Origin of the sequence: Streptomyces tibetensis (assembly GCF_007655005.1) — a bacterium.
Classification (GTDB): Bacteria; Actinomycetota; Actinomycetes; order Streptomycetales; family Streptomycetaceae; genus Streptomyces; species Streptomyces tibetensis.
The window spans coordinates 171605-229275 of the sequence record NZ_SZVW01000011.1 but is presented as its reverse complement, the minus strand read 5'-3'; the positions used below and the strand labels follow the sequence as shown (position 1 = coordinate 229275).

The following is a 57671-nucleotide window of genomic DNA, read 5'->3' as shown; positions in this document are numbered from 1 at the left end:
AGGCGCACCCTTGGAGAAGTCGTATGCCATCGGATCAGTGTGCCGCTTCCACTTGGCCTCGACCACAGTCCCCCACAACCCTTCCCATCGCCCTGCGTCATGATGCCGTCAGGCGGGCGGCAGCGCCTTCAACTCCGGCTCCTTCGCCTCCACGCGCTTGCGGGCCTCTCGGCAAGTCCCGTCAGAGCAGGGGAGCCCGGCGCTCTTCAGGGCGTCACGGATCTGTCCGGTCCCCGGCCGCTTCCCGCCGAGGGAGTCGTAGAGCGCTCTGACGATCCGATCTGCCGTGGGCTTCTGCGGACTCTGGGCAGATGTCTCCGGCTCCTCCGACACCCGGGCCGTCACGACCTCCGGGCGGGGCGTCAGAGCGGTGCTGACGGCCTTGACGGGGGACGGCTGGAGAGCTGGAGCCCACTTGGACACAGCGGGCTTCCACGGGGGAGTACCGGCTCTGGTCAGGTTCACCGTCGGCTCAGCTTTGATGGTGGGCTTCGGCATCTGAGGTCTGCGTGCGGTGGCCGTCAGGTGCAGTACGTGGGCCGCCACCGCCGGGGGAGTGGCCGAGACGATGACCACGATCCAGGCGCTCTTCTGGAGGTAACCGCCACTGATTAGGTGCTCGCAGATCTGGGCGGCCATGGCCAGAGCGAGGGCGATGATCGCACCGACGTTCGCCTGACGCCTCTCAGGGCTCCGCCTGGGGAGGCTCCCGGCTATGGCGGCGGCCACGGCGGCGTACATGCTCAGGCTCGCAGGCATGATCAGGGCGAACTGCCAGTCCCACCCGGCCAACACGGCCAGGCGGTACTCGCCCGGAGCGCTGAGCGCCAGAGCTGCGGCCAGGACGGCGGGTCGGCCGGCTGAGGTGGCGAGCCGGACCAGAGGCGGCTGGGCGGTCTCTGGACAAGGGGAAGGCCCCGCGCCGTTGGGGGACGCGGGGCTCTTGCGGAAACTCACGAGTGTCAGGCCTCCTGTGGCGTGCTGACGGCCTGGGCCTGTGCGGCTACGAGCTGGCTGTACTCACGGGCGGAGAGCTTCGCGGCCGGGCAGTAGCGGCACTCCGCCGCCCACCCGGATCCCTCCTCGCGCACCATCGTCCGCAGGTCGCACGTCGGGCAGATGACGGGCAGTGGGATCCTGACGGGCTCGATGCCGGAGACCCGTCGGAGGGTCTTCATCAGCCCCTCCACCTCCCCCGCGAAGTCGCGGATCCACTCCTGGCGACAGGCCCACTCGACGTGGTCCAGCAGGTGCTGTGTCAGGCCGCTGACGGTGCCGCTGACGGGCCTCTGACGGGTCTGCTCGGTCACTAGGTCCGCCCATGCGCTCAGGACGCCTACGACCGGCACCGGGCCCTCCTGGTCCTCGCCCGTCAGGACCGCGTCAGCACTCGGGCCGAGCAGGTTCAGCACGTCGAGTCGCAGGGGGAGCGGCGCCTCCTTCGAGGCCGACACCCGCTCGCCCTCTCCGCCCCTCTGCACGCGGTGCCGGGCCATCCAGCACTGGACGACCAGCTCGGGGAGACCAAGGAGCGCTCCGCGGATCCGGTTCCGACACTGGCGGCAGGACCGGGGAAGGTCCGTCTCCTTGCCGCAGATGCAGCACTCGGTCATCGGGCCCTCCGCAGCCGGCGGATGACCGAGACGATCAGGCCCGTGACGATGCCCAAGGCGAGAAGGTGGAAGCCGTAGTTGACGTAGTCGATCGTGGTGGGTCTCACCGGTCCTCCTGCGCCTTCTGGAACTCGTGGCGGACATCGGAGAAGTGGATCAAGGAGCCGGGAAAGAATCCGCCCAAGCCCTCGTCGAGCAGTTCGACTTCCACGATGGGGAGTTGCGGGTCGGGCACCGGCTCGTCGACCGAGTACATGCCCAGGAGGCTGTTGGCCTGGTCGGAGGTCAACATCGGCTCACCGCAGATGCCGGTCCCGTGATCGTTCTGGCAGTACCAGAACTCCCGGACGGAGGCTGTACCGAGATCGAGCACGCGGCCTCCGCCGTCGGAGACGGGCATGACACGGTGGGTCTGCCAGGCGTCCTGGGCGATCTCCGTCAGCCGGGTCGCGATCAGGTCGTTGATGTTGATCGAGATAGTCACCGGTCGTTCTCCCCGCTGTCGTTCTTGATCTCGTCGTTGTCGACCGCCGCCCAGAAGGCCTCCAAAGCGGCGTCTGCCGCCTCGTCGTGCAGCTCCACCAGGGAGCCGTCGGGGCGCTTCTCCCAGACCCGGACGGGGCGGCAGGTGACCGTCTCGATCACGGAGGACCCGTCGGGCCGCTCGTGGACCTGTATGTCCTGGAGTTCTTCCGGGCCGTGGGCCACGAAGTAGTCGTCGAAGACGCTCATCGGCCCTCCTCCTTCTCGGCCGGGCTCTGCGCGATCCAGACGCCGTTCAGGCGGCGGATCAGCCGACGCTCGCGGAGGACGCCCACGCACTTGGAGACGGTGCTTCCGGCGAACCCCAGCTCTGCGGCCAGGGAGTTGCTGTTCTGCGGCTGGTCGGCCGCAGCCAGGAACACCCAGACGATGCGGGCATGGACGGTCAGCTCTTGATCCGTCAGCACCTCACGGATCTCCTCGGCTTCCACCGACTCCGGGGTCAGGCGGGTCATCAGGCACCCCTCCGGATCATCTGGAAGATCTCGGCCTCGGTGGGGGCGGGGGCGATGGTGCGGGAGGAGACCGAGATGGCCGGCCCGGCCTTCTGCCGGTCGAGCTTCCGGAGGATGGCCTCACGGCCCTTGGGGGTGATCCGCATGGTCGCGTGCCAGCAGTTCGGCCGGGTGTCGTGGGGGTGCTTCTCCTCGCCCAAGACCAGGTAGTCGGTCTTGTCGGCGTAGGGGGTGTACTGAGTACTGCCGCACTGACGGGCCTTGGTGAAGGCCCACTTCCACTCGTGGACGATCAGGCGACGCAGCTCGCTCTCCATGATCTTCCGCTCGGGCCTGGACAGCTCTTTGGCCACCTCTCCGATGGTCCGGTTGGCGCCGTACTGGATCAGGTTGTCGTGGGCCTCGATCTTCGGGGCCGCCTCGGCCAGAGCGGCCTGGGCCTGCTCCAGCTCTCGGGCCTGCGCGGCGGCCAGCTCCAAGGCCTCGGCAAAGCTGCTGGGGATCTGGAACTGAGGAGAACGCTGCGCCTCCTCGGCGTCCAAGAGGTAGGTCCGGATCGCCTTGGACACCTCGGACTTGGTGAGGAGCTGGCCGATGTTGAGGACGGCCTTGCGGGTGAAGAGGGCGAGGGACCGGGCGTTGTAGTGGAGGCCCAGATTCGCGGCCCCACCGAATGGGGCCGCGAACTCCTTCAGTTCCTCACCGCGCAGAACCCGATAGCCGCGCTCCTCCAGCTCCGCTCGGTTGTTCTCGACGACGCTCTCGATCGTCTTGACCGGGACCTCGAAGTAGGTGGCCACCATCGGGGTGGTGACGTGGAAGCCGTTCGGCAGGGTGACGAGGGTCTTGACCTTGTCGAGCACGTCCGTGCGCTCGATGGTCTGGTCTCGCATCGAGCGGGACTCGACGAGTATCAGCTCGTTCGTGGAAGCGATGGGGGCCATCGGCATTCCTTCCGACTCAACGCTCGGAGGACATCCCCGAGCGGGGCCTCCAGCGGAGTCGTATCGCCTCTGGGCGATGAGATGAATATAGCGGATGCCGAGTCGAATATCCACCTCGCGGAAGATTCATTGGCCTCCTCCATTTCTCCAAGAATCCTGTGTGCGAAGAAATCCTGGAGCGATTCCGAGTGTTGGCCAATGCGCTACACGCGCGCTTATGCTGGCCCGTAGACACGACGAAGCCCCGGCGGGAACCGGGGCTCGTCAGCGGCTTATTTAAAAAGCCGGGTTGGTCCAAGAGGCCATCACCCCTCCGAGACCAGTACTCCGTCCGCCTCTACACATTCGGAGCACCAATGAAAGCTATCGCCGATTCTACCGGCCAGATGCCCTCGGGTCGAATCGCTCCCCAGGAATCTTCGGAGTCCGTGAACTCCGCCCACCTCGTCGAGGTCGCCCAGCGCATGGCCTGTGAGTCGCAGGCCCTCACCGAGGCTGTCATCTCCTGGCAGCTCATCACCCGCCCGTACCTGGACGGCTCCAGGGGCATCGCCCGCTGGTCCGGCCTCTCCGACAAGACGGTCCGGGAGATAGCGGGCCCCGTCGGTGGCCTCTCCGAATTTAAATTCCTCTGGACCAGGACCCGGGGACACGCCTCCGCCACCGTGGAGGAGCGCGAGGAGATGCAGCTCCGCTTCCACTCGAATACGCGCATCGACTACCGCAGTACTTCACCTAAGAACCTCCAGGCCTCTGGCCCCCTGGGGGGTGCCCTGGCCCTGAGGGAGGGAGAGGAGAAGATCATGGAGGGTAATGCGGTAGTCGGTGCGCGTATTGGCGACAGGGCCCGAGAGGTCCTGGTCAACGGCATGAAGACCTTGGCCACCCTGACCGAGATGAACACCCTCACGGGTCCCGGACAGATCCTGACGATGTTGGACCCGGGCCTGGACATCTGGGCCGAGGTTGAAGAGGGCAACGAGGTGAAGACCGCGGTGCCCCCGCTGGGCCGTCGTGCGTGGAGCTTGGCGGTCCTGTGCGGCCTGGAGGACGTCGTGCTGTCGGTCTCGGACATCGAGGCCCTCACCGGCCTGAGCAAGAGGGGCGTTCAGGCCCTCCTGGCGCGCATGGCCAAGGCGGACCCGGTCCTGGTCCGGAAGGTCCGCAAGGGCCGGACGTTCGAGTACGGGATCTACTGGGCCTCGCCCTTCCGCCGGGACGGCGACTGGTGGGACAACTGCTTCGACCGGGACCTGATTCGCAAGGCCCGTGCCGCCAAGGACCGGAAGGTCCAGGAGGCCTCGGCCCGACGGGGCACCCCGGCCGGGTGCATCGCCTACCGCCTCTCTATGGCCAACCCGAAGCGGGCCGAGTACTTGGCGGCCAACCCGCTCCCGGCGGACGCTGACGAGGTCTGGAGGGTCTTCGCGGAGGCCGGTGACGAGATGGCCTTGTACGAGCACCTGCGGGCCCAGGAGGCCGAGGCTGGGCTGATCCCCAACTCCCCGAAGAACTTGGTCGAGTCGAAGGAGGCGTACTCCGCAAGCACCCCTCAGCCCCGGCCGGCTCAGGATTCCTTGGAGGCCGCGGTGGTCTCACAGGAGAAGCTGGCGGAGATGCGGAAGCGCATCATCGCGGGTTCCCTCCGATGATCGGCGTGGAGCGCGATTCTCCACCGTCGGTCCGGGTTGCCGTGGATGATGGCCCCCAGCGCATGCCGACGAGGGGGATGACGATGCGAGACAATTTCGAGGTCAAGGTGGAGTTCCTGGTGGCCCGCCTTCGCGAGGACGAGACGGCCGCCAGTGCACTGAAGCCCGGCAAGAACGTGGACGTGGCACGGTTGCAGGCACGGGTCCTCGCCGACGTCGAGATGAAGCGAAAGCTCCTGGGCTGGATGTACGAGCCCCAGGAGAAGGTGGGGGACTGGGGGAACTCCTTCTGGAGTGGCATCGCCGCCCGCACGGTCACCGAGCAGTGGATGAAGTTGCGTCAGCCGGTGATTGAGGAACTCGTCCTGGCGTACGCCGACCACCCCGACTTCCCGCCCGAGTGGCTGCCGATCGAGGACGAGGTCCCCGTCCGCACCCAGAGCCGCGTCGGCCGTGAGTCCTGATGCCCGCCAAGAGGCCCTCAGGCGGCACGGACTGGTCGAGACCGAGGACGGCTTCGCCCTGACCGCACAGGGCTTCCAGAGGGCCTCCAGGCGGGCTCTGGACCTCCGGAAGCAGGGGGACCTGGAGGCGGCCCGGATACTGGCCTTGCCCTCCGACGATCCGCTCCGCTGGCAGTTCGCCCGGTGCATCCAGATCGAGGCGTTCACCGCCGAGGTGCGTCAGTCAAGAATTTAAATTCCTATCCACTCCGGAATTCCTGGAGCGAATACGCGTCCGGGTAACGGAGCGGTCGCGTCCTGTCACTTCAAACGGCTAACATAATCGAGGCCGCACGCTGAAGGCCCACCTCTGGGGAGAGGTGGGCCTTCGGATTTTAAATATCTCTGGGGAGAGACCGATCAGGTGCTGTAACACCTGAGATGCGAGGTTTGGGGAAACAAACCATGGGCGATCTTAGTCGCATTCGCACAGTAGAGCTAGACGATGAGCTGCACTATTCGCTGTGGGACGCCATCCGAGTCCTGGGGTACGGCACGATCGGTGCGTACGGCAAGGGGTATCGGAAGGTTCCTGCGGAAATGAAGCGGCGCGTCCCGTGGGAGGTTTTCGGCGAGACCGGGCCCCGGGCGCGAACCCTGACCACCGCCGTGACCTTGGACGGCCTGAAGCGCCTGGTGGCGAACTCCCGCCGGGCCGCCGCCATGAACATGGCGATCGAGCTGGGCATGGAGACGGTGCATGTCCCGACGCCTGAGGCGGAAGTCCTCCGGATCGTCATCGCCGCCTTGAAGCCGGTCACAGTCCATGAGGAGTTCCGGGTCGGCGATCACGTCGTGGACGCCTACATTCCCGCACTCCGTCTGGTGGTCGAGCGTGACCGCCTGACCGATCCCAGCCGCGATCGGAATGCCGAATGGTGGCGGCGAACCTTGATCGAGGATCGACTCGGCTGCTCGTACATCGCGTTCGACCCGACGAAGCGGGACTTCAATGTCGGAGTACTCGTGAACGAAATCTTGCACACGGATCTGCCCGAGCAGGCTGAACAGCCCGCCTAATCTCCCCAGGAAATCCTGGAGAGAATCCGAGAAGTCAAACGAAAGTTGTGCTGTCACCCGTTCGGGTGGCAGCATTCCTGTTGTTCGTCAGACGCATTGCCGTGTGCGGCCAGTGGCACTCCACGCGATGACGGGCCTCGTGCAGTTCCATCCAGCGTCGGCAGCCGGCCTATGGCCAAGGAGCGCGACGCGGGCAGGTGAGGAGCACCCATGCAGGACGGCAGCGCGATACGGGCCGAGGAGGCCGGCGAGTGGCTCCGGAGGGTGATGAAGGATGCGCCGGAGCGGCGCAGTGAGCTGATCATCCGCAGTGACGAGGCCATGGATGTCCGTTCGCGCGAACGGCTGAGGGAGATCCTGTTTGGGTCGCTCCCTCAGTAGCGGCCGCCATGCTGGCACCGCTTGAGTGGCCCCGGGATGGCCCGTAAAACACTCCCAGGGGCATGGGGACCAGTCGTGAAGGGGCTGAAATGACCCGTGTTCTCATGGAGGCTGTGGCGAGCGCAGGTCTGCCCGTGAGTACCGATGACCGCGTAAGGCGAGAAGCCCTCTTCCGCGCCCTCGACACTGTGGCTCAGGTGGCTGAGCCCGGACAGCTCCGGGCCGTCGCATACCTCCGGGTGTCCACCGAGGACCAGAGGAAGGGCTTCGGCGTCACGTATACCGGCAAGCGGGTGGTCAAGCACATCGCTCGGAAGGGCTGGGCCTTGGTCGACGTCTTCGCGGACGAAGGCTTCAGCGGCAGCTTGGACCACACCCAGCGCCCTGACGTGAAAGAGCTGATGCGTCAGGCGCGCATGACACCCAGGCCGTTCGATGTCGTGGCGGTGTACGAAGACCGGGCCATCGGCCGCAAGGGCAGGGCTTTCTGGCCCTGGGTGTGGGAGTTGCAGGATCTCGGAGTCTTCACGGCCGTCGTGGTTGGCGACTACGACAACACCACCGAAGAGGGCGAGTCCCGGATGCGCAAGGCCGCAGACCGGGCCGAGGACGAGTTGGTCACCATCCGGAACCGCACCCAGGGCGGCCTTCAGGAGAAGGCCGAATTCATGGGCGACGAAGGCGCCTACCTCGGTGGCAACGTCCCCTTCGGGTACCGGATCAAGAACAAGGGCGTGACGGGCGAAAGCCGCCTTGTCCCAGATGACTGCGAGTGCACCGGCGAATGCACCACCAAGCATGAGACGGACTGCATGCATCTGGCGGTGGCGCGATTCGTCGCCACGCTCTCCTACGACAAGACCGGGGAAGACCTGAACGGGGCCGGATTCCGGCGCAAGAACGGCGACCTCTGGGACTACGGCTCGGTCTGGAACCTGCTGAACTCACAGGTCACTCTGGAAGCGGTGATGGTTCACCGTGGGTCCAAGGACGTCGTCCTGGACAAGGAGGGCAAGCCCCGCTACGGCAAGCCGGTAGAGATCAAGCTGAAGCCGATCCTCACGCCCCGGGAACTGGCGGACCTCGCCGAGGCGAAAGCCAAGCGTCCCCGGCGCCGGACTCCGAAGACATTCGCCTACACCCTGCTCGGCCGCGTCGCGAGCCCATGCGGACGCGTCTACGTCGGAAACGGAAGATCTCGCCAGGGCGACAAGCACGGGCGCAGTCCCTTCAAGGCGATGCGATGCAGCGGCGCATCCGGCTCCATCCCCAAGACCGAGCGCTGTGATTGCCCCGTCATCCGGGCGGAGCCCGTGGAGCGCGAGAGCTGGCGTCTGGTGAAGGAGTTCCTTCAGAACCCGGAGGAGCTTCACCGCCTGGCGGCCGAAGCCCTTCAGGCCAGGCGTGAGGGCGGTGCCGACTTCGACAGTCGGCTGAAGGATCTGAACAAGCACATTGCCGAGCTGGAAGAGTCCATCGACCTGATGTTGATGGCCGCCACCCAGCAGGCGGCGGCGCGGCGCATGAGCCGGGCGGAGGCGGAGAAGTACATCGCCAGAATGACCGCTCAGCCGAACGCGGAGCTGGCGGACCTCCAGAAGCAGCGCATGGATGTCGAACGCTGGAAGGAGGACGCCGAGGACGTGGAGGACAACGCCAAACAGTTGGCGGCACTGGCACGGAAGGCGCGGGTGCGACTCGGCGAGAAGACGCTTGAGGAGCAGGCGGAACTCTTCGACCTGCTGCAAGCCGAAGTCGAGATCGTGGGCGATGTGCCGTCGCGGCCGTTGGGTCGCCCGTGTCAGGCGGGGGCCTTCTTCGTGCAGCGCGGCCTGATGGTGCCGCACCTGACCGATGAGGCGTGGTCGAGGGTTGCGGACATCGTTCCCGTGTTCTCGCCCCGTTTCCCTTCCCGGGACATCCTGGCGGCCTTCCTGGAGAAGGCCCGCACAGGGGTCTCGTGGAAGAAGCTGGACGCCGGAGTGCCGCACACCACGCTGATGAACCACTGGATCCGCTGGGGCGCCGCAGGCGGCCTGGCGGTCGTCATGGAGCGTCTGGCGGGCATGCCGGGGACACCGCCCCCTGACCACGACGCCGTCACGGTCAAGGTCCGCTGCACGATCCTGCCGGAGGTGCTTCTTGCAGGTCAGGGGGCAGACGTTAATGGTGCCCTTACCTCCAGCGACGGTTCGACCGCTGGCGAGACCCCGAGCCGTACGAGATCACCGGATAGAGTGGCAGGGCGATGACCGCTGATTCCTCCCCCGACGCGCGCTTGGACCGCGCCCTGGCCTGCCTGCGCGGACTGTCCGTCGGGGACGCCCTGGGCTCCCAGTACTTCGTGCCGGTGAACTACCCGCTGCTGAAGCGCCGCGAGGTGCCGTCCGGGACATGGCAGTGGACGGACGACACGGAGATGGCCGCCTCGGTCGTCGCCGTCCTGGCTGCCCACCACCGCATCGACCAGGACGCCCTGGCCCTCTCCTTCGCCGAGCACCACGACTTCGACCGAGGGTACGGCCCCGCCGTCAACCGCCTCTTGCGCCTCGTCCGGGAGGGCGGCGACTGGAGGGAACTCGCCGCCGCGCTCTTCAAGGGACAGGGGTCGTGGGGCAACGGCGCCGCGATGCGGATCGCCCCGCTGGGAGCCTGGTACGCCGGCGATCCTGAGCAGGCGACACATCAGGCGGAGATCTCGGCCTACACCACCCATCAGCACCGCGAGGCGGTCGTCGGTGCCATGGCCGTCGCCGCGGCGGCCGCGTTCGCCGCCGCCCCCGACGGACCGCCCGGGGCCGAAGCACTCCTCGACGGGGTCATCGATCTGGTGCCGAAGAGCGCTGTGGGTGCGGGACTCCGCCGGGCCCGGGACATGCTCGACTACGACGACCCGGGCACGGTCGCGGCGGTGCTGGGGTGCGGGCGGCGTACGACCGCCCACGACACCGTGCCCTTCGCTCTCTGGTCGGCCGCGAGAAGCCTCGGCGACTACGAGCGGGCGTTCTGGACGACTGCCCAGGTGGGCGGGGACGTCGACACCACGTGCGCCATCGTCGGCGGCGTGGTCGCCTCGGTGAAGGCGGGGACTCCGCCCGCCGACTGGATCGAGCGGACAGAGCCGCTTCCGGACTGGGTGCCCCTGTCGGTCTGAGGCCAGGACTCTCACCCACCGGAACTCTCCGTGCGTGTCGGGAACTCTCCGTAATCGCTCGCCCGTTGTTCCGATATCCGCTGCGTGGGCCGTCGAGGCGCACATCGGCCGGACCTCAGGGTGAGCGCGAAGGAGGGGGCGTCATGAAGTTGCTGTTCGCGGTTTTGATCCGTTGGTGGTGCGCCATCGCGCCTCGTGCGGGAGGCATGCGGTTGGCTGAGCTGCCGACCTCGCCCTCCGTTGACCGCATGCGAGTCGGGTATCCGCAGTGGATCGTGAACCGGCTCGACGGCCCTCGGCGAGCGCGTTTCGCGCCTGCCGACGGGCCGCCGGGACAGGTTCGCGACGCCCTGGAATCAGCCGAGGCCCGGTCCGGCAGAGCCGGAGAGTGCCTCCAGGTCGCTCTTGCGGACCCGGATCACGAGCCAGGCCGTGACCAGAGCGAGGACGGCCATCGCGGCGGCTGGGATGAAGGCCGTCGAGATGCCCTGCGCCAGTACCTCGTGCCCCCACGGTGCGGGCAGTTGCTGCGTCTTGGCGAACTCCGCCTTCTGTTCCGCGGATCCGTCGGCCATGAACTTCGGAAGCTGCTTCTCCGCCTCGTCCTTGGTCGCCGTGCCGAAGACCGTCGTCAAGATGGAGAGGCCCAGCGATCCGCCCACCTGCTGCGTCGTGTTGAGCAGCCCGGACGCCGCACCCGCCTCGTGCGGGGCGACGCCGGAGACTGCGGTGAGCGTCAGCGTCACGAAGTTCAGCCCCATGCCGAAGCCGAACACCAGCATCGGGCCCAGGACCCCGCCGGCGTACGAGCTGTCGGAGCTGATGAGCGCCTGCCAGGCCAGTCCGGTCATCGCGAGTGCCGAGCCCGCCAGCATGAAGGGCTTGGGGCCCAGCACCGGCAGGAACCGCTGCGACAGGCCCGCGCCGAGTGCGATCACGACCGTCACGGGCAGGAAGGCGAGCCCTGCCTCGATCGGGCTGTACCCGAGCACGTTCTGCACGAACAGAACGATGTAGAAGAACATGCCGAACATCGCCGCTGCCAGGCTCAGCATGATCACGTACGTGCCGGAGCGGTTGCGGTCGGCGAACATCCGCAGCGGGGTGATCGGCTCCTTGGCCCGGGACTCGATGGCCGCGAAGGCCAGCAGCAGCACCACGGCTGCAGCGAAGGACCCGATGGTGAGGCTGTCACGCCACCCCTCGTCCGCCGCGCGGATGAAGCCGTAGACGAGCAACGCCATGCCCGCGGTCGAGGTCACCGCGCCCGCGATGTCGAAGCGGCCGGTGTGTCGCTCGGACTCGCTGATGTACAGGGGAGTGAGCACGGCTATCAGCACGCCGATCGGCACGTTCACGAAGAGCACCCAGCGCCAGTCGAGCCACTCGGTGAGCATGCCGCCCGCGAGCAGGCCGATGGCACCACCGCCGGCGGAGACCGCGGCGAAGACACCGAAGGCCCGGTTGCGCTCCGGGCCCTCGGGGAACGTGGTGGTGATGAGGGCCAGCGAGGTGGGCGAGGCGATCGCGCCGCCCACGCCCTGCAGGACCCGGGCGGCCAGCAACTGCCAGGGCTCCTGGGCCAGCCCGCCGAGCAGCGAGGCGAAGGTGAACAGCAGGATGCCGGTCATGAAGACCCGGCGCCGTCCGAGGATGTCACCGGCGCGGCCGCCGAGAAGCAGCAGGCCGCCGAAAGTGAGTGTGTAGGAGCTGACGACCCAGGTGAGGTCGGTGGTGCTGAACTCGAGCGCTTCTTGAATGTGCGGGAGCGCGATGTTCACAATCGTCGCATCGAGTACCACCATGAGCTGGCAGGCCGCGATGACGGTGAGCGCGATACCGGGGCGTCCCTCCCGGCGTGCGGCGCCTGGCTTGTGATCTTTGAGCAACGGAGAGGTGGTCACTATGGGTCCCCCACGAGTGCTTTAGTGAACGCTGACGTTCACTGACGCGTCAACGGTAGTGAGTCCCCGACAGTGAACGCAAGCGTTCACTTACGACGTCGTCGTTCGGCACGTCCCCCTTGTGTGGCCGTCCGGCGCGTCCTCCATCCCCGAAATGCCCGCTTCCTCTGCTCGTTGGAGAGAGTCAGATGGTTACCCCCAGCAGGGCGGATGCTCCCGCTCGGACGGCCGCTCGCCGCCGAGGCGCGGTGCTCGAACGCGCCATCCTCGAAGCCGCCCTGGATCAGCTCAGCACCGTCGGCTGGAACGGCCTGACGATGGAGGGCGTCGCCGCAGGCGCCCAGACCGGCAAGGCTGCGGTCTACCGGCGTTGGTCGTCCAAGGAGGATCTGGTCGCCGACGCCCTGCGTGCCGGGCTGCCGCAGTTCGATGCGGTCCCGGACGAAGGGGGTGTGCGTGATGACCTCTTGGTGCTGTGCCTGCGAGCCCGTGACGCGATGTTCTCCCGTCCGGGCTCCGCGCTTCGCTCAGTGATTCACGAGTGCGACACAGCACAGGCCGAACGCTTCCATGCCGTGATCTTCCAGGGGGTTGTGGAGCCCACCATGGAGATGTTGCGTGAGGTTGTCGACCGAGGTGTCAAGCGAGGCGAGGTGCGCCCCGAGGCTGTGAACGGTTATGTCTTCGACGCCATGCCGGCGATGATGATGTATCGCTCCAAGATGTGCGGATGTGAATGGCAGGATCGTGAAGTCGAGGAGATGATCGACCAGTTGATGGTTCCGCTGTTGCGTCCGTACGGTTCCTGACGTCCCCGCCGAGCGGTCTGTCGCTTCTGCGGGACGGTGCGACACAGGCGCGTCCAGCGGTGGGCCGTGCTCGCGTCGAACGGTGCGCCTCGGTCGTGTTGAACGGTGCGCCTCCGTCGTGTTGAACGGCGCCCGACGGGGCTCGCGGGCGTGGCGAGCCCGCTGCGGTGGACCGGGGTGTCGCGGATGCTCAAGGGCGGCGTAATCTAGGTGCGCCATGCCGTACGAACCGCCTACTCACACCGTCGAGCGCTCCCTTCGAGCCACGACCGGAGCGAAGATCGTTGCAGGTGTCGACGAGGTGGGGCGCGGCGCGTGGGCCGGTCCCGTCACCGTCTGCGCGGCGATCACCGGACTGCGCCGTCCGCCCGTGGGGCTCACGGACTCCAAGCTGCTCACCATCAAACGACGCACCGCCCTCGCCGAGGAACTGCGGACCTGGGTGACGTCGTACGCACTGGGTCATGCTTCTCCGGAGGAGATAGACGCCCTGGGTATGACGGCCGCGCTGCGCCTCGCGGCGGGGCGTGCGCTGGACGCATTGCCGGTCCGTCCCGACGCGGTCATCCTCGACGGCAAGCACGACTACCTCGGTACCCCCTGGCGGGTCCGTACGGTGATCAAGGGTGATCAGTCCTGCGTGGCAGTCGCGGCGGCCTCGGTGATCGCCAAGGTTCAGCGCGACAAAATGATGGCCGAACTGGGCATCGACCATGCAGACTTCGGTTTTGCGGACAACGCCGGGTATCCATCACCCGTGCACAAGGCCGCACTGGCGGAGCGGGGCCCCACCCCCTACCACCGCTTGTCGTGGGCGTATCTTGATGCGTTGCCCCAGTGGCGGCACCTCAAGAAGGTCCGCAGTTGGGCGGACGGAAGCGTTCCGGAGATCGAGGGTCAGCTCGGCTTCGATTTCTGACGGTTTCGTTCTCGCTCATGCGTCACCCGCCGAAGCGGGCCGTACCAGCGTTTGATAAATATCAACTCATGCCTCTCATTCCCGAGGAGCCTCAGATTCACGAGAGTGCCCAGGGTCCCCGCGCCACTCCGGCCAGCGGCCGAATCGCGCCGACCCCCCGTCCCGTACCAGGCCCCCGTCCCGCGGCCCCGTCGCGTCCCGGTCGCCCCGGCCCTCTCCGGCCGGCGCCGCCGGTGCAACGTACGCCGCGCGATGTGGCCGCCAAGCCCGCTCCGTCGGGCCCTGCCGCCGGTGCCGCCGCTCCGGTCACCCCGCAGATCCAGCTGATCCCGGCTTCCGTGGAGGGGGCGCTCGACGCCGCCGAGGAGGCCGTGGACCTGCTGCTGGACTCCGGTCGTGCCCCCGGTGACATCCTGGTGATCACGACCGGGGAGCAGCACCCGTGGGCCGCCCACGAGCTGTCCTTCGGTGAAACCTCCTACTGGGCCCAGCATGACGCGGGCGACGACGTCTTCTACACGGACGCCACCATCGCGGAACGCGCCGCGTCGCGTCCGGTGGTCGTGGTCGCCGCCAACGGTGGTCCTGAGGATGCGGCCGTGACCGCGCTGTCCCTGGCCCACTCCCGGGCCGGCGCCCTGCTGATCGTCTGTGGCGACCCGCAGCGGATCAACTCGGTGCTGGGCGCGGGCGTCTGAGCCGGTGCTGTAGCACCCGGTAGGGCGCTGGGACGACTCAGGGCGCCGCTCCAGCGGCGCCGCACGGCGGGCGGTTCACCCTGCCCGGTGGGTGCGAGACCGTGACTGTGTGACGGCCTCGCCTGGTCCGAAGAGCGCCCCTGCGGCTGTGGCGGACGACCGTGCGTGCGGCTCGGGCAGAGCAGGTTCAGAGTGCTCTTTCCTGCTGCCCGTCGTCCCGATCGCGGTGTGCCGGGCGGCAAGGTGCCGGGACCGGGCGGAGCGGTCCGCCGGGACTCAGCGTGCCGCCGCGGCGCGGCGCAGTACCTCGGAGGCGCCACCGGTGCGCGGTATGGGCGGCGGTGCCTCCGACGTGGCGAACGGCTCCGGTGCCGAGGCCGAGTGTGGGCGGCGTCCACCGCGGCCCTCGCCCAGGACCTGCCAGCCGTCACGGGTCAGCGTGATGTACGCCCCGCAGCGCAGTCCGTGCAGGGTGCACGCGTCGCGCAGCCCCCACATCCACGCGCCGTCCTCCTCCGTCCAACGCGCGTCGCCCTCACGGCAGTAGAGCAGCACCGCGGTGCGTACCGGTGTCCGGCGACGCAGATCGTGCGGGATGACCCGACGCAGTTGCGCGAGCAGCGCGTTGCGGAACATCCAGCCGTCGGCCGGAGCCGAACGGCGCACGAACGAGGCGCTCGCCAGCAGCCGCTCGTCCGGGTCGAGCACGGCGACGACAGCGGTCGCCGGCTGCGGGTGGTGCCGGGCGTGCAGTCCGCTGACGATCTCGCGGGGGTTGCGCAGGAGTGGGATCCCGGCGGCGGCCCATTCCGCGGGTTCGAGCAGGCGGTTGGCGGAAGCGACGGACGTCGACGCCGCTGCCGAGGCCGGAGCGAATCCGAAGGTCACGGTCCTCCCTTCGGCTACGCGCCCACACTGCGGGCGAGGTCGGATTCTGGGAGCGCGCACCGCGGCAAAGCCCTAACCGGAGCGGCGGGCGAGCCGTGCGGGAGCGGACCTCAATTCTTCCTGTCGAACTTGAATGCGGCAACGAGCAATTGAGGCAGCCGACCGTTATCAGATGATGCGCGGCTAATATCCCCGCGGAGCGTGTCGCCGGACCGCCCATGGGGCGTTCGAGCACGACACGTTCGTACGTCATGGAGGTGGGCGGCGTCCAGAGGTGTGCGCCGGGACAACCGCCCCGAACCCGGGCATGCTGTCAGCCCTGCACGGCCAGTACCAGCGGCAACACCCCCTGCGCGCCGGAGCGTCGGAGCATGCGGGCCGCGACCGCGAGGGTCCAGCCGGTCTCCGTGTAGTCGTCCACGAGGAGCACCGGGCCCTGGGCCGCCGTGAGAGCGGACGCGAGGGCGGGCGGCACGGCCAACGCTCCATCGAGTGCCTTCAGCCTCTGGGCGCTGTTGCTCCGGGAGCCCGGGTAGGCGTCGCCGGTGTACTCGACGGTGCCCAGCAGCGGCAGCCGGCCGATCTCCGCGATGTGCGCCGCCAGGGAACCGATCAACTGCGGTCGCGTATGCGAGGCGACGGTGACGACGCCGGCCGGGCGCGACCGTCCCTCCGGTGCGCCCGGGGCCCAGCCGCCGGGGCCCTTGGCCCAGTCGGCCAGTACGTCCACCACCGCCCTGGCCACGTCGTCGGGCACGGGCAGGTCGGGGGCCTGGGGTGCGAGCATGGGCCGCAGTCGGTTGCCCCAGCCGATGTCCGAGAGGCGTCCCAGCGCGCGTCCTGGCGCGGCCTGTTCGCCGGCGGGGATGCGTCCCTTGAGCTCCACTCCGATCGCCGGCAGCCCGGTGGGCCACATTCGCCGGGGTTCCACTTCGACACCTGCCCGGCCCAGATCCACGCGCGCGGCGTCGAGCGCCTCCTCGGACGTGTCGGCGGTGAAGCGAGGGCCGGCGCAGTTGTCGCAGCGACCGCACGGCTTGGCCGCCTCGTCGTCGAGCTGGCGCTGCAGGAACTCCATGCGGCACTCCGCTGTCGACGTGTACGCGCGCATGGCCTGCTGCTCGGCCTCGCGCTGACGCGCCACCCAGGCGTACCGCTCGGTGTCGTAGGCCCACGGTTGCCCGGTCGCGATCCAGCCGCCCTTGACGCGCTTGACCGCACCGTCCACGTCGAGAACTTTGAGCATGGTCTCGAGACGGGAGCGGCGCAGCTCCACCAAGGGCTCCAGGGCCGGCAACGACAGGGGCTTCTCCGCGTTCGCGAGGAGGTCGAGCGTGCGGCGCACCAGGTCTTCCGGGGGGAAGGCGAGCGACGCGAAGTACTTCCAGATCGCTTCGTCCTCCTTGCCCGGGAGCAGGAGCACCTCGGCATGCTGCACGCCGCGTCCCGCACGGCCCACCTGCTGGTAGTAGGCGATGGGGGAGGAGGGGGAGCCCAGGTGCACCACGAAGCCCAGGTCGGGCTTGTCGAAGCCCATACCGAGCGCCGAGGTGGCGACCAGCGCCTTCACCTTGTTGCCGAGGAGATCCTCCTCGGCCTGCTGACGATCGGCGTTCTCCGTCTTGCCTGTGTACGACGAGACCGTGTGGCCGCGCTGCCGGAGGAAGGCGGTGACCTCTTCGGCGGCTGCCACGGTGAGGGTGTAGATGATTCCGGACCCGGGCAGCTCGTCGAGGTGCTCGGCGAGCCAGGCCATCCGGTGCGCGGAGTCCGGCAGGCGCAGCACGCTCAGGCTCAGGCTGTCCCGGTCCAGCGGGCCCCTCAGGACGAGGGCGTCCGAGCTGCCGCCGGTGCCGAGTTGTTCAGCCACGTCGGCGGTTACGCGCGCATTGGCCGTGGCGGTGGTCGCGAGCACCGGCACACCGGGTGGGAGATCGGCGAGCATGGTGCGCAGCCTGCGGTAGTCCGGGCGGAAGTCGTGACCCCAGTCGGAGACGCAGTGGGCCTCGTCCACCACCAGGAGCCCGGTGGCGGCGGCGAGCCGGGGAAGCACCTGGTCACGGAAGTCAGGGTTGTTGAGCCGTTCGGGACTCACCAGCAGGACGTCCACCTCGCCCGCGGAGATCTCGTCCTGAACGGCATCCCACTCCTCGGTGTTGGAGGAGTTGATCGTCCGGGCGTGGATGCCGGCCCGAGCCGCCGCCTCGACCTGGTTTCGCATGAGCGCGAGCAGGGGGGACACGATCACGGTGGGACCGCTGCCCCGCGCCCGCAGCAGCGAGGTCGCCACGAAGTACACCGCGGACTTGCCCCAGCCTGTGCGCTGGACGACAAGGGCACGGCGTCTGTCGGCGACCAGCGCCTCGATCGCCAGCCACTGATCCTCGCGCAGCCGGGCCTTTCCCGAGACGTCCCCGACGAGACGGGTGAGGACGGCGTCGGCGGCCGCCCGAAGTTCCGCGTTGCTCGTGTGCTCCATGCGTTCCATACAACAGGACGTCACTGACATCCGGGGCCGCGCACCGAGACCTGTGGACACAACGGCTGAGGATGACGCGTCCCTGATCAGACTTATCCACAGGCTCAAGCGGAGGTTCGGGTTCCGCGAGATCGTCGTCGCATGACGAACCACGGCGAAACGACCGGATCCCCCGAGAACGGTGACATCACCGGGCCCGAGACACAGAGCGGGCACAAGAACAGCAAGCAGGAGAAGAAGGGGAAGGACCCGTCCGGGCTGCACACCACCAGCCCGCCCTACGCCAGTCACGGAGGCGAGCACCAGGTCACCCTGCGCACGCCGGCCGAGCTGGCCGACGCCCTGCCGTACCTGCTCGGATACCGTCCCGAGGACAGCATCGTCCTGGTCGCGCTCCACGACAGCAACGGACGCGGGCGGTTCGGAGGCCGCGCCCGGCTCGGTATCCCCGCGAGCGCGGACGACTGGCCGTCGGCAGCCCGGCAGCTGTCCCACGGCCTCGTGACGGGCAGCGAGCGCCGAGGGGCCCGGCCCGAGTCGATGGTCGCCTTCCTGTGCCAGGAACCGGAGAAGGGACAGACGGGCCGGCAGGTGATGGAGCGGCTGCGGCCCCTGGCTCAGAGGCTGCGCGTCGAGTGCGGATCCCTGGACGTGGTGGTCGTCGAGGCACTGTGCATCTCCGAGGGCCGCTACTGGTCGTACTGCTGTGACAACGAGGCATGTTGCTCCTCCGAAGGAGCCCCCATGGGCCTCCCCGGCACCTCCGTGCTGGCCGCGGCCGCCACCTACGCCGGCATTCAGGTCCGCGGCACGCTGCGACAGCTCCGGGCCCGGTTGCTGCCCTGGGAGAACGCCGCGGCCCTGGAGCAGGAGGCAGCCCTGGACACCGCCAGCATGGCGCTGGTGCCGAAAATCCTGGACGACGCGGGCCGCGCCGCCGTGGCCGACGACACGCTGGAACTGGCCGGAAGGGTCCTGCACCGTTTCGCCGAGGCACAGCCGGTTTCCGGGATGCTCGTGGCGGATCTTCGCGACGACGAACTGCTCGGCTACGACGAGGCCGCCCGGCTGATCCTCGGCCTCCAGGACCGAGCCACCCGCGACCGCGCGGCCGCGTGGATGGAAGGCGACGAAGCCGCGCGCGCCCTTCGCCTCTGGCGGACCCTGGCCCGCCGCTGTGTCGGGCCCTACGGTGAACACGCCGCCGCGCCGCTCACCCTCGCCGGCTGGGTCGCCTGGTCCGCCGGCGACGAACTGGAGGCCCGCGAAGCCCTCGCCATGGCCTTGGGTGCCGATCCCGACTACCTCTTCGCCCGCCTCCTGCACCAGGCCTGCAACGAAGGCCTCGACCCTGAGTCGATCCGCAGGTGCCTTCGGGCGGAGCGGGAAGACCGTGGGCGGGCGGCCTCCGCCCTGGAAACGCGGGCGGACAATCCCGAGTCCGCCGGACGCGACACCATCGCGGCGACCGAGATCGAGCCCCACGGCACACCCTCACAAGCAGCGGCGCCCCGGCTCGGACCATCCGGCACCTCCTCACCGACAACGATGCCGCCCGAGTCCGAGCCGCACGGAAAGCCCTCTCAACCGGCGGCGCCGTCCCGCCGTCGCCGCCGCACGCGTCCGCCCGGCCCCACAGGCGCAGCATCCGGCGATACCCGCGCGGACGACGGCGACGGCGGAGCCCGCACTCCAGGCCGACGCACACCGGCGGGCACCACACGCCCGGCTGGCACCCCACGTTCTGCGGCCGCCACACGTTCCGCGGGCGCTACCGAATCCGGTGCTCGCCCAGGCCGTGCGACGACGGCCGGTACCGCGCGGCCCGGCGGTGTGCGAGCAGGCAACTCGCGTGCGCGTGCGCCGAAGAAGGCAGAAACGCCCAGCCGGGGGAGGGGCGAGGAAGACCTGCAGCCCGGCCAGGGCTTGAGCGGTGAGGAGTGAGCTCATGGCGGGCGGCCTCAAGGCGGAGGTGGCCGGACCGGGGCGTGACCCGGAGGACGCTCGCAGCGTTCACCTGAGTGGCGGAACGGCCGGACGGGCCGTGAGGCCGCACTGCCCCTGCTCCGTCGGAGCCCTCCGGCACCCGCGCCGAACCCGATCTTGGCGCACCGAGCGCAGAGGAAGCCGTCCCATGCACCAGCCGACTCCGCCCGCCGCCGACGGCCGCCGCCGCAATCAGGGTGGCCCCCCACTCCCCCTCGGGTCGGGCCTCGGCCCGCCCGGGGCCCGGGTACCGCGAGTGGGGGACCAGGTTGTCCCTCCCCGACCGTCCGCACGTGCCGACGGCTACGGGCCGAGGTTCCCCGGCAGCGTGTCCTACCCCTCTGCACCTCCCAGCGCCGACTCCCGTCCGTCCTCGTCGTCGGGCCCGGGTCGTTCGTCTCCACGGTGGGCGGGCCAGAGCCGTCGCCCTGGCACGGGTCCGGGAGGTGGCCCAGCCTCGTCGCCCTTCGCTCAAGGGCGGACACCCTCACCCTCGGGGTACGCGTCCGCACCCCCGCCCCGGGGTGCCACGATCCCCGGACTGCGCTGGTCCGCCGATCTGCCCCCCGCCCACGCCGCGATGATCTGTGTCGCCCTTCCCGGCCTGGCCATCTCAACCGAGGAAGGGCAGCTGACCGGCCGGGGACTGGAGGGCTTCTACCGTGCCGGCCGTCGTGTGCTCTCCCGGTGCGAGATCCGTGTCGCCGGACGAGAACCGCTCGCGGTACAGGCCCGCATGGCCTCGGCCGACCGCGCCCGGTTCGTGGGCACGCTCCGCACGTCACCGCAGACGGGCCCGGACCCTGACGTGATCGTGGAACGGAACCGCTTCGCCGACGGTACAGAGCGGATCACCCTGCACAGCGCGGCTCCGCGCACCCTGCGGCTGCCGGTCGAGATCACCCTGGGCACCGACCTGGCCGACCTCGGCGCGATCGCCTCCGGCAGCGCGGGACCCCAACTCTCCGCGAGTGTCCACGGCTCGGGCCTGCGCTGGTCCTGCGCCACCGGCAACGCCTCCGTGACGGCCGAACCACCTCCCTCGGACGCCCTGGCCTCGGCCGGGCTGCTGCGGTGGGAGCTGGACCTGCCACCGGGTGGCAGCAGAACCGTCGAACTGCGGGTGCGGCCGGACGGCGCGGGGCCCCTCCGAGCCGTGGGACGAGCGGCGACCAGCCCGCTGGCCGCCGCCTGTGCGGAGGGCGATGACCCGAGGGTTCCCGCCCTCCTGCGGACAAGCATCGAGGACCTCCAGGCTCTCCTCATGCGTGACTCCGCGCACCCCGCCGACACCCACCTCGCGGCCGGCGCGCCCTGGCGCTGCGGTTTGGCTCCCGCCGACGCGCTGGCCGCCGCCCGGATGGTGCTGCCGCTGGGCACCGGCCTTGCCGCGGGAACGCTGCGGATCCTCGCGCGGACCCAACTCACCGGCCCCGGACCGCAGTCCGGAATGATCCCCGGCCCCAGACGGGACGCCGGGCCGCACCTTCCGCCGCAGTGCACCGCCACAGAGGCCACGCTGCTCTTCCCCGCCCTGCTGGCAGAGGCCCGCCGCTGGGGCCTCCCCGACCAGGAAACGGAAGCGCTGCTGCCCGCCGCCGAGCGCTGCCTGACCTGGCTGCGAGACACCGTGGGCGACGGCACCTACCTGCGCGACCCGAACCCGGACGGGCCCGTCCGCTGCGAGACACAGGCCCAAGCCCACCGTGCCGCGCTGCTCGGAGCCGACCTGCTCGACGCCTGTGGCCGGACGGGGGCCGCGGCGCTCCGGCAGTGGGCGCAGACCCTGCGGACCGACTTCCGGGAGCACTTCTGGGTCGAGGACCGGGGAGGCGGCCGCCCCGCGGCGGCACGTGCGCCGGACGGCAGTCCGGTGCCGCACCTGGGCGCCGCTGCCGTGCACCTCCTCGACACGGGCCTGCTGGGCGGAGGCGAGCTGGCGCCAGGCCTGCTCGACAAGGTCCGCACCGAGCACCTCGCCCGGCTGCTCGGCAGCCCCGTCATGGACTCGGGCTGGGGCCTGCGCGGACTGGGCTCGAAGGAAGCGGGATTCAATCCTTTCGGCCACCGCGCAGGAGCCGTACGGACCCAGGAGACAGCCCTCGCCGCCGCGGGACTCGCCGCCGCGGGCTATGAGAAGGAGGCCAGCTCACTGGTGCGCGGCGTGCTCGCGGCCGCCGAGACCTTTGCCTACCGGCTGCCCGAGATGTACGCGGGGGAGCAACGCACGGAAGGAAGCGCTCCACTCCCACACCCGGCAGCCTGCCGCCCTGCGGCCACAGCGGCGGCTGCCGGAGTCATGCTGCTGACCACCCTCGCCGGCATCCGCCCCGATGCGCCGGCAGGCACGGTCACCCTGCGCCCCGTGCGTAGCGCACCCCTCGGGGAAATCGGTTTCACGGGACTGCGCGTGGCGGGTGCCCGGTTCTCCGTGCGGGTCGGCCGGCTGGGACTGGCCATGGTCGAGGAGGCGGCCGACGGACTGCAGCTGGGGGTGTGACGTGCAGTGATGTGCCATTTCACGACCAGGTGGAGGCAGCTGAGTCCCTAAGCGGACCGAAGTGGATCACTAGGGGGACGGACCGGCGAAGGAGGTGTTTATCGTCAGGCAGACGACTATGATCGCCGCATGCCCTACGACCCGTCAGCGTTCCCGCCCTTCGCCGTCACCGTGGACCTGGTCGTGCTGACCGTGCGCCGCCATGCGCTGTGTGCGCTGGCGGTGCGCAGGGGCGAACCGCCGTTCCAGGGGCGCTGGGCGCTGCCCGGCGGCTTCGTACGGGCCGACGAAGACCTGGCGCAGGCCGCGGCGCGCGAGCTGGCCGAGGAGACGGGACTGCGCGTCCACGACCCTGCCGTCCCGGCTCAGGACAACGGCGCACACCTGGAGCAGCTCGCCACCTACGGAGACCCCAAACGGGACCCCAGGATGCGGGTCGTCAGCGTCGCCCACCTCGCCCTCGCTCCCGATCTGCCCCCGCCCAGGGCAGGCGGAGACGCCAGCAACGCGCGCTGGGCCCCGGTCGAGGAACTGTTGCAGCAGGGCGGTTATGGGCGTGAGGCCGAGCCGGTCGCGCCGCTCGCCTTCGACCATGCGCAGATCCTGGCGGACGGAGTGGAACGCGCCCGCTCCAAGATCGAGTACTCATCACTGGCCACCGCCTTCTGCCCACCCGAGTTCACCGTCGGGGAACTGCGCCGTGTCTACGAGGCGGTGTGGGGTGTGGCGCTCGACCCGCGCAACTTCCACCGCAAGGTCACGGGCACGCCCGGCTTCCTGGTCCCCACCGGTGGGACGACGACCCGACAGGGGGGACGCCCTGCCCAGCTCTTCCGCGCCGGTGGCGCGACGCTGCTCAACCCCCCGATGCTGCGTCCCGAGGTGTGAGTGGTCGGCCGGGTGCGGGCGGCGGCCTGGCAGGAACCGAACCCGGCCGTAGCCCGGTCGCGGGTGCCGGTCCCCGAGGCGGACCTCGGTAAGGACCCAGGGTGCCCGAAAAACCGGACATAGCGCGCTATCTTGCTGTGAGTGATCCAGGCCTTCGGACTGACCAGCAACCCCCGCAAAGAGCTTCCGCCCGCAGCCGACGACGTCTCGTTCGAGGCGCGGGCGGGCCGCATCACCACGCTGCTCGGAGCACCGGGTGCCGGCAAGACGACGGTTCTCAGACTGATGCTCGAACTCCAACAGGGTCGCGGCATCACCCACTTCCGGGGCCGTCCGCTGCACCGCATCGCCCACCCCTCGCGCGAGGTCGGCGTGTTGCTCGGCGACGTGCCCGGGCATCCCACCCGCACGGTCCGAGGGCATCTGCGCATGCTGTGCGCGGCCGCGGGGGTGTCGGTTCGGCGTGCCGACGAAGTGCTCGAGGCGGTCGGGCTCGTGAGCCTGCGCGAGGAGCGCCTCGGCACCCTCTCCCGCGGCATGGACCGGCGCCTCGGCCTGGCCTGCGTCCTCCTGGCCGACCCGCACTCCCTCGTCCTCGACGACCCGGCCGGCGGACTCTCCACCCGTGAGAGCGCTTGGCTGCACGGCATGTTGCGCGCCCATGCCGCCCGGGGCGGCACGGTCCTGTTCACCACCGCCGACCCCAAGGAAGCAGCGCGCACCGCCGATCGTGTCGTCACCCTGGAACGAGGCAGGCTCGTGGCCGACCAGGAGGCCGCAGAGTTCGCGCGTACGCGCCTCCGTCCCCGTGTCGCGGTGCGAAGTCCGCACGCGGCCCGTCTGGCAGTTCTCCTGACCAAGCAGGCCCGCACCTCGCAGCGCTCCGTCGAAGTCGTCCGAGAAGGCGGCAACCGCCTTTCGGTGTACGGCGGTGCCTGCGCGGACATCGGCGAGATCGCGTTTCGTCACGGCATCGTCGTTCATCAACTCGCCGACGAGATCGGAGACATGGGAGCCGGCGCGGGTCTCGCTCACACCGGGCCCCGCGACCCGATCCTGGCCGAACCGGCGCGCGTCACGGACGCGCACGGGACGGCCCCTACGTCCACTGCCGAAGAGTCGCCGTCTACTGGCCCGTCGAGGCCCTTCGCGCCGGACGCCCCGGCTCCCGCAACCGAGCCCCGCCGCGTGCTCGAGCAGGGATCCCTCTCCACCACAAGGGAACAGGTCGCCGGTGAGCCGTCCTTGTGCTTCGGGCAATCGCAACTGGCCGACGGCGAGCCGCACGAACTCTTGGATCTCTCCCCGGCCGGCCGATCAGCCGACGGTTCTCTGACGGCGACCGCGTCCTCTCGGCCACGGGCGCCACACCCGGCCGGAGTCCTGACCGCTCGCACACTCGACGCGCTGCCTCCTCTGCCGCCCCCCATCTCCGTCCGTCCCGCCCCCAGCCCGCTCCGCCCGCTCCGCTACGAGATCCGCCGTGCCACCGGGATCGGCACCGGGTTCCTGACCGCGGCCGTCGTACTTGCCGTGTCCGCCGTGACCGCCGTAGTGCTCGCACGCATCGGGCACACCCCACAGCCGCGCCTGCTGGCCGCCTGGCCGCAGGAGCTGCCTCTGCCGCCTGCGGCGCTCGGCGCGGGACTGCTCGGCGCGCTGGCCTTCGGTGACGAGTTCCGTCACCCCGCCCTGGCCGCGGACCGCGGCACCGTGCCCCGCCGGCTGGGGCTCCTGGCCGCCAAACTGCTCGTCTCCTCGACCGCGGCGCTGGTGCTGGCCCTCCTCACCGTCGGATGCGACGCCGAAGTGCTCTATCTCGTCTACGGACGGGAGCTCGCACAGCTTCCCGCCGACTGGGTCCCGCTGATGACGAGTTGGATCGGGCTCGTGGTCGGTTGCGCCTGGGCCGGCGTGCTTGCCGCAGGTGTCTTCCGGTCCACCACGGCCGGACTCGCCGCCGTGGCCGCCGTCCCCCTCCTCGTCGTACCCGTCGTGCACAGGCTCGTGAACGGTTCGTCTGTGCGAACCGCGGCCGGACTCCCCATGCGGCTGCGAGAGACGCTCCTGCCGCGGTGGCCCTTCGGGGGAGAGCGCTACCTGGAGGCCGCGCTCAAGGTGATGTCCCAACCCGTGGGTGGTGCACTGACGTTGTCGCTGACCGCGCTGCTCTGCGCGTATCTGCTCACCGCACTGCGCAGCAGATTCCGGTGACGACTGTCCGTAACCCTGAGTCCGGCCATGCGCACAACTCCCCGCAGAACGCCCATTTCTTTACGATAAGGCGTCAATTGCGACGGGGTGAGCGATCACCCTTTCGTGTGCTTTTCACCAAAGACCTCAAGGGAGTTGGAGACGGCGCCGACAAATGATGCGTGAGTACCCTTGCGCACACCATGATGACCGCCGCCCGCTCCGCTGACTCCGGCCTCGCGAGCCCGGGCGAACTCGACCGCTACCCGTACGCCGAGGCGCCCGCCGTCGACCGCGTCGGGATCCCTGCCTGGGACGGCGGAGACTCTGAGCTGGGCCGTGTGGGCCGTCGCGCCGCGGGCAGCCGCGGGCGCGGGCTGCACGGCCAACTCGTTCAACAGCTGGGTCAGATGATCGTCTCCGGCGACCTGGGCGCCGACCGGCCGCTGGTGCCCGAGGAGATCGGTCAGCGATTCGAGGTCTCCCGCACCGTCGTCCGCGAGTCGCTCCGCGTCCTGGAGGCCAAGGGTCTGGTGAGCGCCCGTCCGAACGTCGGCACGCGCGTGCGCCCCGTCAGCGACTGGAACCTCCTCGATCCGGACATCATCGAGTGGCGGGCCTTCGGGCCCCAGCGCGACGACCAGCGCCGCGAGCTGAGCGAGCTGCGGTGGACGATCGAGCCGCTCGCCGCCCGCCTCGCCGCGGGGCACGGTCGCGAGGACGTCCAGCAGCGCCTCGCGGACATGGTTGAGATCATGGGGCACGCGATGGCTCAGGGCGACGCGCTCACGTTCTCCCGCGCCGACTCCGAGTTCCACTCCCTGCTCATCCAGGTGGCGGGCAACCGCATGCTGGAGCACCTGTCCGGCATCGTGTCCTCGGCCCTGCAGGTCTCCGGCGGTCCGGTCACGGGCTGTGACCGGCCGAACGAGGCCTCCCTGGCGCACCACGGCCGCATCCGTGACGCTCTCGCCGCCGGTGACGGAGCGGCGGCCGAGGCGGCCATGCGTCAACTCCTCACGGTCCACCCCGAGGTGGAACGGGTGGTGCCCGCCCCGCGCGAGCACTGACCGCGTTCCGCGGGCGGCGCGGCCGGGTGTGCCACCCCCCTCCTGTGGCAGTGCCTGATCGGTGATCCGCCTCCCGTCGGACCCCGTGGGATCCTTGTGATCCTGCGGGGTCCGACGGCGCGAAAGGGGTCGTTATCCCGTGGCGCGGTCGGGCGGATACCGCATGTGACCCGTTCTGCCCGTGTTCGATCGTTTCTGTTCGCTTACGCGGTGTGACTCGGGCCACGCAGATTCGGCGTAACACTCGTGGGGAGAACGCGATGACCTAAGAGGTGACAGCCGCGGAGGGAATACGGACGCCGTTCACGGCGCTGTGCATCTTCCCGGCCCCGCCCGCGCCGTCGGCCCATCCCCAAGCCGGCGGTCGGCTCCTGTCCACACCGGACGGGGCCGGAAGCCGTTTTCCAACGTTCCGAGAGGTTGTTCGTGTCGGCCAGCACATCCCGTACGCTCCCGCCGGAGATCGCCGAGTCCGTCTCTGTCATGGCGCTCATTGAGCGGGGAAAGGCTGAGGGGCAGATCGCCGGCGATGACGTGCGTCGGGCCTTCGAAGCTGACCAGATTCCGGCCACTCAGTGGAAGAACGTACTGCGCAGCCTCAACCAGATCCTCGAGGAAGAGGGTGTGACGCTGATGGTCAGTGCCGCAGAGCCCAAGCGCACCCGAAAGAGCGTCGCAGCGAAGAGTCCCGCCAAGCGCACCGCCACCAAGACGGTCGCGGCCAAGGCGGTGACCACCCGGAAGGCCACCGCCACGCCGGCGGCGCCCGCCGCCGACTCCGCCGTCGAGGAGGAGGCACCCGCCAAGAAGGCGGCTGCCAAGAAGACGACCGCCAAGAAGGCGGCCGCGAAGAAGACCGTCGCCAAGAAGACTGCGGCCAAGAAGACCGGCGCCAAGAAGGACGACGCCGAGATCCTCGAGGAGGAAGTGCTCGAGGAGGCAGCCCCCGGCAAGGCCGGCGAGGAGCCCGAGGCCACCCCCGAGAACGCGGGCTTCGTCCTCTCCGACGAGGACGAGGACGACGCTCCCGCCCAGCAGGTCGCCGCCGCCGGTGCCACCGCCGACCCGGTCAAGGACTACCTCAAGCAGATCGGTAAGGTCCCCCTGCTCAACGCCGAGCAGGAGGTCGAGCTCGCCAAGCGCATCGAGGCGGGTCTGTTCGCCGAGGACAAGCTGGCGAACGCCGACAAGCTGGCCCCGAAGCTCAAGCGCGAGCTGGAGATCATCGCCGAGGACGGCCGCCGCGCCAAGAACCACCTCCTGGAGGCCAACCTCCGTCTGGTGGTCTCCCTGGCCAAGCGCTACACCGGCCGCGGCATGCTGTTCCTGGACCTCATCCAGGAGGGCAACCTCGGTCTGATCCGCGCGGTCGAGAAGTTCGACTACACCAAGGGCTACAAGTTCTCCACGTACGCCACGTGGTGGATCCGTCAGGCGATCACCCGCGCCATGGCCGACCAGGCACGCACCATCCGTATCCCGGTGCACATGGTCGAGGTCATCAACAAGCTCGCGCGTGTGCAGCGCCAGATGCTCCAGGACCTGGGCCGCGAGCCCACTCCGGAGGAGCTGGCCAAGGAACTCGACATGACCCCCGAGAAGGTCATCGAGGTCCAGAAGTACGGCCGTGAGCCGATCTCGCTGCACACCCCGCTCGGCGAGGACGGCGACAGCGAGTTCGGTGACCTCATCGAGGACTCCGAGGCGGTCGTCCCGGCCGACGCGGTCAGCTTCACGCTCCTGCAGGAGCAGCTGCACTCCGTCCTGGACACCCTGTCGGAGCGCGAGGCGGGCGTCGTCTCGATGCGCTTCGGCCTCACCGATGGTCAGCCGAAGACCCTCGACGAGATCGGCAAGGTCTACGGCGTCACGCGTGAGCGGATCCGCCAGATCGAGTCCAAGACCATGTCGAAGCTTCGCCACCCGTCCCGTTCCCAGGTGCTGCGCGACTACCTCGACTGAGCGAGGTCGGACAGCACGGATAGGCCCGGTTCCCCCGAGGGGGACCGGGCCGTTGCCGTGCTGCCTCGCCGCGGGTGCGGGGTGACGCGGGGTGAATCACTCTGGGTGTCTGATGGACACCACGGAGTGAGGAGCGAAATGCGTCGTCGTCTGGCACGAGCTCTGTTTCTGCCGCTGGTCCTTGCGGCCGCGGTACCCGCCCTTTCAGTGGGCTCCAGTGCCCCTGTGGCCGCCGACAGCGTGGTCATAGGTGGATTCCCCGTCGATATATCCCAGAGCCCGTGGACGGTCGCCCTGTCCAGTCGTGACCGGTTCGGGGGTACGCGAGCGGGTCAGTTCTGCGGCGGCGTGGCGGTCGGCCGCACGACCGTCCTCACCGCGGCGCACTGCCTGGACGAGAACGTTCTGGGGGTGCCACCGGAGCGCGTACGAGACCTCAAGGTCCTAGCCGGGCGCACAGACCTGCTTGATGGCCGCGGCGGCCAGGAGATCGCCGTACGCCGCACATGGGTGAACCCGGCCTACGACGGGGACCGCAACGACGGGGACTTCGCCGTGCTCACTCTCGCCGAACCCGTCCAAGGTGACTCGGTCATCACCATGGCGGCCGACGGTGACCCCGCGTACACGGCAGGTGGGACCGCGAAGGTCTACGGATGGGGTGACACCTCGGGTGTCGGCGATTATCCGGATAGCCTGCGGGCCGCACGCGTGCGCGTGCTGCCCGATGCGCTGTGCGAGGAGGCGTATCCGGGCGGTTCTGAAGGCACCTACGACGCCAAGAGCATGCTGTGCGCGGGGGAGGCGGAGGGCGGCCGGGACGCCTGCCAGGGCGACAGCGGAGGGCCGCTGGTGGCCCAGGGGCGGTTGATCGGACTTGTGTCCTGGGGGACCGGATGCGGTCGGGCCGGCAACCCAGGCGTGTACATGCGTGTGTCCGACATCATGCGGACGCTCGGCTGGACGCGCTCAACTTCGGCAGGCGTCTGAAGCGCTGCGTCTGAAGCGCCCGGCGGAGCCTGTTCCGGATCGGCGGACGAGGACGGGCGGCTGCCTCTGGTGACCAGAAGCAGCCGCCCGTCCACCGGCCTGTGCCGGGCTGGCTCGTCGTCGGACGCGAGGTGTCAGCGCTCTTCTTCGGCGGTGTTCGCGGGAACGGACGTGAGCCGCTCCGTCTCGTCCTGTATCTCAGCGGCGATCTTCTTGAGTTCCGGCTCGAACTTGCGACCGTGGTGGGCGCAGAAGAGCAGTTCTCCGCCGCTCAGCAGGACGACGCGCAGGTACGCCTGGGCGCCGCAGCGGTCGCAGCGATCAGCGGCCGTCAGCGGGCTCGCGGGGGTCAGAACAGTAGTCACGTCGCCTCTTCTCTAGCTCGACGAGCTGTCGTACCAGGGTCAACATCCAACCAGCCCCAAAACGTTCCCGCTCGTGGCTTTTCCTCGAAAGAATCTTTGCGAGGCGGCTGTCTGCTGCCGGTTGGCGGCGAATGTGCCGTATTGCGTGTCTATGTGTCTTACGGGGCTTCGCGTCGTATCGGTGGTCGGTCCTCCCGGCTGGGTTGCCGGTTGTTCATGAGGACGTGCCCGGAGCCTAAATGGTTCATGCCTGGAAGGGAACGTGATGTGTACTTCACTCCATCGAGGGATCGAACACGCATGCGAGTGTGGACTAGTGTGAGTTTTCGACGAGGGTGGCGTTACAACGGCTCTACCAGGCCTCGGTACCCTCTCACCGGTGACTGAAGCCGCGCCCTTACCCACGAGGGCCCCATCCGAAATTCAGCGAGGAGCGAACCGCGTGACCGCCGAGACGTCCGTGCCGTCCACAGCTCTGCTGGCAGGAGCAGACCGGGACGGATCCAACTACACCGCGCGGCACCTGCTCGTCCTCGAGGGGCTCGAGGCCGTGCGCAAGCGCCCGGGTATGTACATCGGGTCGACCGACAGCCGTGGCCTGATGCACTGCGTCTGGGAGATCATCGACAACTCCGTCGACGAGGCCCTGGGCGGGTACTGCGACCACATCGAGGTGATCCTCCAGGACGACGGCTCGGTCGAGGTCCGGGACAACGGCCGGGGCATCCCGATCGACGTCGAACCCAAGACCGGCCTCTCCGGTGTCGAGGTCGTCATGACCAAGCTGCACGCCGGCGGCAAGTTCGGAGGCGGCTCCTACGCCGCCTCCGGCGGTCTGCACGGCGTCGGCGCCTCCGTCGTGAACGCCCTGTCCGCCCGGCTGGACGTCGAGGTGGACCGCGGTGGGCACACCCACGCGATCAGCTTCCGGCGCGGGGTGCCCGGCGCCTTCGCCGGAAACGGCCCCGACGCCAAGTTCGAGGCCAAGGGCGGCCTGCGCAAGGCCAAGAAGATCCCGAAGACCCGCACCGGCACACGCGTGCGGTACTGGGCCGACCGCCAGATCTTCCTCCGGGACGCCAAGCTCAACCTGGAGACGCTGCACCAGCGCGCCCGCCAGACGGCGTTCCTGGTGCCCGGCCTGACCATCGTCGTGCGCGACGAGCTCGGACTCGGCGAGGGCGGCAGCAAGGGCGAGGAGTCCTTCCGTTTCGACGGTGGCATCAGCGAGTTCTGCGAGTACCTGGCGAACGACAAGCCGGTCTGCGACGTGCTCCGCTTCTCCGGTCAGGGCACCTTCAAGGAGACCGTGCCCGTCCTGGACGACCACGGCCAGATGACGCCCACCGAGGTCACCCGCGAGCTCGGCGTCGACATCGCACTGCGCTGGGGGACGGGCTACGACACGACGCTTCGGTCCTTCGTCAACATCATCGCCACGCCCAAGGGCGGCACCCACGTCGCCGGCTTCGAACAGGCCGTCGCCAAGACGATGAACGAGGTGCTGCGCACCAAGAAGCTCCTTCGCGTCGCCGAGGACGACATCGTCAAGGACGACGCCCTGGAGGGCCTGACCGCGGTCGTCACCGTGCGCCTCGCCGAGCCGCAGTTCGAGGGCCAGACCAAGGAGGTCCTCGGGACGTCGGCGGCTCGCCGCATCGTGAACAACGTGGTCACGAAGGAACTCAAGGCGTTCCTGACGTCCACGAAACGGGACGCCGCACAGCAGGCCCGTGTCGTGATGGAGAAGGCCGTCGCCGCGGCCCGTACGCGCATCGCCGCCCGTCAGCACAAGGACGCGCAGCGCCGCAAGACGGCTCTGGAGTCCTCATCGCTGCCGGCCAAGCTGGCCGACTGCCGCAGTGACGATGTCGACCGCAGCGAGCTGTTCATCGTCGAGGGCGACTCCGCGCTCGGCACGGCGAAGCTCGCCCGGAACTCCGAGTTCCAGGCACTGCTGCCGATCCGCGGCAAGATCCTCAACGTTCAGAAGTCGTCTGTGACGGACATGCTGAAGAACGTCGAATGCGGCGCGATCATCCAGGTCATAGGAGCCGGTTCGGGTCGGACGTTCGACATCGACACCGCGCGCTACGGCAAGATCATTATGATGACCGACGCCGATGTCGACGGCTCGCACATCCGCACCCTGCTGCTGACGCTGTTCCACCGCTACATGCGGCCCATGGTCGAGGCCGGCCGGGTCTTCGCGGCGGTGCCGCCGCTGCACCGCATCGAGATCGTCCAGCCGAAGAAGGGTCAGGACAAGTACGTCTACACGTACTCGGACCGCGAACTGCGCGACAAGCTGATGGAGTTCCAGAGCAAGGGCATCCGCTACAAGGACTCCATTCAGCGCTACAAGGGTCTCGGCGAGATGGACGCCGACCAGCTGGCCGAGACGACGATGGACCCGCGCCACCGCACCCTGCGCCGGATCAACCTCTCCGACCTGGAGGCCGCCGAGCAGGTCTTCGATCTGCTCATGGGCAACGACGTGGCGCCGCGCAAGGAGTTCATCTCCAACTCGGCGGCCACGTTGGACCGGTCACGGATCGACGCGTAGCCCTGCCTCGGGCGGTAGCCGGGTACGGGCCGGGTGAGTGCGACAACCGGGTCGGTGCCTGTGTCCGGCCTGTGTGAGGCGCATGGTCACCGTCGTGAGCGCGTGGTCGCCGTCCGGAGCGTCCGCGTGCCCTCGGGCCGCGAAAGGCGTCTCTCCACCCCCGGGTGGAGAGACGCACGGCCGGGAATCAACCCGTGATCCACCCAGGCTCCGATCCGGTGGCCCGGCGATTTCCGTAGCGTCGAAGGCGTCGGCAGCACCCGCTGCCGGAACCCCTACTCGCTCACGGAGGCCGCGATGTCCGGGCTCGTCGACGCGTTGGTGATCGTTCTCGTTGCCGTCGTGGTGATAGCCCGGCAGTTCCGCGCGCGCCGGATCGACAGCGAGCGCCGCTGGTGGCTCCTGCCCGCGCTCCTGGTCGTGCTCGCGCTGCGAGAGCCCGGAATGATCGACGCGCATCACCCCACGGCCTCGGCGCTCCTCCTCGGCGCCGAACTGCTCGTCGGCCTCGTCACCGGTGCCGGTTGGGCCTGGACCACCCGCGTATGGACGGAGCCGGACGGCACGGTCTGGAGCAGGAGCGGCACGGCGAGCGTCGCCGTCTGGGCCGTCGGCATCGGGCTGCGGGCCGGACTCTTCGTGCTCGGCACGGCAGCGGGCGTTCACCAGGACAGCACGGCCCTGCTGCTGGGGCTCGCCGGCACCCTGCTCGTCCGGACCGGGATCCTGGCCCGGCGCGGGCAGTCCCCGCGCCGTGGCGCGACGCTGAGCGGGGCGTACGGTGACGGCACGGCCCGGGTCCTGGGGAGGGAGCGCGTGTGAAGGAGAACGCCTGGACACGCTGGCCTTCCCGGGAGGCGCTCAGCCGCGAGGGACTCTCACGCTCCCGGTGCCTGCTGGCCTGGACGGTGCGGACGCTGGTCCTCGGACTGCTGCTGTGGGGTGCCTTCTCCGACAGCCACGCGAGCGGCTGGAAGGCGGCGGCCTGCGCCGCAGGAGTCCTGCTGGCGGCCGTGCTCGCCTGGGCCTTCTTCCGGACCACGCTCCGGCATCGGCTGTGGCCGTCGCTGGCCTCGCTCGCCCTCCTGCAGATCATCGCCGTCGCGGCCCAGCTGTCCGGATTCCGCGTCGCTGCCCTGGTCATGCTCTGCGGCTGCGCCGTCTCGGCGCTGGAGCGGCTGCCGTCGGCCGCCGCCCTGAGCGCCGCGGGAGTGGCCCTCGGCACCTATGGGGTCGTCCAGCACGACGACCTGCTGACGACCGTGGTCACCGGCATTGGCACCGCCCTGGCCGGCTACACCCTGCGCCTCGATGCCGAGGCCCGCGGAAGTGCCCTGCGGCTCCTCGCCCAGGAGCGGGCAGCGCGTGCGGCCGAGGCGGAGACGGCGGCCCTCGCGGAGCGGGCCCGCATAGCGCGGGAGATACACGACGTGCTCGCCCACAGCCTCTCGGCGCAGCTTGTGCACCTGGAGGCGGCCAGGCTGTTGATCGAGCGGGGAGCGGAACGAGAGCAGATCCATGAACGCGTGGTGGCGGCGCGGGAGATGGCGCGCGGCGGTCTCGCCGAGACCCGGCAGGCGCTCTCCGCTCTGCGCGGGGAACTGACGCCGCTGGAGGACTTTCTGGGCGGCCTGGTCGGTACGGCCGACGGCGCCGAGATCACCATCACGGGTGAACGGAGGCCGTTGCCGACCGAGGCTTCCCAGGCCGTGCGCCGAGCGGCTCAGGAGGCTCTGACGAACGTCCGCAAGCACGCCCCGGGCGCCAAGGTCCACCTCACGCTCGACTACCGTCCGCACGAAGTGACCCTGGACGTGCGCGACTCGGGCGGTTCGCCGGGCGAGCTGACGGGGACGGGGGCCGGGTACGGTCTGCTGGGCATGCGGGAGCGAGCCGAACTGCTGGGCGGTTCCCTCCGGGCCGGGCCGGGCGAGGAGGGGTTCGTGGTGACGTTGAAGGTGCCGGTATGACGCGGGACGCCGAGCCGAAGCCCGCTCGGGTGGTGGTCGCGGACGACCAGACCGTGGTGCGGGAGGGCATCGTGATGCTGCTCGGTCTGCTGCCCGGGATCGAGGTCGTCGGCGCCGCGGGAGACGGAGAGGAGGCGGTGGCGCTCGTCGCCCGGCTGGCTCCGGACGTGGTGCTGATGGACCTGCGCATGCCCCGTTGCGACGGAGTGGAGGCGACTCGCAGGATCCGCGCGGAGCACCCCGGGACGCAGGTCGTGGTGCTCACGACATTCGCGGACGACGAGTCGCTGTTCCCCGCGCTGGCTGCGGGGGCGCGCGGTTATCTCACCAAGGACGCGGGCGGGGACGAGATCGTGCGGGCCGTGCACAGCGTGCTGTCGGGCGACGCGGGCCTCTCACCGGGCATTCAGAGACGTCTGCTGGAGCGCCTGACCGAGCCGGAGCCGAGACCGGCCGCGCCCCCCGAGCCGCCGGACGGACTCACCGCCCGGGAGACGGAGGTGCTGCTCCTCATCGCCGAGGGGCTCAGCAATCCGGAGATCGCCCGGAGGCTGCACGTCTCCACGGCGACCGTGAAGACCCACATCAACAACCTCTTCACCAAGACCGGACTCAAGGACCGTGCGCAGGCGGTGCGTTACGCCTTCGGGAAGGGACTCGTGCGGCCACCAGCGGGTTAGTCACCTGATGGGGTGAAGAGCGAAGGGAACAAGAGTCGGGGATCTTCCCGTTCTGTCCATCCTTGGGCATGCAGCAAAGCAAGGGCCGTCCCCGCGGCGGCGGAGCGGGCCAGGAGAGTTGGGCCGAGCCCTTCGACGGTCATGATCCGGTCCCGCCCGAGGAGGCCGGCCAGCTCAGGTATGACGATCCCTGGTACGACGCCCTCGCCTCCGGCTGGGGCGAGTCGGCCGGCGACGGGGCGCAGGTCCCCACGCTGGTTCCGCCTGCGCGGGGGGAGGGCGTGACGGGGGCCGCCGCGGCCGATGTGTACCTGGAAGTGCAGCGCAGTGCCGCCTTTCAGGAGGTGCGACGGCGGTACCGGAGGTTCGTGGTGCCGGCGTTCGTGGCCTTCTTCGCCTGGTACGTGGGCTATGTCGTGGCTGCCACGACAGCGCCGGAGCTGATGGCGCGGCCCGTCGCGGGAGCGGTGAACGTGGCGATGGTGGCGGGGCTGGGGCAGTTCCTGTCCACGTTTCTGCTCACCTGGGCGTACGCACGGCACGCGCGGCTGCGCAGAGACAGGGCCGCGCTCGAACTGCGCTGGGACACACAGGAACTGACGCGTGGTGTGAATGGTGGTAGGTCGTGACGCAGGAACATCAGACGCTGGCGTTGCTGCTCTTCAGCGCGTTCGTCGCGGTCACGCTGGGGATCACCACCTGGGTCAGCCGCAACAGGCGTGGCTCGGCGGAGGAGTTCTACGCCGGCGGGCGGCTCTTCTCACCCATGGAGAATGGTTTTGCCATCGCGGGGGACTACATGTCGGCCGCCTCCTTCCTGGGTGTCACGGGGCTCATCGCGCTGTTCGGTTACGACGGGCTGCTGTATGTCGTCGGGTTCCTGGTGGCGTGGCTCGTGGTGCTGTTCCTGGTCGCCGAACTGGTCCGCAACTGCGGCCGGTTCACGCTCGCCGACGTCGTGGCGTCACGGATGAGGGAGCGGCCGGTGAGGATCGCGGCGGGAACCTCCTCGGTGACGGTGTCCGTTCTGTATCTGGTGGCGCAGATGGTCGGCGCGGGGAGCCTGGTGGCGCTGCTGCTCGGCGGTACGAGCGACGCGGCGCGGTCCTGGACCGTCATCGGGGTGGGCGCGCTCATGGTCGTCTACGTGTCGCTGGGAGGGATGCGGGCGACCACCTGGATCCAGATCGTCAAGGCAGTCCTGCTGCTCGGGGGCACCGTCGTGCTGACCGTCCTCGTCCTGGTGCGCTTCCACGGCGACGTGGACCGGCTGCTGATCACGGCGGCCGAGCGCAGCGGGCACGGAGCGGCGTTTCTGGCACCGGGGCTGAAGTACGGCGGGGACTGGACCGCCCGCTTCGACTTCATCAGTCTGGGGCTGGCTCTGGTGCTGGGTACGGCGGGGCTGCCGCACATCCTGTCGCGCTTCTACACCGTGCCCACGGCACGCGCTGCCCGCCGCTCGGTCGTCTGGGCCGTCGGGCTCATCGGCGGCTTCTATCTGATGACGATCGTGCTCGGGTTCGGCGCGGCCGCCATTCTCGGGCCGGAGGCGGTGCGCGGGTCGAACGCGGCCGGGAACACGGCGGTTCCCTTGCTGGCGCTGGATCTGGGCGGTGGTGCGGGATCCACCGGAGGGACGGTTCTCTTCGCGATCGTCGCCGCGGTCGCCTTCGCGACGATCCTCGCCGTGGTCGCCGGTATCACGCTCGCGTCCTCCGCAGCCGTGGCCCACGACCTGTACGCGTCCCTGCGGCGTCGGGGCGGTACGCCGCGCAGCGAGGTGGTCGTGGCCCGTATCGCGGCTGTCGGCGTCGGCGCGGTGGCGATCGGGCTCGGTCTGCTGGCGCGGGATCTCAACGTGGCGTTCCTCGTGGGCCTGGCCTTCGCCGTCGCAGCGTCGGCGAACCTGCCGGTGCTGCTCTACTCCCTGTTCTGGCCGGGCTTCACCACACGGGGCGCCGTCTGGGCCGTCTACGGAGGTCTGATCCCGGCTGTGGTGCTCGTGGTGCTGTCCCCGGTGGTCTCCGGCAGCCCCGACTCGCTCTTCCCGGGCATCGACCTGCAGTACTTCCCCTTGCAGAACCCGGGCCTGGTCTCGATCCCCCTCGGCTTCCTCGCGGGCTGGCTGGGCACGGTCACTTCGGCGGAGGTCCCGGACGAGGCGAAACACGCGGAGACCGAGGTGCGGTCGCTGACGGGTGCGGGAGCGGCGTAGGAGTGGTGTCTGCGGTGCCGTGACCAGGACGGCGACCGTCACCGAACCTTCGGAAGGCCGAACGGCTGACGGTCCTAGCCCCGGGTCGCCCACACATAACGGTGTTCCGGGCGGCCCGCGTCGCCGTACTTCAGGGTGAGCCTGGCCCGTCCCGTGCGCTCCAGGAGCTTCAGATAGCGCTGGGCGGTCTGGCGGCTCACCCCGGTCCGCTCGGCGATCTCCTGGGCGGACAGGGGCCCGTTGGCGTTCATCAGGGACTGGCGGACCAGCTCAGCGGTGGTGGGGGAGTGTCCTTTGGGCAGGTCGGGCTCCGACGGTGCCGACAGGGCTCCGAAGATACGGTCCACCTCGGCCTGCTCCGCCTCCCCGCCGCCGTCCAGGGTGCGGCGCAGTTCCGCGTAGGCCTCCAGCTTGGCGCGCAGGCCGGCGAAGGCGAACGGCTTGACCAGGTACTGCAGCGCGCCGTGCCGCATCGCCGCCTGCACGGTGGAGACGTCCCGGGCCGCCGTCACCATGATCACGTCGGTCTGGTCGCCGCGCCGCCGCATCTCCTGGACCACGGCGACTCCCGTGGCGTCCGGCAGGTAATGGTCCAGGAGCACCAGGTCAAGCCGGGGCAGTGTCTCCAGCTGACGCAGAGCTTGTGCCGCGCTGTGTGCCTCACCGGCGACGTGGAAGCCCGGCACCTTCTCGACGTAGGCGGAGTTGACCTTCGCGACTCTCACGTCGTCGTCCACGACCAGGACCTCGATCATCACGACTCCTTCTCGGCGGTGTGCGGAACTGACGGCACGGTCAGCACGGCCGGTTCGGGACCCGGCTCGGCCAGTGCCTCGGGCAGGACGACGGTGAACTCCGCGCCCCCGCCGTGTGCCTCGCCGACGGTCGCGCTGCCACCCTGCCGTTCGGCCAGCCTGCGCACCAGGGAGAGTCCGATGCCCCGCTCACGGTGAGCCGGCGGCTTCTTCGTAGACCATCCCGAGGTGAAGATCAACTCCCGGTGCTCCGGCGGGACGCCCGGCCCCGTGTCACGCACCCGGAGGATCGCCGTACGCCCCTCGGCGCGCAGTTCGACCTCCACGCGCGCGTGCGGCGTGCCGGCGACGGCGTCGAGGGCGTTGTCCACCAGGTTTCCCACGACCGTGACGAGCCCCTGCGGGTCGACCAGTCGGTCGGGGAGCCGGGTCCGGTCCGACACCCACAGGGCGACGCCCCGCTCGGCCGCGACGGTCGCCTTGCCGACCAGCAGCGCGGCGAGCAACGGATCCTCGATCCGCTCGGTGACCTGTTCCGCTGTGGCCCGGTGGTCACCGACCACCTCTCCGACGAACTCGACGGCGTCGTCGTACATCTCCAGTTCGAGCAGCCCGAGAAGCGTGTGCATACGGTTGGCGTGCTCATGGTCCTGGGCGCGCAGGGCGTCGATCAGACCTCGGGTGGAGTCCAGTTCGCGGCCCAACTGCTCCAGCTCGGTGCGGTCGCGCAGGGTGGCCACGGCGCCGCCGTCGTCCGTGGGCATCCGGTTGGCGACCAGCACCCGCTGGCCGCGCACGGTGAGCAGATCCGTACCGGTGACCCGTCCGGCCAGCACGTCGGCCGTACGGCCCGTGCCGAGCGCCTCGTCGGGGGAGCGGCCCACGACGGTCTCCCCGATGCCCAGCAGGCGCTGTGCCTCGTCGTTCACGAGGCGGATGCGGCCGGTGCAGTCCAGGGCCACGACGCCTTCCCGGATGCCGTGCAGCATCGCCTCACGTTCGGACAGGAGCGCCGCGATGTCCGAGAAGGCCAGGTCCCTGGTCTGCCGCTGGACCCGGCGTGAGATGACGTACGCGGCCAGTGCGCCCACGGCCAGGGCGCCGCCGGCGTACGCCAGCAGCCCCGGGATCGCGTGGATCAGACGGGCCCGGACGCTGTCGTAGGCGATGCCGACCGAGACCGCGCCGATGACATGGCCGTCGCTGTCGCGCAGCGGCACCTTGCCCCGGGCGGAGCGGCCCAGGGTGCCGCTGTCGATCTCCATGACCTCCTTGCCGGCCAGGGCCTGGCCGGGGTCGGTGGAGACGATGCCGCCGATCTGCTTCGGGTCCGTGTGCGACCAGCGCACGCCCCGCCAGTCCATCACCACGATGTACTCGGCCTTGGTGGCCTTCCGGATCCGCTCCGCCTCCCGCTGCACCGGGCCGTTCGGCGCGGGGGGAGTGTCCCGCAGGTCCTTCGCGAGGTCGGGCAGTTGCGCGGTCGTCTGCGCGATCGCGAGCGCACGGCGCATCGCCTGGTCGTCCAGCTGATTGCTGAGGGGAGCGAGGAACAGTCCGGTCGCGAGCACCGCGACCCCCGCAGCGATCACGACCTGCATCAGCAGCACCTGCGAGAACACCCGCCGGGGCAGGCCGAGGCGCAGGCGGCGTGCGGGGGGAGTGGGGCTCATACCCAAGACCGTACGTGCGGACGGCTACCCGCCCTAGACGCGTGTGGCGTGGATCTCCAGATCAATGTGAGGACGGGCCCGGTCGACGAGCCGCTTGTCGCCTGGTGCGGCACTGGCCGCCGGACTCCGGCGTGCGCTTCGGGGACGCCATCGCATGTCATCGCATGTCATCGCATGCGGATGCAGCGTCACGGTCCGAAACGATGGCGTCCATGCTTGATGGACGTCGTCCATGCTTGACGGTGGCATCCATGCGGCCGGGCCGCATGCGGCCAGACGGCGAGCCCGCTGGTCAGCCGGCCAGTGCCGTCGCCACCCGCACCTCGCGCACCGCCACCACGTCCATCCGCGCGGGCGAGCCGAGGACGGACGCCCCGCAGCTCTCCGGACGGGGCGGCAGGCCCGCGGCCTGGGCCACGTCGACCTGCCAGCGGCGTCCGTTGGTGTGGGCGACGGTCACCTCCCAGCGCGGTGCCGCACCGACCGTCCGGACGACGCTCAGGGCCTCCGCGGCGTATTCCCCGGTCCCGGTGCGCACGGCGAGCTCGGCGGCCTGACCGGGCCGTTCCCAGGCGGAGCTGCCGCGGCATCCCTCCATGACGATGCGCCCCTCCCGCGCGCTGTGCAGGACCTGCTTGAGGGAGTGGGCCTCGGCCCGGCCGTACGCGTATCCGTACGGCAGCACGAGCACGGTGGGGGAGAAGCGGTGACCACCCAGATGGGTGACCTCCCAAACGCCCTCGACCCCCGACGTCGCCAGCTCGGCCGCGAGAGGACGGCCGAGGAGGGCGCAGCAGCGGTCACGCTTGCCGTTGGTGCAGACGAGGGCAAGCGGGTCGCCGTCGTGGGGCCGGCCGCCGAGCAGTACGTCGAACGTGCGGTGGTCGCCCCGGCCGAGGCCCGCGAAGTCGAGATCGAGCAGCTGTCCGGGGTCCGAGGTCGAGGCGCTGTGCAGCCACACGTTCCCCGGGGCGACGTGCGCCGCGTACACCCGGCGCGAGGCGGGCATGCGGCGGTCCGCGTGGCGCCCGGGGCGGCGGATGAGCGCGATCCGTACGCCCGTGTCCTTCGCGGCCGCCTCCAGGGCACGGCCCAGGGCGGGGTCCAGGTGGCTCGAAGTGAGCGCCTTGGCACCCCACGGACCGGGCTGTTCCAGCAACAGCCAGGTCCTCGCGGTGGCCGCGGTTCCCGAAACGGGCTCGTCGAAGTCCCGGGAGACGCTAGAGCACGTACTCACAGAGGTGAGCCTAACCTGACTTGGGTCGCCGCGACTTTCGGCCCCCTCCCGCTTTACTCCGGCAGTGGCTGAGGAGGTCTAGGGTCTGCGTAGCCACCGATCGGCGGCATCCGCTTACTCAGGCAGTGGCTGTGGAGGCTTCGGGCCTGTGTAGAGACCGCTCGGCCGCATCCGCAGCGGGCGTTCGCCGTACTCCTCGAGGGCGTGGGCGATCCAGCCCGCCGTCCGGGCCACGGCGAAGATCGTCTCGCCCGCGGTCGGGTCCATGCCGCAGGACGCGGTGAGCACCGCGAGGGCCAGGTCCACGTTGGCGTGCAGGGGGGCGTGCCGGGCGGTGGTCTCCACGATGTCGCGGGCGGCGAGGAGAGCGGGCTCCGCACTCGGGATCTGTTCCAGGAGGGCGAACAGGGCACGCGCGCGTGGGTCCTCACCGGGGTACAGCCGGTGTCCGAGCCCCGGAAGGCGGCGTCCGGCGCGCAGTTCGCCCGCGATCACGGGCGCCGCGTCGCCCTGTTCGAGCACGTCCCACAACAGCCGGTGGGCGAGCCCGCTTGCCGCGCCGTGCAGCGGGCCCTCGATCACCCCCAGCCCCGCGGAGACCGCCGCGTAGGGGTGTGCACGGGCCGACGCGGCGACACGCACGGCGAGGGTGGATGCGGCCAGGTCGTGGTCGGCGAGGAGGGCGAGGGCGGCGTCCAGGGCGCGCAGGGATGCCTCGTCGGGGTCCTTGCGCACCGACAGCCTGCTCCACAGGCGGTGCGCCAGGGGGCCCTCGTCGCGGCGGTGGTGCCCCGCGGGAGGCAGCGCGTCGACGAGCGTGGGGATGAGGGTGCGCGCGGTGCCGAGCACGGCCTCCTCGGACAGGTCGAACCGCAGCGGGTCGGTGGTCGCGGCGGCGATGGTAGCCACCCGCAGGCGGTCGGTCGGAGCGGCGTGCTCGGGCAGGGCTTCGACCGCACGGCGGGCGACCGCGACGGAGGCGGCGGGTGCGGTGAATGTGCGGCCCGGGAGCATCCGGCCCGTCCACAGCCACTCGGCGACCTCCTCGTAGGTGTGGCGTGTGGCCAGGTCGACCGCGTCGACACCGCGGAAGAAGTAGCGGTCGTTCTCGATGAGCGTGATCCGGGTGCGTACGGACAGCTCGGCGCCGGAACCGGAACCGCCCGCGCTCTCCCGCCTGTTGCGCCGGGCGAGGGCCTCGACCTCTCGTGCGTCGAAGGTGCTGCCGCGCCCGCCGCTCACCCGTCGGCTGCTGAGCTGGCCGCGACTCACGTACGCGTACACGGTTTCCGGCTTCACGCCGAGCAGCTCGGCGGCCTCTTTGGTGCTCAGCCGTCGTTCCGCGCCAAGGGGGGCGGGTTCCTGATCGCGCATGGGGGTCACCGTATCCGTCTGGTGGACCATTGACTGACCTATTGATTCAATCAATATTGACACGACTTAAATCAATCATAGACAGTCGAATCAAGTTCAGGGAGGAAGTCATGTCCGTCAACAGGTCAGCAGCCACTCTTCTCGAAGCGCCCAGGGGGCTCGCCGGGGTCGTCGTCACCGACACCCGGATCGGTGACGTCCGCGGTCTGGAGGGCTTCTACCACTACCGGCAGTACTCGGCCGTCGACCTCGCGCGCACCCGCGGCTTCGAGGACGTCTGGCATCTGCTCGTGCACGGCGAACTGCCGGACGCCGGGCAGAGCGCGGCCTTCTCGGCCGAGACCGCCGCGCTGCGGAGGCTGCCCGACGAGGTGCGAGCGGCACTGCCCGCCATCGCGGCGGCCGGCGGACGTTCCGGACCGCTCGCCGGGATGCGTACGGCCCTGTCGCTGCTGGGCGCGGCGAAGGGATTCCGCCCCGTGTACGACATCGACACCGACCGGCGCCGGCAGGACACGATCGAGGCGGCCGCGGCCGTGCCCACGCTGCTCACGGCGCTGCACCGGCTGGGCAACGGGCTGGAACCGGTGGATCCGCGCGAGGACCTGTCCTACGCGGCGAACTACCTCTACATGCTGACCGGTTCGGTGCCGGCCGAGCCGCACGCACGGGCCATCGAGCAGTACCTGATCTCAACCATTGATCACGGATTCAATGCGTCCACCTTCACGGCCCGGGTCATCGCCTCGACGGGCGCGGACGTGGCGGCGTGCCTGGCCGGGGCGGTGGCCGCGCTGTCGGGTCCGTTGCACGGAGGTGCGCCCAGCCGCGCGCTGGACACCCTGGACGCGATCGGCACCCCGGACCGGATCGAGCCCTGGGTGCGTCAGCGGGTGCTCGCCGGTGAGCGCATCATGGGCTTCGGACACGCGATCTACCGCACGGAGGACCCACGGTCCCGGATGTTGCGCGAGGTCGCCCAGGGCTTCGGCGGGCCGCGGGTGGACTTCGCCGTCGAAGTCGAGCGTCACATCGAGGCGATCCTGGCGGAGCTGAAGCCCGGCCGGGAACTCCACACCAACGTCGAGTACTACGCGGGCGTGGTCATGGAACTCTGCGGTCTGCCCCGCGAGATGTTCACCCCGACCTTCGCCGCAGCACGGGCGGTGGGCTGGAGCGCCAACATCCTGGAGCAGGCGGAGGACACGAAGATCATCAGGCCGGTGGCGCGGTACGTGGGGCCGGAGGCGCCGGCGCCTGTGCCCGCCTGAGCGTCGGTGTCCGAGGGGGTGCCGCGACCTGAGCGTCGCGGAGGTGCGCTGCCGACGTCACTTCGGCGTGGATCTCGCGGCTCGTATTCTGGGGCGGCATCCCCATCCCCCACGTGTGCCGGGAACGCGAGCCGGTGCACGCGTCGGCACGAGAAAGGTCGCACGGTGAGCCAGCCGAGCCCGAAACCGCAGCAGATCCCGGTCGTCGTCCTGGCCGGATTCCTCGGCTCGGGGAAGACCACCCTGCTCAATCACCTCCTGCACCGCAGCGGCGGCAGCCGTATCGGCGCCCTCGTCAACGACTTCGGGGCGATCGAGATCGACGCGATGGCAGTGGCGGGAGCACTCGGCGACTCGACGGTCTCCCTCGGCAACGGCTGCCTGTGCTGCGCCGTCGACGCGAGCGAGCTGGACCAGTACCTGGAGCGGCTCGCGGAGCCCACCCTCGGCATCGACGTCATCGTCATCGAGGCCAGCGGACTCGCCGAACCGCAGGAACTCGTGCGGATGCTGCTGGCCAGCGAGCATCCCGGGGTGGTGTACGGCGGGCTCGTCGAGGTCGTCGACGCCGCCGAGTTCGACGCCACCCGGGCCAGACACCCCGAGATCGACCGGCACCTCGCGCTGGCCGACCTCGTCGTGGTCAACAAGCTCGACGGGGCCGCGGACGGCGAAGGCGTCCTCGAACTGGTCCGGTCCCTCGTCGACCGCGCCGCCGTCGTCCCGGCCACCTACGGCCGGATCGACCCCGAGTTCCTCTTCGACTGCCGACCGAGCGAGGAACGCATCGGGCAGCTGTCCTTCGACGACCTCCACGAAGCCGACCTCCACGAAGCCGACCCGCGCGAAGACGACCCGCACGACGGTCACTCTCACGCCGCCCAGGACGGCGACGCGCACCGGCACGGCCCGGACGCCCACGCCGGTCACCTGCACGCCGCCTACGACAGCCTGTCGTTCGCCTCCGAGGCCTCCATCGATCCACGTCGGCTGATGACGTTCCTCGACAGCCGGCCCGAGGGCCTGTACCGGATCAAGGGCTACGTCGACTTCGGGCCGTACGACATCCGCAACCGCTACGCCGTCCATGCCGTAGGGCGCTTCCTGCGCTTCTACCCGGAGCCCTGGCCGGCCGACTCCGAACGCCTCACCCAGCTCGTCCTCATCGGCTCGGGGATCGACGCCGCCGCTCTCGAGAAGGAGTTGCAGGCGTGCAGGAGCGAGGCCCCACACGCCGACGAGCACGGCATGTGGGGCGTCCTGCGGTATGTGCGCGACCCCGAGGAGGACGGCGCCGACCAGGCCTGGACCGGCCCGGCCACCCACGCTTGGACCGGCCCGGCCCCCAGCGCCTAGACCGGCCCGGCCACCACCGCAACCGTCTTCGCCAGGGAGACCCCGGAACCGTCACGGCGCGGGTCGATCTCCGGGAGCTCGGCCGGAGTGCCGTTCTTCTGTGCCGCCAGGGCCGGGACGGGGCCCGCCCAGGCCAGGGACAGGCAGTCCTCGCCCTTCAGGAACCGCTGACAGCGGACACCGCCGGTGGCGCGGCCCTTGCGCGGGTACTGGTCGAACGGGGTCAGCTTGGCCGTCGTCTGGACGGAGTCGTCCAGCGTGCCCCGCGAGCCGGCGACGGTGAAGACGACGGCGTCCACGGCCGGGTCCACCGCCGTGAAGGAGATGACCTTCGCGCCCTCGGTGAGCTTGATGCCGGCCACACCGCCGGCCGGACGCCCCTGCGGGCGGACCTGGGACGCCTGGAAGCGCAGCAGCTGCGCGTCGTCCGTGATGAAGACCAGGTCCTCCTCACCGGTGCGCAGCTCGATCGCGCCGACGATCCGGTCGCCCTCCTTGAGGCTGATGACCTCGAGCTCTTCCTTGTTGGCCGGATAGTCCGGCACCACGCGCTTGACGACGCCCTGTGCCGTGCCCAGCGCCAGACCCGGCGACGATTCGTCGAGCGTGGTCAGGCAGATCACCGTCTCGTCGTCCTCCAGGGAGACGAATTCCGCCAGCGGGGCGCCCCCCGCGAGGTTCGGCGCCGACGGCGACTCGGGGAGCTGGGGCAGGTCGACCACGTTCAGCCGCAGCAGCCGGCCCGCCGAGGTGACCGCGCCCACCTCGCCGCGGGCGGTGGCCGGCACCGCCGAGACGATCACGTCGTGCTTCACGCGCTTGGCGCCGGGCTCCTCCGTGAAGGGCTCGCCGTTGGCCGTACGGGCCAGCAGACCCGTGGAGGACAGCAGCACCCGGCACGGGTCGTCGGCCACCTGGAGCGGCACCGCCGCGACCGGGGCACCGCCCGACTCCAGCAGCACCGTACGCCGGTCGCTGCCGAACTTCTTGGCGACGTTGGCCAGTTCGGAGGAGACCAGCTTGCGCAGCTCGGAGTCCGAGTCGAGGATCCGGGTCAGCTCCTCGATCTCCGCGTTGAGCCGGTCCTTCTCCGTCTCCAGCTCGATGCGGTCGTACTTGGTGAGGCGGCGCAGCGGCGTGTCGAGGATGTACTGCGTCTGCACCTCGCTCAGCGAGAACTGCTCCATCAGGCGCTGCTTGGCCTGCGCGGAGTTCTCGCTGGAGCGGATCAGGCGGATGACCTCGTCGATGTCCAGCAGGGCCGTCAGCAGACCCTCGACCAGGTGCAGCCGGTCGCGCTTCTTGCCGCGGCGGAACTCCGAGCGCCGCCGGACGACGTTGAAGCGGTGGTCGAGATAGACCTCAAGGAGCTCCTTGAGGCCCAGCGTGAGCGGCTGGCCGTCGACCAGGGCCACGTTGTTGATGCCGAAGGACTCCTCCATCGGCGTCAGCTTGTAGAGCTGCTCCAGGACGGCCTCCGGCACGAAGCCGTTCTTGATCTCGATCACCAGGCGCAGGCCGTGCGCGCGGTCGGTGAGGTCCTTGACGTCGGCGATGCCCTGGATCTTCTTCGAGCCGACCAGGTCCTTGATCTTGGCGATGACCTTCTCGGGGCCGACCGTGAAGGGCAGCTCCGTGACGACGAGACCCTTGCGGCGGGCCGTCACGGGCTCCACCGACACCGTCGCCCGGATCTTGAAGCTGCCGCGGCCGGACTCGTACGCGTCCCGGATGCCGGACAGGCCGACGATGCGCCCGCCCGTGGGCAGGTCGGGGCCCGGGACGTGCTTCATCAGCGCGTCGAGATCCGCGTTCGGGTACCTGATCAGATGGCGGGCGGCGGCGATGACCTCGCGCAGGTTGTGCGGCGCCATGTTGGTGGCCATGCCGACGGCGATGCCCGAGGCGCCGTTGACCAGGAGGTTCGGGAAGGCGGCGGGCAGGGCCACCGGCTCCTGCTCCTGGCCGTCGTAGTTGGGGTTGAAGTCGACGGTGTCCTCGTCGATGGACTCCGTCATCAGGCTCGTGGCCTCGGCCATCCGGCACTCGGTGTACCGCATGGCGGCCGGCGGGTCGTCGTTGCCCAGGGAACCGAAGTTGCCGTGGCCGTCGACCAGGGGGACCCGCATCGAGAAGGGCTGGGCCATGCGCACGAGGGCGTCGTAGATCGACGCGTCGCCGTGCGGGTGCAGCTTACCCATCACCTCGCCGACGACACGGGCGCACTTGACGTACCCGCGCTCGGGGCGCAGGCCCATCTCGCTCATCTGGTAGACGATGCGGCGGTGCACCGGCTTGAGGCCGTCGCGTGCGTCCGGCAGGGCGCGGGAGTAGATGACCGAGTACGCGTACTCGAGGAAGGAGCCCTGCATCTCGTCGACGACGTCGATGTCGAGGATCCGCTCCTCGTACGCGTCGTCGGGCGGCGGGGTCTTCGTGCTGCGGCGGGCCATCGCTGCCGGCTCCTCCTGTTACTGGTCGCTCGCCTACGAGGCGTTCGTGCGCTGATGAGACACCGACCGTACTCAGCCCTTCGGGCCTGTGTGCGCTCGCCCTCTCGTCACCGACCGCCCCTGCGGCTCGCTCGTGCTGCTGCGATCCGGATCTGACGCCGACCATTGTGGACCGCCGCACTGACAACCGGGACCAGGACCCGGTCCGGGGCGCATCCCGCGCTCTCGGGTCCAGGTCGCCGCCGGGAACTTCACCAGGGCTCCGCACGCTTGCATACAGTGGCAGGACCGGCAGGAATCCGCGGTCTGAACAACCGCACCGCGAGCGAAGGGACGTACATGCCCATGGGTCACACGGCCACAGCCCAGGCAGGCTCCGGGGGCCTGACAGCGACCGAGCACCGCCTGGCCAACGGCCTGCGCGTGGTGCTCTCCGAGGACCACCTGACCCCGGTCGCGGCGGTGTGCCTCTGGTACGACGTCGGCTCACGCCACGAAGTCAAGGGGCGTACCGGCCTGGCTCACCTTTTCGAGCACCTGATGTTCCAGGGTTCCGCGCAGGTCAAGGGCAACGGTCACTTCGAGCTCGTCCAGGGCGCGGGCGGCTCGCTGAACGGCACGACCAGCTTCGAGCGGACCAACTACTTCGAGACCATGCCCGCCCACGAGCTGGAGCTCGCCCTCTGGCTGGAGGCCGACCGCATGGGCTCGCTGCTGGCCGCGCTCGACGACGAGTCGATGGAGAACCAGCGCGACGTCGTCAAGAACGAGCGCCGCCAGCGCTACGACAACGTCCCGTACGGCACCGCCTTCGAGAAGCTGACCGCCCTCGCCTACCCGGAGGGCCACCCCTACCACCACACCCCGATCGGCTCGATGGCCGACCTGGACGCGGCGACCCTGGAGGACGCGCGCGCGTTCTTCCGCACCTACTACGCGCCGAACAACGCCGTGCTCTCCGTGGTGGGCGACATCGACCCGGAGCAGACCCTCGCCTGGGTCGAGAAGTACTTCGGCTCCATCCCCGGCCACGACGGCAAGCCCGCCCCGCGCGACGGCTCGCTGCCGGAGACCATCGGCGAGCAGCTGCGCGAGGTCGTCGAGGAGGAGGTCCCGGCCCGCGCCCTGATGGCCGCCTACCGGCTGCCGCACGACGGCACGCGCGCGTGCGACGCGGCCGACCTGGCCCTCACCGTCCTCGGCGGCGGCGAGTCCTCCCGCCTGTACAACCGGCTCGTGCGCCGCGACCGTACGGCCGTGGCGGCCGGCTTCGGCCTGCTGCGGCTCGCCGGGGCGCCCTCCCTGGGGTGGCTGGACGTGAAGACGTCCGGTGACGTGGAGGTTCCGGTCATCGAGACCGCCATCGACGAGGAGCTCGCCCGGTTCGCCGAGGAGGGCCCCACGGCCGAGGAGATGGAGCGCGCCCAGGCCCAGTTGGAGCGCGAGTGGCTGGACCGGCTCGGCACGGTCGCGGGCCGCGCCGACGAACTGTGCCGGTACGCGGTGCTGTTCGGCGACCCGCAGCTCGCCCTGACCGCCGTCCAGCGCGTGCTGGAGATCACGCCGGAGGAGGTCCAGGAGGTCGCCAAGGCCCGCCTGCGGCCCGACAACCGCGCGGTGCTCGTCTATGAGCCGACCGCCCCCGAAGCCCCCGCCGACCAGGACGAGAACGAGGAGGCGGCCCGGTGACCGAGCTCGCCACGATGGACTTCCACCCCCGGCCGCAGGCGGGCGACGCCAAGCCGTGGGCCTTCCCGGCCCCCGAGCGCGGCTCGCTCGACAACGGCCTCACGGTGCTGCGCTGCCACCGCCCCGGTCAGCAGGTCGTCGCCGTGGAGGTGCTGCTCGACGCCCCCCTGGAGGCCGAGCCCGCCGGCCTCGACGGTGTGGCCACGATCATGGCCCGGGCCTTCTCCGAGGGCACCGACAAGCACTCCGCCGAGGACTTCGCCGCCGAGCTGGAGCGCGCCGGCGCCACTCTCGACGCGCACGCCGACCACCCCGGCGTCCGGCTCAGCCTGGAGGTGCCGGCCTCCCGGCTCGCCAAGGGACTGGGCCTGGTCGCCGACGCCCTGAGGGCCCCCGCGTTCGCCGACAGCGAGGTCGAGCGACTGGTCGCCAACCGTCTCGACGAGATCCCGCACGAGCTGGCCAACCCGTCCCGCCGGGGGGCCAAGGAGCTCTCCAAGGAGCTGTTCCCGGCGGACTCGCGCATGTCGCGGCCGCGGCAGGGCACCGAGGAGACCGTCGCCGCCATCGACTCCGCGGGCGTACGCGCCTTCTACGAGAAGCACGTCCGCCCCGCCACGGCAACCGCCGTGGTCGTCGGGGACCTCACCGGCATCGACCTCGACGCCCTGCTCGGGGACACGCTGGGCGCCTGGACGGGCTCCCCGGCCGAGCCGCGTCCCGTGCCGCCGGTGACCGCCGACGACACCGGCCGGGTCGTCATCGTGGACCGCCCGGGCGCCGTCCAGACGCAGCTGCTGATCGGCCGGATCGGCCCGGACCGGCACGACCGCGTGTGGCCCGCGCAGGTGCTCGGCACCTACTGCCTCGGCGGCACCCTCACCTCCCGCCTGGACCGTGTCCTGCGCGAGGAGAAGGGCTACACCTACGGCGTGCGGGCGTTCGGCCAGGTCCTCAGGTCCGCTCCCGACGGCACGGGTGCGGCGATGCTCGCCATCAGCGGCTCCGTGGACACGCCCAACACCGGCCCCGCTCTGGAGGACCTCTGGACGGTGCTGCGCACCCTCGCCGCCGAGGGGCTGACCGACGCCGAGCGGGACGTCGCCGTGCAGAACCTGGTCGGCGTCGCGCCGCTGAAGTACGAGACGGCGGCGGCCGTCGCGAGCACGCTGGCCGACCAGGTCGAGCAGCATCTGCCCGACGACTACCAGGCCACCCTGTACCGGCAGCTCGCCACGACCGGCACCGTGGAGGCCACCGCGGCGGCCGTCAGCGCCTTCCCGGTGGACCGGCTGGTGACCGTCCTCGTCGGTGACGCGGCGCAGATCAAGGCGCCTGTCGAGGCCCTCGGCATCGGCGAAGTCACCGTGGTCGCCGCCGAGTAGCGGCACGCGCGTTCAGGGGCCCTGGATGTCTTCGAAGGCACCAGGGCCCCTTTATGCCCGAATTGGTATGGGAGTTGCCTGTCTGCCCTGTGGGATGCGCTACAAAAGCCGGGATTCGTTTGGGAATTGAAAGCGGCGCCGCTTAGCGTCATCCGGGCTGTTCGTCAGGCAGTGCGCCGCACCCGCGGCACCGGACAGTCATCGCCGAGTCCCCGTACGGCGCGAGCCAGGGGAGCCGGGGACCCACCGCAGTCCCTGGGGTGAATCGGACGCCCGCGCGTGCCGCGAGGGAGTCCGTAGGAGACCTTCCTGCTCCGAACCCGTCAGCTAACCCGGTAGGCGAGAGGGAAGGAAAGGACCAGCCACCACATGGCGTTCACTCGCGCCACCGGGAAGCACCGTCGTCCCAGCAGGATCCAGCGCCGCACCGCCCGCGCGGCGGGTGTCGCGGCCCTCGCCACAACTGGCGTGATCGGCACCGTGGCGGCCCCCGCGGCCTTCGCCGCCGAGCCCAGTGCCGAGCAGACCGGCCTCACCCCGGTCGTCACCATGGGTGACACCGTGGCCCAGCAGATCGACGCCCAGGCCGTCGCGCAGCAGCAGGCCGCCGAGGAGGCCGCCGCCAAGCAGAAGGCCGAGGAGGCCGCCCGCAAGCGGGCCGCCGAGGTGGCCCAGAAGGCCAAGGAGGAGGCCGAGAAGGCCCGCGAGGTCAAGGAGCGCGCCGCCCGTGAGGCCGAGCGCAAGCGCCTCAACTCCTTCGTGCCCCCGATCTCCGGCTCGTACGTCTCCACCGGCTACAAGGCGAGCAGCGGCCTGTGGTCCTCCGGCAGCCACACCGGCGTCGACTTCCACGCCGCCACCGGCACCTCCGTCCACGCGGTCGGCATGGGCGAGGTCGTCGAGGCCGGCTGGGGCGGCTCCTACGGCAACAACATCGTGATCAAGATGGACGACGGCACGTACACGCAGTACGGCCACCTGTCGTCCATCGGCGTCTCGGTCGGCCAGAAGGTCACCCCCGGCCAGCAGATCGGCCTGTCCGGCGCGACCGGCAACGTCACGGGCCCGCACCTGCACTTCGAGGCCCGTACGAGCCCCGAGTACGGCTCGGACATCGACCCGGTGGCCTACCTCCGCTCGCACGGCGTCAGCGTCTGAGCGGAACCCCTCCTCCGTTCCCCGAGGCCCCGGCTCCCCGAGCCGGGGCTTTCGGTGTTTTTCCGGATGCCCGCCCGATGTCCGCGGGCCCGTTCTGGATCCCCCGGCATGTCCGCTGTCCAAAAAATATCCCTCAATTCTCGACTGCCGTCGGAAATTCCGGCTCATTGCAATAGAGTCACGGAAACATGCGTCGCTCGTCGGCGTTTCACGGGGATTAAGCGGAGGTCGGTCATGCGTATTCCCGCGCACTCGGTGTGCACCGCCATCCGGGACGACATCGTCGCGGGTGTCCACGCACGCGGCAGCCGGCTCACCGAGGAACTCCTCGCCCGCCGTTACGGCGTCTCGCGGGTGCCCGTCCGGGAGGCGCTGCGCACGCTGGAGGCCGAGGGCTTCGTGGTGACCCGCCGGCACGCGGGCGCGTGCGTGGCCGAACCCACCGAGCAGGAGGCCGGCGACCTGCTGGAGATGCGGATGCTCCTGGAGCCGCTCGGTGCGGCCCGCGCCGCCCAGCGCCGCACCGAGGCGCATCTGAAGGTCCTGCGCGGCCTGGTGCGGCTGGGCCAGGACCGGGCCCGTCGTGGCAACAGCGACGACCTGCGCTCCCTGGGCGCCTGGTTCCACGAGACGCTCGCCCAGGCCTCCGGCAGCCCCGCCCTGACCTCGATGCTCACCCAGCTCCGCCACAAGATCACGTGGATGTATGCCGTGGAGGCGCCGCTCAACCCGGTGGAGTCCTGGACGGAACACGGCGCGATCGTGGACGCGGTGGCGCGCGGGGACGGGGAACGCGCGCGGGCGGTCACGGCGCTGCACGCCGAGCGTGCGACCGGCGCGCACCGCCTGCGCCTGGGCTCCGCCGAGGAACGCGCCGACCGTGTGAGGAACTCGCAACATCCCGTAAACACGGCGAGCCTGCGGCATTAACACGGAAGCCGTATACAAAGAGAAGTGAATTTCCGGGGGTTTGTTTCCGCTGCCCAAAGGCGGGAATTCCTGCCCCGTGCGGACCGGGAATGGCGAAGGGCCCGCCCGGTGAATTCGGACGAGCCCCTCGCTGTGCGCCGCATCGGGCGCTCAGGACATTCAGACGGTCTCGGGCAGTTCCTCGAGACCCTCGGAGACCAGCTTCGCCAGCCGGTCGAGGGCGGCGTCCGCGCCCTCGGCGTCGGAGGCGAGGACGATCTCCTCGCCCCCCTGGGCGCCGAGGCCCAGGACGGCCAGCATCGAGGCCGCGTTGACGGGGTTGCCGTCAGCCTTGGCGATCGTCACCGGGACGCCTGCGGCCGTGGCGGCTCGGACGAAGATGGAGGCGGGGCGGGCGTGGAGGCCCTCGGCCCAGCCGACGTTGACGCGGCGCTCAGCCATGTGTTGCTGCCCTTCGGTGTTCAGGGTTGTCTAGACCAGTTTCCCATATCGTGAAGCCCGCCCGGAGCGGTCCTCGCGTTCCACTCCGGGGGTGCCGTCGGATCGCGGCCTCAACCCGACTGACGCCCTCCACAGACTGCCTCGCGCCGTTGTCAGGCGCTAGCCGTACTCTGGGGCCCATGCAGACCTCGCCGGACCGGCATGAGTATCCCGCCCACTGGGAAGCCGACGTGGTGCTGCGCGACGGAGGCACCGCGCGCATCCGGCCCATCACCGTTGATGACGCCGATCGCCTGGTCAGCTTCTATGAGCAGGTCTCCGACGAGTCGAAGTACTACCGCTTCTTCGCGCCGTACCCTCGCCTGTCCGCCAAGGACGTCCACCGCTTCACGCACCACGACTTTGTGGACCGGGTGGGACTCGCGGCCACGGTCGGCGGCGAGTTCATCGCCACCGTACGCTACGACCGGATCGGCGCGGACGGAACGCCCGCGTCCGCACCCGCCGACGAGGCCGAGGTCGCCTTCCTCGTCCAGGACGCCCACCAGGGCCGCGGGGTCGCCTCCGCGCTGCTCGAACACATCGGAGCCGTCGCCCGCGAGCGCGGCATCCGCCGTTTCGCCGCCGAGGTGCTGCCCGCCAACACCAAGATGATCAAGGTGTTCACGGACGCCGGCTACACCCAGAAGCGCAGCTTCGAGGACGGTGTCGTCCGTCTGGAGTTCGACCTCGAACCCACCGACCGCTCCCTGGCTGTGCAGTACGCCCGCGAACACCGCGCCGAGGCACGGTCCGTGCAGCGCCTGCTCGCCCCCGGCTCGGTCGCCGTCATCGGCACCGGACGCACACCCGGCGGCGTGGGCCGCAGCGTCCTCGGCAACATCCGCGACGCCGGGTACACCGGCCGCCTCTACGCCGTGAACAAGGCCCTCCCCGAGGATCAGAAGGAGCTCGACGGGGTGCCCGCCCACCGCTCGGTGCGGGACATCGACGGCCCCGTAGACCTCGCCGTCGTAGCCGTCCCGGCCGAGCACGTCCCCGAGGTCGTCACCGAGTGCGGCGAACACGGCGTGCAGGGGCTGGTCGTGGTCTCCGCCGGGTACGCCGAGAGCGGCCTCGAGGGGCGCGAACGCCAGCGCGCCCTCGTACGGCACGCGCGCACGTACGGCATGCGGATCATCGGCCCGAACGCCTTCGGCATCATCAACACCTCCCCACGGGTACGGCTCAACGCCTCTCTCGCCCCCGAGGTGCCGCGCCCCGGCCGGATCGGCCTGTTCGCCCAGTCCGGCGCCATCGGCATCGCCCTGCTGTCCCGGCTGCACCGGCGCGGCGGCGGCGTCACGGGCGTGACCGGCGTCTCCACCTTCGTCTCCTCCGGCAACCGTGCGGACGTCTCCGGCAACGATGTCCTGCAGTACTGGTACGAGGATCCCGACACCGACGTCGTCCTCATGTACCTGGAGTCCATCGGCAATCCCCGCAAGTTCACCCGCCTCGCCCGCCGGACCGCCGCGGCCAAGCCCCTGGTCGTCGTCCAGGGCGCGCGGCACGCCGCCGCCCCCCAGGGGCACGCCGTAAGGGCGACGCGGCTCCCGCACGCGACCGTGTCGGCGCTGCTGAGGCAGGCCGGCGTCATCCGCGTCGACACCATCACCGAGCTGGTGGACACGGGCCTGCTGCTCGACCGCCAGCCCCTGCCCGCCGGGCCCAGGGTGGCGATCTTCGGCAACTCCGAGTCGCTCGGCCTACTCACCTACGACGCGTGCCTCGCCGAGGGCCTGCGGCCGCACCCTCCGCAGGACCTGACCACGGCGGCGTCCGCGGCCGACTTCCACGCGGCCCTGTCCCGCGCGCTGGCCGACGACCGGTGTGACGCCGTCGTCGTCACCGCCATACCGGCGGTGGGGGAGGGGTCGGTCGGCGACGCCGCTCTAGCGCAGGCCCTGCGCTCGGCCTCGGCAGCCGCTCCGGCCAAGCCGGTCCTGGTGGTCCACGTGGAGCTCGGCGGCCTGGCGGAGGCTCTGTCGGCGGCGGCGAGCACGGCACCAGCCTCATCGGACAAACCGCAGCAGAACGCCCCAAGTGCGGCGCCCGCAGCGGAAGAACTCCCCGCCGCCGAAGCCCCCGAAGACGCCCACCTCATCCCCGCCTACCCCGCCGCGGAGCGCGCCGTCCGCGCCCTCGGTCAGGCCGTCACCTACGCGCAGTGGCGACGCGACGCCGCCGACCCCGGCAAGGTGCCCGAGTACGACGACATCCGGGAAAAGGGCGCCGCAGCACTGATCGGCGGCCTGCTCGCGCGCGGGCAGGGGCTCACGCTCGGCACCGACGAGACCTGCGACCTCCTCGGCCACTACGGCGTCCAGGTCCACCGCGCCCTGCCCGCCGCGACCCCCGACGCCGCCGTCGAGGCCGCCCGCACCCTCGGCTACCCCGTCGCCCTCAAGGCCACCGCCCCGCATCTGAGGCACCGCGCCGACCTGGGCGGTGTCCGCCTCGACCTCGCGGACGAGGACCAGCTGCGACGGTCCTACGCCGAGTTGACCGATCTGTTCGGCACGCCGGAGGAGCTGCGGCCGGTGGTGCAGCGGATGGCACCGCGCGGCGTGGACGTCGTCGTACGGGCCGTCATCGACCCCGCGGCCGGAGCCGTGCTCTCCTTCGGGCTCGCCGGGGCCGCCTCGCAACTGCTCGGGGACACCGCGCACCGGCTGATCCCGGTCACCGACCGGGAAGCGACCTCGCTGGTGCGCTCGATCCGCACCGCCCCCCTGCTGTTCGGCTGGCGCGGCTCCGCACCGGCCGACACCCGGGCCCTGGAGGAGCTGCTGCTGCGGGTGTCCCGGCTGGTCGACGACCACCCCGAGGTCGTCGCGGTCACGCTGGAGCCGGTCGTCGTCGCCTCGCACGGCCTGAGCGTTCTCGGCGCCTCCGTCCGTCTCGCACCCCCTCCCGTCCGCGACGACCTCGGCCCGCGAACGCTCCCCGCGTACTGACCGGGGGCGAGCGGTCCCTCGCAGTCAGTGGTCCCCCGTAGGATGGGCGTCATGGCCAAGACCAGTACGACGACCCAGGGGCTGCGGGCGGCGATCGAGCGCAGCGGCTACTACCCGGCCCTCGTGGCCGAGGCGGTGGAGGCCGCCGTGGGCGGTGAGCCCATGCGGTCGTACCTGGTCCATCAGGAGACGACGTTCGACCAGAACGAGGTACGGCGGCATGTGACGGTGCTCGTCCTCACGGACACCCGCTTCATCGTCAGCCACACCGACGAGCAGGCCGCCGACAGCACCTCCCCGACGCCGTACGCCACGACGTCGACGGAGTCCGTGAAGATCGGCCGCATCTCGTCGGTCGTGGTCAGCCGCGTGGTCGCCAACCCCGAGTCGTACAAGCCGGGAACCCTGCCCCGTGAGGTCGTCCTCACCATCGGCTGGGGCGCGGTCTCGCGCATCGACCTGGAGCCGGCCGCCTGCGGCGACCCCAACTGCGAGGCGGACCACGGCTACACCGGCAACTCGACGGCGGACGACCTCAGCCTGCGCGTCAGCGAGGCCGGGGACGGACCGGAGACCGTGCGGGAGGCGCTCGCCTTCGCGCAGGCCCTCTCCGAGGCGACCGCGGACACGACCCGCTGATGACGCAGCTCGATACGGCTTGGGACCAGCACCCCGAACCGCTCACCGTCGCCTCCGCACCGGCGCCCGAGTACGGCAGCGGATCACTCGCCGACCTCCTGCCCACCCTGGCCGCCGGCCTGGGCGTGCCGGACATGACCGCCTCGATCGCAGAGCTGACCCCAGCCGACCGCAACTGCGTGTTCCTGATCGACGGCCTCGGCTGGGAGCAGCTCAGGGCGCACCCTGAGGACGCCCCCTTCATGACGTCCCTGCTCGCCACCTCCCGCGGTGGCACCGGACGTCCGCTCACCGCCGGCTACCCGGCCACCACAGCGACCTCCCTCGCCTCCGTCGGTACCGGCCTGCCCCCGGGCGCCCACGGCCTGCCCGGCTACACCGTCCGCAACCCCGACACCGGCGAGCTGATGAACCAGCTGCGCTGGCAGCCGTGGGCCCCGCCCGGTCCCTGGCAGCCGTACCCCACGGTCTTCCAGCTGGCGCACGCGGCGGGGGTGCACGCCGCGCAGGTGTCGTCCCCGACCTTCGAGAACACCCCGCTGACCAAGGTCGCGCTCAGTGGAGGAAAGTTCCTCGGGCGGCTGTCCGGCGAGGACCGCGTGGACCTGGCGGCCGAGCAACTGGCCGCCGGTGACCGCTCCCTGGTGTACACGTACTTCGCCGAGGTCGACGGCGCCGGCCACCGCTACGGCGTCGACTCCGACACCTGGCGCGGCCAGCTCATGTACGCCGACCGTCTCGTCCAGCGACTGGCCGAGCAACTGCCGCCGCGCAGCGCGCTCTACGTCACTGCCGACCACGGCATGATCGACGTGCCCTTCGACGAGCAACACCGCATCGACTTCGACGAGGACTGGGAGCTGAGCGCCGGTGTCGCCCTGCTCGGCGGCGAGGGCCGTGCCCGCCACGTCTACGCGGTGCCCGGCGCGGCCAACGACGTCCTGACCTGCTGGCGCGAGGT

Annotated in this window: 49 protein-coding genes and 1 riboswitch (2 of these 50 running past the window's edge); of the genes, 32 read left to right on the top strand and 17 right to left on the bottom strand. The window is 70.3% G+C overall.

The genetic code is table 11. The annotated features are described in order from the left end of the window. The 7 genes from FDO69_RS20305 to FDO69_RS20275 all read right to left on the bottom strand — a co-directional run. A protein-coding gene (locus FDO69_RS20305) for a hypothetical protein (protein ID WP_138430131.1) crosses the window boundary here: on the bottom strand, nucleotides 1–30 show its 5' portion. It extends 366 nt beyond the left edge of the window; only the first 30 of its 396 coding nucleotides appear in the window; it begins with the start codon at nucleotides 28–30; the stop codon falls past the left edge of the window. Between the two features lie 78 nt (nucleotides 31–108). Further along, a complete protein-coding gene (locus FDO69_RS20300; protein ID WP_104781268.1) occupies nucleotides 109–957 on the bottom strand; it encodes a hypothetical protein in 849 nt (282 codons plus the stop codon). Between the two features lie 5 nt (nucleotides 958–962). Further along, nucleotides 963–1613 (bottom strand): hypothetical protein, encoded by a 651-nt coding sequence (locus tag FDO69_RS20295; protein ID WP_104781267.1) that lies wholly within the window; start codon nucleotides 1611–1613, stop codon nucleotides 963–965. A 103-nt stretch (nucleotides 1614–1716) separates the two neighbouring features. Further along, nucleotides 1717–2097 (bottom strand): hypothetical protein, encoded by a 381-nt coding sequence (locus tag FDO69_RS20290; protein WP_104781266.1) that lies wholly within the window; start codon nucleotides 2095–2097, stop codon nucleotides 1717–1719. Next, nucleotides 2094–2345, bottom strand: coding sequence for a hypothetical protein (locus FDO69_RS20285; protein ID WP_104781265.1), 252 nt, complete (start codon nucleotides 2343–2345; stop codon nucleotides 2094–2096). The genes FDO69_RS20290 and FDO69_RS20285 overlap by 4 nt, the downstream gene beginning before the upstream one ends. Further along, entirely contained in the window at nucleotides 2342–2611 is a 270-nt protein-coding gene (locus tag FDO69_RS20280; RefSeq protein WP_104781264.1) for a hypothetical protein, read from the bottom strand. The genes FDO69_RS20285 and FDO69_RS20280 overlap by 4 nt, the downstream gene beginning before the upstream one ends. Further along, complete coding sequence (locus FDO69_RS20275; RefSeq protein ID WP_159030631.1) at nucleotides 2611–3555, bottom strand: phage antirepressor KilAC domain-containing protein; 945 nt, start codon at nucleotides 3553–3555, stop codon at nucleotides 2611–2613. Before FDO69_RS20275 ends, FDO69_RS20280 begins: the two co-directional genes overlap by 1 nt. A 428-nt stretch (nucleotides 3556–3983) precedes the next feature. On the opposite strand from FDO69_RS20275, the gene FDO69_RS42720 reads away from it, so the two are divergent. The 7 genes from FDO69_RS42720 to FDO69_RS20245 all read left to right on the top strand — a co-directional run bounded on the left by FDO69_RS42720 (nucleotide 3984) and on the right by FDO69_RS20245 (nucleotide 10265). Beyond that, nucleotides 3984–5207, top strand: coding sequence for a hypothetical protein (locus tag FDO69_RS42720; protein ID WP_104781262.1), 1224 nt, complete (start codon nucleotides 3984–3986; stop codon nucleotides 5205–5207). Nucleotides 5208–5290: 83 nt separating this feature from the next. Next, a complete protein-coding gene (locus FDO69_RS20265) occupies nucleotides 5291–5671 on the top strand; it encodes a DUF6221 family protein (RefSeq protein WP_167526645.1) in 381 nt (126 codons plus the stop codon). Beyond that, the gene (locus tag FDO69_RS20260; protein WP_104781261.1) at nucleotides 5661–5906 is read left to right on the top strand and encodes a hypothetical protein; all 246 of its coding nucleotides are present in this window, start codon (nucleotides 5661–5663) and stop codon (nucleotides 5904–5906) included. The genes FDO69_RS20265 and FDO69_RS20260 overlap by 11 nt, the downstream gene beginning before the upstream one ends. Nucleotides 5907–6115: 209 nt before the next feature. After that, the gene (locus FDO69_RS20255) at nucleotides 6116–6730 is read left to right on the top strand and encodes a hypothetical protein (protein ID WP_104781260.1); all 615 of its coding nucleotides are present in this window, start codon (nucleotides 6116–6118) and stop codon (nucleotides 6728–6730) included. 210 nt (nucleotides 6731–6940) lie between these two features. Further along, nucleotides 6941–7111, top strand: a complete 171-nt coding sequence (locus FDO69_RS41270) for a hypothetical protein (RefSeq protein WP_159030630.1) — start codon at nucleotides 6941–6943, stop codon at nucleotides 7109–7111. 89 nt (nucleotides 7112–7200) lie between these two features. After that, on the top strand, nucleotides 7201–9363 hold the full coding sequence (locus FDO69_RS20250) for a recombinase family protein (protein WP_159030629.1): 2163 nt from the start codon (nucleotides 7201–7203) through the stop codon (nucleotides 9361–9363). Beyond that, nucleotides 9360–10265 (top strand): ADP-ribosylglycohydrolase family protein, encoded by a 906-nt coding sequence (locus FDO69_RS20245; RefSeq protein WP_104781258.1) that lies wholly within the window; start codon nucleotides 9360–9362, stop codon nucleotides 10263–10265. The genes FDO69_RS20250 and FDO69_RS20245 overlap by 4 nt, the downstream gene beginning before the upstream one ends. Nucleotides 10266–10621: 356 nt before the next feature. Here the strand turns inward: FDO69_RS20245 and FDO69_RS20240 are convergent, their stop codons facing one another. Then, nucleotides 10622–12169 carry an MFS transporter gene (locus tag FDO69_RS20240; RefSeq protein WP_104781257.1) on the bottom strand — a complete coding sequence of 516 codons (1548 nt, stop codon included), beginning with the start codon at nucleotides 12167–12169 and terminating at the stop codon, nucleotides 10622–10624. Between the two features lie 188 nt (nucleotides 12170–12357). Here FDO69_RS20240 and FDO69_RS20230 point away from each other — a divergent pair, with 188 nt between their 5' ends. From FDO69_RS20230 to FDO69_RS20220, 3 genes are all read left to right on the top strand, one after another. Beyond that, entirely contained in the window at nucleotides 12358–12978 is a 621-nt protein-coding gene (locus FDO69_RS20230; protein ID WP_104781256.1) for a TetR/AcrR family transcriptional regulator, read from the top strand. Between the two features lie 217 nt (nucleotides 12979–13195). Beyond that, nucleotides 13196–13897: a ribonuclease HII gene (locus tag FDO69_RS20225; protein WP_104781255.1), complete on the top strand. Its 702-nt coding sequence runs from the start codon at nucleotides 13196–13198 to the stop codon at nucleotides 13895–13897. A 68-nt stretch (nucleotides 13898–13965) separates the two neighbouring features. Continuing rightward, a complete protein-coding gene (locus tag FDO69_RS20220; RefSeq protein ID WP_104781254.1) occupies nucleotides 13966–14595 on the top strand; it encodes a hypothetical protein in 630 nt (209 codons plus the stop codon). 276 nt (nucleotides 14596–14871) lie between these two features. On the opposite strand, the gene FDO69_RS20215 is transcribed toward FDO69_RS20220, so the two are convergent. Next, nucleotides 14872–15483, bottom strand: a complete 612-nt coding sequence (locus tag FDO69_RS20215) for a hypothetical protein (protein WP_104781253.1) — start codon at nucleotides 15481–15483, stop codon at nucleotides 14872–14874. 313 nt (nucleotides 15484–15796) lie between these two features. Continuing rightward, nucleotides 15797–17962, bottom strand: coding sequence for a RecQ family ATP-dependent DNA helicase (locus tag FDO69_RS20210; RefSeq protein WP_104781252.1), 2166 nt, complete (start codon nucleotides 17960–17962; stop codon nucleotides 15797–15799). Nucleotides 17963–18103: 141 nt separating this feature from the next. Here FDO69_RS20210 and FDO69_RS20205 point away from each other — a divergent pair, with 141 nt between their 5' ends. The 7 genes from FDO69_RS20205 to FDO69_RS20175 all read left to right on the top strand — a co-directional run bounded on the left by FDO69_RS20205 (nucleotide 18104) and on the right by FDO69_RS20175 (nucleotide 29551). After that, a complete protein-coding gene (locus FDO69_RS20205; protein ID WP_104781251.1) occupies nucleotides 18104–19906 on the top strand; it encodes a DUF4192 domain-containing protein in 1803 nt (600 codons plus the stop codon). 622 nt (nucleotides 19907–20528) lie between these two features. Further along, a complete protein-coding gene (locus FDO69_RS20200) occupies nucleotides 20529–22448 on the top strand; it encodes a glycogen debranching N-terminal domain-containing protein (RefSeq protein ID WP_104781250.1) in 1920 nt (639 codons plus the stop codon). 129 nt (nucleotides 22449–22577) lie between these two features. After that, nucleotides 22578–23336 (top strand): NUDIX hydrolase, encoded by a 759-nt coding sequence (locus FDO69_RS20195; RefSeq protein WP_104781249.1) that lies wholly within the window; start codon nucleotides 22578–22580, stop codon nucleotides 23334–23336. Nucleotides 23337–23477: 141 nt separating this feature from the next. Beyond that, entirely contained in the window at nucleotides 23478–25550 is a 2073-nt protein-coding gene (locus tag FDO69_RS20190) for an ABC transporter ATP-binding protein (RefSeq protein WP_104781248.1), read from the top strand. Nucleotides 25551–25711: 161 nt separating this feature from the next. After that, on the top strand, nucleotides 25712–26599 hold the full coding sequence (locus tag FDO69_RS20185) for a FadR/GntR family transcriptional regulator (protein ID WP_104781247.1): 888 nt from the start codon (nucleotides 25712–25714) through the stop codon (nucleotides 26597–26599). Nucleotides 26600–27025: 426 nt separating this feature from the next. Beyond that, nucleotides 27026–28561: an RNA polymerase sigma factor gene (locus tag FDO69_RS20180; RefSeq protein WP_104781341.1), complete on the top strand. Its 1536-nt coding sequence runs from the start codon at nucleotides 27026–27028 to the stop codon at nucleotides 28559–28561. 138 nt (nucleotides 28562–28699) lie between these two features. Continuing rightward, nucleotides 28700–29551 (top strand): S1 family peptidase, encoded by an 852-nt coding sequence (locus tag FDO69_RS20175; protein WP_104781246.1) that lies wholly within the window; start codon nucleotides 28700–28702, stop codon nucleotides 29549–29551. Between the two features lie 134 nt (nucleotides 29552–29685). Here the strand turns inward: FDO69_RS20175 and FDO69_RS20170 are convergent, their stop codons facing one another. Then, the gene (locus FDO69_RS20170; RefSeq protein WP_104781245.1) at nucleotides 29686–29916 is read right to left on the bottom strand and encodes a DUF7455 domain-containing protein; all 231 of its coding nucleotides are present in this window, start codon (nucleotides 29914–29916) and stop codon (nucleotides 29686–29688) included. 442 nt (nucleotides 29917–30358) lie between these two features. On the opposite strand from FDO69_RS20170, the gene FDO69_RS20165 reads away from it, so the two are divergent. The 6 genes from FDO69_RS20165 (at nucleotide 30359) to FDO69_RS20140 (ending at nucleotide 37350) form a co-directional block, all read left to right on the top strand. Further along, a complete protein-coding gene (locus FDO69_RS20165) occupies nucleotides 30359–32482 on the top strand; it encodes a DNA gyrase/topoisomerase IV subunit B (RefSeq protein ID WP_104781244.1) in 2124 nt (707 codons plus the stop codon). 297 nt (nucleotides 32483–32779) lie between these two features. Next, nucleotides 32780–33304, top strand: coding sequence for a DUF1453 domain-containing protein (locus tag FDO69_RS20160; RefSeq protein WP_104781243.1), 525 nt, complete (start codon nucleotides 32780–32782; stop codon nucleotides 33302–33304). Then, nucleotides 33301–34452, top strand: coding sequence for a sensor histidine kinase (locus tag FDO69_RS20155; RefSeq protein WP_104781242.1), 1152 nt, complete (start codon nucleotides 33301–33303; stop codon nucleotides 34450–34452). Before FDO69_RS20160 ends, FDO69_RS20155 begins: the two co-directional genes overlap by 4 nt. Continuing rightward, on the top strand, nucleotides 34449–35132 hold the full coding sequence (locus FDO69_RS20150; RefSeq protein ID WP_104781241.1) for a response regulator transcription factor: 684 nt from the start codon (nucleotides 34449–34451) through the stop codon (nucleotides 35130–35132). Before FDO69_RS20155 ends, FDO69_RS20150 begins: the two co-directional genes overlap by 4 nt. Nucleotides 35133–35200: 68 nt before the next feature. Continuing rightward, complete coding sequence (locus FDO69_RS20145; protein WP_104781340.1) at nucleotides 35201–35761, top strand: DUF485 domain-containing protein; 561 nt, start codon at nucleotides 35201–35203, stop codon at nucleotides 35759–35761. Further along, nucleotides 35758–37350 carry a solute symporter family protein gene (locus tag FDO69_RS20140; protein WP_104781240.1) on the top strand — a complete coding sequence of 531 codons (1593 nt, stop codon included), beginning with the start codon at nucleotides 35758–35760 and terminating at the stop codon, nucleotides 37348–37350. The genes FDO69_RS20145 and FDO69_RS20140 overlap by 4 nt, the downstream gene beginning before the upstream one ends. Before the next feature lie 74 nt (nucleotides 37351–37424). On the opposite strand, the gene FDO69_RS20135 is transcribed toward FDO69_RS20140, so the two are convergent. The 4 genes from FDO69_RS20135 to FDO69_RS20120 all read right to left on the bottom strand — a co-directional run bounded on the left by FDO69_RS20135 (nucleotide 37425) and on the right by FDO69_RS20120 (nucleotide 42389). Further along, the gene (locus FDO69_RS20135) at nucleotides 37425–38105 is read right to left on the bottom strand and encodes a response regulator (protein ID WP_104781239.1); all 681 of its coding nucleotides are present in this window, start codon (nucleotides 38103–38105) and stop codon (nucleotides 37425–37427) included. Then, on the bottom strand, nucleotides 38105–39778 hold the full coding sequence (locus FDO69_RS20130) for a sensor histidine kinase (protein ID WP_104781238.1): 1674 nt from the start codon (nucleotides 39776–39778) through the stop codon (nucleotides 38105–38107). Before FDO69_RS20130 ends, FDO69_RS20135 begins: the two co-directional genes overlap by 1 nt. A 292-nt stretch (nucleotides 39779–40070) precedes the next feature. Beyond that, the gene (locus tag FDO69_RS20125) at nucleotides 40071–41015 is read right to left on the bottom strand and encodes a sucrase ferredoxin (RefSeq protein WP_104781237.1); all 945 of its coding nucleotides are present in this window, start codon (nucleotides 41013–41015) and stop codon (nucleotides 40071–40073) included. 114 nt (nucleotides 41016–41129) lie between these two features. Beyond that, entirely contained in the window at nucleotides 41130–42389 is a 1260-nt protein-coding gene (locus FDO69_RS20120; RefSeq protein ID WP_104781236.1) for a citrate synthase, read from the bottom strand. Nucleotides 42390–42499: 110 nt separating this feature from the next. Between FDO69_RS20120 and FDO69_RS20115 the strand changes: the two genes are divergently transcribed. Together FDO69_RS20115 and FDO69_RS20110 are read left to right on the top strand one after the other, a co-directional pair. Next, entirely contained in the window at nucleotides 42500–43660 is a 1161-nt protein-coding gene (locus tag FDO69_RS20115) for a citrate synthase/methylcitrate synthase (RefSeq protein ID WP_104781235.1), read from the top strand. 165 nt (nucleotides 43661–43825) lie between these two features. Next, nucleotides 43826–45016 (top strand): CobW family GTP-binding protein, encoded by a 1191-nt coding sequence (locus FDO69_RS20110; protein ID WP_104781234.1) that lies wholly within the window; start codon nucleotides 43826–43828, stop codon nucleotides 45014–45016. On the opposite strand, the gene FDO69_RS20105 is transcribed toward FDO69_RS20110, so the two are convergent. Beyond that, the gene (locus tag FDO69_RS20105) at nucleotides 45013–47469 is read right to left on the bottom strand and encodes a DNA gyrase/topoisomerase IV subunit A (protein WP_104781233.1); all 2457 of its coding nucleotides are present in this window, start codon (nucleotides 47467–47469) and stop codon (nucleotides 45013–45015) included. The genes FDO69_RS20110 and FDO69_RS20105 overlap by 4 nt on opposite strands. 345 nt (nucleotides 47470–47814) lie before the next feature. Between FDO69_RS20105 and FDO69_RS20100 the strand changes: the two genes are divergently transcribed. The 4 genes from FDO69_RS20100 to FDO69_RS20085 all read left to right on the top strand — a co-directional run bounded on the left by FDO69_RS20100 (nucleotide 47815) and on the right by FDO69_RS20085 (nucleotide 52631). After that, nucleotides 47815–49158: a M16 family metallopeptidase gene (locus FDO69_RS20100; protein WP_234388017.1), complete on the top strand. Its 1344-nt coding sequence runs from the start codon at nucleotides 47815–47817 to the stop codon at nucleotides 49156–49158. After that, complete coding sequence (locus FDO69_RS20095; protein WP_104781232.1) at nucleotides 49155–50543, top strand: M16 family metallopeptidase; 1389 nt, start codon at nucleotides 49155–49157, stop codon at nucleotides 50541–50543. The genes FDO69_RS20100 and FDO69_RS20095 overlap by 4 nt, the downstream gene beginning before the upstream one ends. Nucleotides 50544–50735: 192 nt before the next feature. Continuing rightward, a riboswitch (cyclic di-AMP (ydaO/yuaA leader) is annotated at nucleotides 50736–50900 on the top strand. A gap of 12 nt (nucleotides 50901–50912) precedes the next feature. Beyond that, nucleotides 50913–51701 carry a M23 family metallopeptidase gene (locus tag FDO69_RS20090; protein ID WP_104781231.1) on the top strand — a complete coding sequence of 263 codons (789 nt, stop codon included), beginning with the start codon at nucleotides 50913–50915 and terminating at the stop codon, nucleotides 51699–51701. 234 nt (nucleotides 51702–51935) lie between these two features. Next, on the top strand, nucleotides 51936–52631 hold the full coding sequence (locus FDO69_RS20085; protein ID WP_104781230.1) for a GntR family transcriptional regulator: 696 nt from the start codon (nucleotides 51936–51938) through the stop codon (nucleotides 52629–52631). Between the two features lie 159 nt (nucleotides 52632–52790). On the opposite strand, the gene FDO69_RS20080 is transcribed toward FDO69_RS20085, so the two are convergent. Next, nucleotides 52791–53072, bottom strand: coding sequence for an HPr family phosphocarrier protein (locus FDO69_RS20080; protein WP_003993478.1), 282 nt, complete (start codon nucleotides 53070–53072; stop codon nucleotides 52791–52793). Nucleotides 53073–53251: 179 nt separating this feature from the next. On the opposite strand from FDO69_RS20080, the gene FDO69_RS20070 reads away from it, so the two are divergent. The 3 genes in view from FDO69_RS20070 to FDO69_RS20060 are tightly spaced (at most 51 nt apart) and all read left to right on the top strand, a layout consistent with a single transcriptional unit that may run on beyond the window. Then, nucleotides 53252–56071: a bifunctional acetate--CoA ligase family protein/GNAT family N-acetyltransferase gene (locus FDO69_RS20070; protein ID WP_104781229.1), complete on the top strand. Its 2820-nt coding sequence runs from the start codon at nucleotides 53252–53254 to the stop codon at nucleotides 56069–56071. A gap of 51 nt (nucleotides 56072–56122) precedes the next feature. Continuing rightward, nucleotides 56123–56710, top strand: a complete 588-nt coding sequence (locus tag FDO69_RS20065; protein WP_170320912.1) for a DUF5998 family protein — start codon at nucleotides 56123–56125, stop codon at nucleotides 56708–56710. Beyond that, a protein-coding gene (locus FDO69_RS20060) for an alkaline phosphatase family protein (RefSeq protein ID WP_104781228.1) crosses the window boundary here: on the top strand, nucleotides 56710–57671 show its 5' portion. The gene runs 235 nt beyond the window's last position; the window shows 962 of its 1197 coding nt (coding positions 1–962); the start codon lies at nucleotides 56710–56712; the stop codon falls past the right edge of the window. The genes FDO69_RS20065 and FDO69_RS20060 overlap by 1 nt, the downstream gene beginning before the upstream one ends.

Bases quoted from the DNA above. Each gene is read 5' to 3' on its own strand.
- FDO69_RS20295 (WP_104781267.1), bottom strand. From the start codon at position 1,613: ATGACCGAGTGCTGCATCTGCGGCAAGGAGACGGACCTTCCCCGGTCC.
- FDO69_RS20285 (WP_104781265.1), bottom strand. From the start codon at position 2,345: ATGAGCGTCTTCGACGACTACTTCGTGGCCCACGGCCCGGAAGAACTC.
- FDO69_RS20280 (WP_104781264.1), bottom strand. From the start codon at position 2,611: ATGACCCGCCTGACCCCGGAGTCGGTGGAAGCCGAGGAGATCCGTGAG.
- FDO69_RS20275 (WP_159030631.1), bottom strand. From the start codon at position 3,555: ATGGCCCCCATCGCTTCCACGAACGAGCTGATACTCGTCGAGTCCCGC.
- FDO69_RS20265 (WP_167526645.1), top strand. From the start codon at position 5,291: ATGCGAGACAATTTCGAGGTCAAGGTGGAGTTCCTGGTGGCCCGCCTT.
- FDO69_RS20255 (WP_104781260.1), top strand. From the start codon at position 6,116: ATGGGCGATCTTAGTCGCATTCGCACAGTAGAGCTAGACGATGAGCTG.
- FDO69_RS41270 (WP_159030630.1), top strand. From the start codon at position 6,941: ATGCAGGACGGCAGCGCGATACGGGCCGAGGAGGCCGGCGAGTGGCTC.
- FDO69_RS20250 (WP_159030629.1), top strand. From the start codon at position 7,201: ATGACCCGTGTTCTCATGGAGGCTGTGGCGAGCGCAGGTCTGCCCGTG.
- FDO69_RS20245 (WP_104781258.1), top strand. From the start codon at position 9,360: ATGACCGCTGATTCCTCCCCCGACGCGCGCTTGGACCGCGCCCTGGCC.
- FDO69_RS20230 (WP_104781256.1), top strand. From the start codon at position 12,358: ATGGTTACCCCCAGCAGGGCGGATGCTCCCGCTCGGACGGCCGCTCGC.
- FDO69_RS20225 (WP_104781255.1), top strand. From the start codon at position 13,196: ATGCCGTACGAACCGCCTACTCACACCGTCGAGCGCTCCCTTCGAGCC.
- FDO69_RS20220 (WP_104781254.1), top strand. From the start codon at position 13,966: ATGCCTCTCATTCCCGAGGAGCCTCAGATTCACGAGAGTGCCCAGGGT.
- FDO69_RS20210 (WP_104781252.1), bottom strand. From the start codon at position 17,962: ATGGAGCACACGAGCAACGCGGAACTTCGGGCGGCCGCCGACGCCGTC.
- FDO69_RS20205 (WP_104781251.1), top strand. From the start codon at position 18,104: ATGACGAACCACGGCGAAACGACCGGATCCCCCGAGAACGGTGACATC.
- FDO69_RS20200 (WP_104781250.1), top strand. From the start codon at position 20,529: ATGATCTGTGTCGCCCTTCCCGGCCTGGCCATCTCAACCGAGGAAGGG.
- FDO69_RS20195 (WP_104781249.1), top strand. From the start codon at position 22,578: ATGCCCTACGACCCGTCAGCGTTCCCGCCCTTCGCCGTCACCGTGGAC.
- FDO69_RS20175 (WP_104781246.1), top strand. From the start codon at position 28,700: ATGCGTCGTCGTCTGGCACGAGCTCTGTTTCTGCCGCTGGTCCTTGCG.
- FDO69_RS20160 (WP_104781243.1), top strand. From the start codon at position 32,780: ATGTCCGGGCTCGTCGACGCGTTGGTGATCGTTCTCGTTGCCGTCGTG.
- FDO69_RS20150 (WP_104781241.1), top strand. From the start codon at position 34,449: ATGACGCGGGACGCCGAGCCGAAGCCCGCTCGGGTGGTGGTCGCGGAC.
- FDO69_RS20145 (WP_104781340.1), top strand. From the start codon at position 35,201: ATGCAGCAAAGCAAGGGCCGTCCCCGCGGCGGCGGAGCGGGCCAGGAG.
- FDO69_RS20135 (WP_104781239.1), bottom strand. From the start codon at position 38,105: ATGATCGAGGTCCTGGTCGTGGACGACGACGTGAGAGTCGCGAAGGTC.
- FDO69_RS20130 (WP_104781238.1), bottom strand. From the start codon at position 39,778: ATGAGCCCCACTCCCCCCGCACGCCGCCTGCGCCTCGGCCTGCCCCGG.
- FDO69_RS20120 (WP_104781236.1), bottom strand. From the start codon at position 42,389: ATGCGCGATCAGGAACCCGCCCCCCTTGGCGCGGAACGACGGCTGAGC.
- FDO69_RS20115 (WP_104781235.1), top strand. From the start codon at position 42,500: ATGTCCGTCAACAGGTCAGCAGCCACTCTTCTCGAAGCGCCCAGGGGG.
- FDO69_RS20105 (WP_104781233.1), bottom strand. From the start codon at position 47,469: ATGGCCCGCCGCAGCACGAAGACCCCGCCGCCCGACGACGCGTACGAG.
- FDO69_RS20100 (WP_234388017.1), top strand. From the start codon at position 47,815: ATGGGTCACACGGCCACAGCCCAGGCAGGCTCCGGGGGCCTGACAGCG.
- FDO69_RS20090 (WP_104781231.1), top strand. From the start codon at position 50,913: ATGGCGTTCACTCGCGCCACCGGGAAGCACCGTCGTCCCAGCAGGATC.
- FDO69_RS20085 (WP_104781230.1), top strand. From the start codon at position 51,936: ATGCGTATTCCCGCGCACTCGGTGTGCACCGCCATCCGGGACGACATC.
- FDO69_RS20080 (WP_003993478.1), bottom strand. From the start codon at position 53,072: ATGGCTGAGCGCCGCGTCAACGTCGGCTGGGCCGAGGGCCTCCACGCC.
- FDO69_RS20070 (WP_104781229.1), top strand. From the start codon at position 53,252: ATGCAGACCTCGCCGGACCGGCATGAGTATCCCGCCCACTGGGAAGCC.
- FDO69_RS20065 (WP_170320912.1), top strand. From the start codon at position 56,123: ATGGCCAAGACCAGTACGACGACCCAGGGGCTGCGGGCGGCGATCGAG.